The sequence below is a fragment of the Deltaproteobacteria bacterium genome (assembly GCA_022340465.1).
In the GTDB taxonomy this organism is placed as follows: domain Bacteria; phylum Desulfobacterota; class Desulfobacteria; order Desulfobacterales; family B30-G6; genus JAJDNW01.
Genome location: JAJDNW010000011.1, coordinates 1 through 57,671 on the forward strand (window position 1 = coordinate 1; position 57,671 = coordinate 57,671).

51 protein-coding genes (1 of these 51 running past the window's edge) are annotated in these 57,671 nt (G+C 54.3%); 30 read left to right on the forward strand and 21 right to left on the reverse strand.

Going from position 1 to position 57,671, the window contains the following annotated elements; all coding sequences use genetic code 11:
• The 9 genes from LJE94_01780 to LJE94_01820 form a co-directional block, all read right to left on the reverse strand.
• The coding region (locus tag LJE94_01780; GenBank protein ID MCG6908834.1) for an FAD-dependent oxidoreductase at window positions 1-1,928 on the reverse strand (1,928 nt) is incomplete at its 3' end.
• 94 nt (window positions 1,929-2,022) lie between these two features.
• The gene (locus tag LJE94_01785; protein ID MCG6908835.1) at window positions 2,023-2,400 is read right to left on the reverse strand and encodes a response regulator; all 378 of its coding nucleotides are present in this window, start codon (window positions 2,398-2,400) and stop codon (window positions 2,023-2,025) included.
• Window positions 2,401-2,482: 82 nt separating this feature from the next.
• On the reverse strand, window positions 2,483-3,172 hold the full coding sequence (locus tag LJE94_01790) for a response regulator (GenBank protein MCG6908836.1): 690 nt from the start codon (window positions 3,170-3,172) through the stop codon (window positions 2,483-2,485).
• 313 nt (window positions 3,173-3,485) lie between these two features.
• A complete protein-coding gene (locus LJE94_01795) occupies window positions 3,486-4,898 on the reverse strand; it encodes a sigma-54 dependent transcriptional regulator (protein MCG6908837.1) in 1,413 nt (470 codons plus the stop codon).
• Window positions 4,899-4,981: 83 nt separating this feature from the next.
• A complete protein-coding gene (locus LJE94_01800; GenBank protein ID MCG6908838.1) occupies window positions 4,982-6,193 on the reverse strand; it encodes a GAF domain-containing protein in 1,212 nt (403 codons plus the stop codon).
• A gap of 45 nt (window positions 6,194-6,238) precedes the next feature.
• Window positions 6,239-8,560: a serine protein kinase PrkA gene (locus LJE94_01805; GenBank protein MCG6908839.1), complete on the reverse strand. Its 2,322-nt coding sequence runs from the start codon at window positions 8,558-8,560 to the stop codon at window positions 6,239-6,241.
• 60 nt (window positions 8,561-8,620) lie between these two features.
• Window positions 8,621-10,273 carry a SpoVR family protein gene (locus LJE94_01810; GenBank protein MCG6908840.1) on the reverse strand — a complete coding sequence of 551 codons (1,653 nt, stop codon included), beginning with the start codon at window positions 10,271-10,273 and terminating at the stop codon, window positions 8,621-8,623.
• Window positions 10,274-10,493: 220 nt separating this feature from the next.
• Window positions 10,494-11,888 (reverse strand): DUF444 family protein, encoded by a 1,395-nt coding sequence (locus tag LJE94_01815; GenBank protein ID MCG6908841.1) that lies wholly within the window; start codon window positions 11,886-11,888, stop codon window positions 10,494-10,496.
• 17 nt (window positions 11,889-11,905) lie between these two features.
• A complete protein-coding gene (locus tag LJE94_01820) occupies window positions 11,906-13,966 on the reverse strand; it encodes a serine protein kinase PrkA (protein MCG6908842.1) in 2,061 nt (686 codons plus the stop codon).
• A 451-nt stretch (window positions 13,967-14,417) separates the two neighbouring features.
• Between LJE94_01820 and LJE94_01825 the strand changes: the two genes are divergently transcribed.
• The 9 genes from LJE94_01825 (at window position 14,418) to LJE94_01865 (ending at window position 25,221) form a co-directional block, all read left to right on the forward strand.
• Window positions 14,418-14,930, forward strand: coding sequence for a hypothetical protein (locus LJE94_01825; GenBank protein ID MCG6908843.1), 513 nt, complete (start codon window positions 14,418-14,420; stop codon window positions 14,928-14,930).
• A 155-nt stretch (window positions 14,931-15,085) separates the two neighbouring features.
• Entirely contained in the window at window positions 15,086-16,933 is a 1,848-nt protein-coding gene (gene iorA / locus LJE94_01830) for an indolepyruvate ferredoxin oxidoreductase subunit alpha (protein MCG6908844.1), read from the forward strand.
• Between the two features lie 20 nt (window positions 16,934-16,953).
• A complete protein-coding gene (locus tag LJE94_01835; GenBank protein MCG6908845.1) occupies window positions 16,954-17,547 on the forward strand; it encodes an indolepyruvate oxidoreductase subunit beta in 594 nt (197 codons plus the stop codon).
• Between the two features lie 175 nt (window positions 17,548-17,722).
• A complete protein-coding gene (locus LJE94_01840) occupies window positions 17,723-19,030 on the forward strand; it encodes a phenylacetate--CoA ligase (GenBank protein ID MCG6908846.1) in 1,308 nt (435 codons plus the stop codon).
• Window positions 19,031-19,191: 161 nt separating this feature from the next.
• Window positions 19,192-20,139, forward strand: a complete 948-nt coding sequence (locus LJE94_01845) for a 2-dehydropantoate 2-reductase (GenBank protein ID MCG6908847.1) — start codon at window positions 19,192-19,194, stop codon at window positions 20,137-20,139.
• Complete coding sequence (locus LJE94_01850) at window positions 20,136-20,912, forward strand: acyl-CoA dehydratase activase (protein ID MCG6908848.1); 777 nt, start codon at window positions 20,136-20,138, stop codon at window positions 20,910-20,912. The genes LJE94_01845 and LJE94_01850 overlap by 4 nt, the downstream gene beginning before the upstream one ends.
• 59 nt (window positions 20,913-20,971) lie before the next feature.
• Entirely contained in the window at window positions 20,972-22,219 is a 1,248-nt protein-coding gene (locus tag LJE94_01855) for a 2-hydroxyacyl-CoA dehydratase family protein (GenBank protein MCG6908849.1), read from the forward strand.
• Window positions 22,220-22,224: 5 nt separating this feature from the next.
• Entirely contained in the window at window positions 22,225-23,778 is a 1,554-nt protein-coding gene (locus LJE94_01860; protein ID MCG6908850.1) for an AMP-binding protein, read from the forward strand.
• A gap of 252 nt (window positions 23,779-24,030) precedes the next feature.
• A complete protein-coding gene (locus tag LJE94_01865; protein MCG6908851.1) occupies window positions 24,031-25,221 on the forward strand; it encodes a thiolase family protein in 1,191 nt (396 codons plus the stop codon).
• A gap of 89 nt (window positions 25,222-25,310) precedes the next feature.
• Here LJE94_01865 and LJE94_01870 read toward each other — a convergent pair whose 3' ends face one another.
• The 5 genes from LJE94_01870 to LJE94_01890 form a co-directional block, all read right to left on the reverse strand.
• The gene (locus LJE94_01870; protein ID MCG6908852.1) at window positions 25,311-26,531 is read right to left on the reverse strand and encodes an ABC transporter substrate-binding protein; all 1,221 of its coding nucleotides are present in this window, start codon (window positions 26,529-26,531) and stop codon (window positions 25,311-25,313) included.
• Window positions 26,532-26,653: 122 nt separating this feature from the next.
• Complete coding sequence (locus tag LJE94_01875) at window positions 26,654-27,619, reverse strand: branched-chain amino acid ABC transporter permease (GenBank protein MCG6908853.1); 966 nt, start codon at window positions 27,617-27,619, stop codon at window positions 26,654-26,656.
• A 3-nt stretch (window positions 27,620-27,622) separates the two neighbouring features.
• Window positions 27,623-28,525 (reverse strand): branched-chain amino acid ABC transporter permease, encoded by a 903-nt coding sequence (locus LJE94_01880; protein ID MCG6908854.1) that lies wholly within the window; start codon window positions 28,523-28,525, stop codon window positions 27,623-27,625.
• 97 nt (window positions 28,526-28,622) lie between these two features.
• The gene (locus LJE94_01885) at window positions 28,623-29,327 is read right to left on the reverse strand and encodes an ABC transporter ATP-binding protein (GenBank protein MCG6908855.1); all 705 of its coding nucleotides are present in this window, start codon (window positions 29,325-29,327) and stop codon (window positions 28,623-28,625) included.
• A complete protein-coding gene (locus LJE94_01890; GenBank protein MCG6908856.1) occupies window positions 29,320-30,030 on the reverse strand; it encodes an ATP-binding cassette domain-containing protein in 711 nt (236 codons plus the stop codon). Before LJE94_01890 ends, LJE94_01885 begins: the two co-directional genes overlap by 8 nt.
• Window positions 30,031-30,358: 328 nt before the next feature.
• Between LJE94_01890 and LJE94_01895 the strand changes: the two genes are divergently transcribed.
• Entirely contained in the window at window positions 30,359-30,832 is a 474-nt protein-coding gene (locus LJE94_01895; protein ID MCG6908857.1) for a MaoC family dehydratase N-terminal domain-containing protein, read from the forward strand.
• Here LJE94_01895 and LJE94_01900 read toward each other — a convergent pair.
• Window positions 30,829-32,745, reverse strand: coding sequence for an acyl-CoA dehydrogenase C-terminal domain-containing protein (locus LJE94_01900; protein MCG6908858.1), 1,917 nt, complete (start codon window positions 32,743-32,745; stop codon window positions 30,829-30,831). The two genes, LJE94_01895 and LJE94_01900, sit on opposite strands and share 4 nt — an antisense overlap.
• A gap of 309 nt (window positions 32,746-33,054) precedes the next feature.
• Here LJE94_01900 and LJE94_01905 point away from each other — a divergent pair, with 309 nt between their 5' ends.
• The 13 genes from LJE94_01905 to LJE94_01965 all read left to right on the forward strand — a co-directional run bounded on the left by LJE94_01905 (window position 33,055) and on the right by LJE94_01965 (window position 46,646).
• Window positions 33,055-33,726, forward strand: coding sequence for a TetR/AcrR family transcriptional regulator (locus tag LJE94_01905; GenBank protein MCG6908859.1), 672 nt, complete (start codon window positions 33,055-33,057; stop codon window positions 33,724-33,726).
• A 135-nt stretch (window positions 33,727-33,861) separates the two neighbouring features.
• Complete coding sequence (locus tag LJE94_01910; protein ID MCG6908860.1) at window positions 33,862-34,815, forward strand: AMP-binding protein; 954 nt, start codon at window positions 33,862-33,864, stop codon at window positions 34,813-34,815.
• Between the two features lie 12 nt (window positions 34,816-34,827).
• Window positions 34,828-35,709, forward strand: a complete 882-nt coding sequence (locus LJE94_01915) for a 3-hydroxyacyl-CoA dehydrogenase family protein (GenBank protein MCG6908861.1) — start codon at window positions 34,828-34,830, stop codon at window positions 35,707-35,709.
• 140 nt (window positions 35,710-35,849) lie between these two features.
• On the forward strand, window positions 35,850-36,893 hold the full coding sequence (dctP, locus tag LJE94_01920; protein MCG6908862.1) for a TRAP transporter substrate-binding protein DctP: 1,044 nt from the start codon (window positions 35,850-35,852) through the stop codon (window positions 36,891-36,893).
• A 409-nt stretch (window positions 36,894-37,302) separates the two neighbouring features.
• Complete coding sequence (locus LJE94_01925; GenBank protein MCG6908863.1) at window positions 37,303-37,839, forward strand: TRAP transporter small permease subunit; 537 nt, start codon at window positions 37,303-37,305, stop codon at window positions 37,837-37,839.
• Entirely contained in the window at window positions 37,836-39,146 is a 1,311-nt protein-coding gene (locus LJE94_01930) for a TRAP transporter large permease subunit (GenBank protein MCG6908864.1), read from the forward strand. Before LJE94_01925 ends, LJE94_01930 begins: the two co-directional genes overlap by 4 nt.
• 116 nt (window positions 39,147-39,262) lie before the next feature.
• On the forward strand, window positions 39,263-39,859 hold the full coding sequence (locus LJE94_01935) for a TetR/AcrR family transcriptional regulator (protein MCG6908865.1): 597 nt from the start codon (window positions 39,263-39,265) through the stop codon (window positions 39,857-39,859).
• A 136-nt stretch (window positions 39,860-39,995) separates the two neighbouring features.
• On the forward strand, window positions 39,996-41,312 hold the full coding sequence (locus tag LJE94_01940) for an ABC transporter substrate-binding protein (GenBank protein ID MCG6908866.1): 1,317 nt from the start codon (window positions 39,996-39,998) through the stop codon (window positions 41,310-41,312).
• A gap of 105 nt (window positions 41,313-41,417) precedes the next feature.
• Window positions 41,418-42,287: a branched-chain amino acid ABC transporter permease gene (locus LJE94_01945; protein ID MCG6908867.1), complete on the forward strand. Its 870-nt coding sequence runs from the start codon at window positions 41,418-41,420 to the stop codon at window positions 42,285-42,287.
• A 2-nt stretch (window positions 42,288-42,289) separates the two neighbouring features.
• Window positions 42,290-43,330 carry a branched-chain amino acid ABC transporter permease gene (locus LJE94_01950; GenBank protein ID MCG6908868.1) on the forward strand — a complete coding sequence of 347 codons (1,041 nt, stop codon included), beginning with the start codon at window positions 42,290-42,292 and terminating at the stop codon, window positions 43,328-43,330.
• Window positions 43,331-43,415: 85 nt separating this feature from the next.
• Window positions 43,416-45,125, forward strand: a complete 1,710-nt coding sequence (locus LJE94_01955) for an AMP-binding protein (GenBank protein MCG6908869.1) — start codon at window positions 43,416-43,418, stop codon at window positions 45,123-45,125.
• A 1-nt stretch (window position 45,126) separates the two neighbouring features.
• Window positions 45,127-45,894, forward strand: a complete 768-nt coding sequence (locus LJE94_01960; GenBank protein MCG6908870.1) for an ABC transporter ATP-binding protein — start codon at window positions 45,127-45,129, stop codon at window positions 45,892-45,894.
• Between the two features lie 5 nt (window positions 45,895-45,899).
• The gene (locus LJE94_01965; protein MCG6908871.1) at window positions 45,900-46,646 is read left to right on the forward strand and encodes an ABC transporter ATP-binding protein; all 747 of its coding nucleotides are present in this window, start codon (window positions 45,900-45,902) and stop codon (window positions 46,644-46,646) included.
• A gap of 10 nt (window positions 46,647-46,656) precedes the next feature.
• Here the strand turns inward: LJE94_01965 and LJE94_01970 are convergent, their stop codons facing one another.
• From LJE94_01970 to LJE94_01990, 5 genes are all read right to left on the reverse strand, one after another.
• On the reverse strand, window positions 46,657-47,229 hold the full coding sequence (locus LJE94_01970; protein MCG6908872.1) for a class I SAM-dependent methyltransferase: 573 nt from the start codon (window positions 47,227-47,229) through the stop codon (window positions 46,657-46,659).
• A 206-nt stretch (window positions 47,230-47,435) separates the two neighbouring features.
• Complete coding sequence (locus tag LJE94_01975) at window positions 47,436-47,894, reverse strand: MarR family winged helix-turn-helix transcriptional regulator (GenBank protein MCG6908873.1); 459 nt, start codon at window positions 47,892-47,894, stop codon at window positions 47,436-47,438.
• 539 nt (window positions 47,895-48,433) lie between these two features.
• Window positions 48,434-48,676, reverse strand: coding sequence for a hypothetical protein (locus LJE94_01980; protein ID MCG6908874.1), 243 nt, complete (start codon window positions 48,674-48,676; stop codon window positions 48,434-48,436).
• 122 nt (window positions 48,677-48,798) lie between these two features.
• Entirely contained in the window at window positions 48,799-49,386 is a 588-nt protein-coding gene (locus LJE94_01985) for a tetratricopeptide repeat protein (GenBank protein MCG6908875.1), read from the reverse strand.
• A gap of 31 nt (window positions 49,387-49,417) precedes the next feature.
• Complete coding sequence (locus tag LJE94_01990; GenBank protein ID MCG6908876.1) at window positions 49,418-50,128, reverse strand: DUF1638 domain-containing protein; 711 nt, start codon at window positions 50,126-50,128, stop codon at window positions 49,418-49,420.
• Window positions 50,129-50,408: 280 nt separating this feature from the next.
• Here LJE94_01990 and rhlB point away from each other — a divergent pair, with 280 nt between their 5' ends.
• The 4 genes from rhlB (at window position 50,409) to LJE94_02010 (ending at window position 54,146) form a co-directional block, all read left to right on the forward strand.
• Window positions 50,409-51,878, forward strand: coding sequence for an ATP-dependent RNA helicase RhlB (gene rhlB / locus LJE94_01995; protein MCG6908877.1), 1,470 nt, complete (start codon window positions 50,409-50,411; stop codon window positions 51,876-51,878).
• Window positions 51,879-51,915: 37 nt separating this feature from the next.
• The gene (gene mutY / locus LJE94_02000; GenBank protein ID MCG6908878.1) at window positions 51,916-53,037 is read left to right on the forward strand and encodes an A/G-specific adenine glycosylase; all 1,122 of its coding nucleotides are present in this window, start codon (window positions 51,916-51,918) and stop codon (window positions 53,035-53,037) included.
• Window positions 53,038-53,354: 317 nt separating this feature from the next.
• A complete protein-coding gene (locus tag LJE94_02005) occupies window positions 53,355-53,549 on the forward strand; it encodes a ferredoxin (protein ID MCG6908879.1) in 195 nt (64 codons plus the stop codon).
• A gap of 21 nt (window positions 53,550-53,570) precedes the next feature.
• The gene (locus LJE94_02010; protein ID MCG6908880.1) at window positions 53,571-54,146 is read left to right on the forward strand and encodes a rubrerythrin family protein; all 576 of its coding nucleotides are present in this window, start codon (window positions 53,571-53,573) and stop codon (window positions 54,144-54,146) included.
• Between the two features lie 161 nt (window positions 54,147-54,307).
• Here the strand turns inward: LJE94_02010 and LJE94_02015 are convergent, their stop codons facing one another.
• Entirely contained in the window at window positions 54,308-54,508 is a 201-nt protein-coding gene (locus LJE94_02015) for a cold-shock protein (protein ID MCG6908881.1), read from the reverse strand.
• A 694-nt stretch (window positions 54,509-55,202) separates the two neighbouring features.
• Here LJE94_02015 and LJE94_02020 point away from each other — a divergent pair.
• From LJE94_02020 to LJE94_02030, 3 genes are all read left to right on the forward strand, one after another.
• On the forward strand, window positions 55,203-55,700 hold the full coding sequence (locus tag LJE94_02020; protein MCG6908882.1) for a (2Fe-2S)-binding protein: 498 nt from the start codon (window positions 55,203-55,205) through the stop codon (window positions 55,698-55,700).
• Entirely contained in the window at window positions 55,697-56,572 is an 876-nt protein-coding gene (locus LJE94_02025; GenBank protein ID MCG6908883.1) for a xanthine dehydrogenase family protein subunit M, read from the forward strand. The genes LJE94_02020 and LJE94_02025 overlap by 4 nt, the downstream gene beginning before the upstream one ends.
• A gap of 66 nt (window positions 56,573-56,638) precedes the next feature.
• On the forward strand, window positions 56,639-57,671 hold the 5' end (the start) of the coding sequence (locus LJE94_02030; GenBank protein ID MCG6908884.1) for a xanthine dehydrogenase family protein molybdopterin-binding subunit. Its footprint extends 1,244 nt past the window's final position; only the first 1,033 of its 2,277 coding nucleotides appear in the window; it begins with the start codon at window positions 56,639-56,641; its stop codon lies off the right edge, out of view.

Genomic DNA, 57,671 nt, shown 5'->3' on the forward strand with positions numbered 1-57,671 from the left:
CCGAGATGGTCCGAGCTTTCCACCAAGTGCACCGGACAGCCTTGCCTCGACAGAGAAAGCGCGGCCGTCATGCCGGCAACCCCGCCACCCACGACAAGAGCGGCGAATCTTACCGGCAGCTCCGTTTCCTGAAGCGGGCCGGCCAGAAAAGATTTTGCAACCGCCATCCGAACCATATCCTTGGCCTTGATAGTCGCCAGGTCGGGATTGGCGGCATGAACCCAGGCATCCTGGTTTCGAATGTTGGCCATTTCCACAAGATATTTATTCAATCCGGCATTCATCAGCGTTTCCTGGAAAAGTGGTTCATGAGTTCTGGGTGTACAAGCCGCCACTACGACCCGGTTCAGATTTTGCTCTCCAATGACGGCGGTCATTTTATCTTGGGTGTCCTGTGAACAGGTAAAAAGATTTTCTTCGACGTAAACAACACCGGGTAGTTCTTTTGCGTATTCGACAACGTCGGGAACACGAACGATTCCGCCGATGTTGATGCCGCAGTTGCAGACAAATACGCCGATGCGCGGTCTTTGCCGTCTCACATCCTTCTGGGCCGGCACTTTCAAAACACGGGTTTGCGTGTTCCGGGCCGGGGCGAGTTTTTCCGTTGCCGCGCAGGCTGCAGCACTGGCTTCCATTACCGATTGGGGAATATCCTTCGGCCCGGTAAGAACACCACAGGCGAATATGCCGGGAACCGAGGTGGCCACCGGATGGAAGCTGTCGGAATCGGTAAAATGATGACGATTCAACCCGATGCCGAGCGTCTCCGACAACCGAACAACCTCAGGGTCGATATCCAGCCCGGTGGAGAGAACGACCATATCGAATGTCTCCACTGTAAGAAGGCCTTCCCCGTCGATATAGCGCAGGGAAAGATCGTCGGTTCCCGTCACCGATTCCACCGTGTGGATCCGGGACGGAATAAAGCGGACACCCGTTTTTTTGGCCTTTTCAACATAGCGGTCAAAATCTTTTCCCTGGGTTCGCAAGTCCATGTAGAAAATGGCACAATCGAGCGCTTCGTCGCTGTGATCGCTTGCCATAACCGCCTGTTTGACGGCGTACATGCAGCAGACCGAGGAACAGTACCCATTGTCACAACGATTGATTTCGCGCGACCCGACACACTGCAGCCATGCGATTTTACGCGGGTGTTTTCCAACCGCTTTTTTGCCTCGCATGCTGGAAGGCCGCAACAGGTGGCCGGCATAGGGACCGGTGGCGGAAAGGATGCGCTCAAATTCGAGTGACGTAACCACATCCGGCAGCGTATGGTAGGCGTAAGTTTCGAGTCCGGCCGGATCGAAAGCCTTGAAACCGGGCGCCAGGATGACCGAGCCCGCCTGCAGAGAAAGCTTTTTGCCCGTGTCGTTGAAATTGATGGCTCCGGAAGGACAGTATTGTTCACAGGCACCGCATTTTCCCCCCTTTTTCAGGAAAATACAGTTTTCAGGATCGATGGCGTATTTAAGCGGTACGGCTTGGGAATAGGAAACATAGATCGCTTTGCGCTTGGTAAGGCCCTCGTTGTATTCATCCGCCACTTTTCTGGGACATTTTTCCGCGCACACTCCGCAGGCGATGCATTTTTCCATGTCCACATATCTCGGACGCTGAAACACAGTGACCGTGAAATCGCCCTCTTTCCCGTCGATGGCGACAACCTCCGAAAGGGTTAGCAGTTCAATGTTGATATGCCGGCCGACCTCGACCAGTTTGGGGGAAATAATTCACATGGAGCAGTCGTTGGTGGGAAATGTTTTGTCAAGTTGCGCCATGGCACCGCCAATTGCCGGCGATTTTTCCACCAGGTAGACATAAAAACCTGCGCTGGCTATATCCAGTGCAGCCTGCATGCCGGCAATCCCGCCGCCGACCACCACCACAGCTCCCTTAATATCTTCAACGTTTCGATCTGGATTCATAAAAGGCCTCTTTTGTTCTGCTTTCTTAACAGCAACCCAAGAAAAAACGGCAGCACGCAGCTCCCCATTCACTCCTGCGTTACCACTGCGGGGTTCACTCTTTGAAGAATGCCTTTTCAACGGTTGTATTCAGATCATCGTCGGTGAAAGGTTTGGTCAGATAATCAGCGGCACCCAGTTTCATGGCCTGTACCGCATTCGACATGGTCGAGTATCCTGTCATAACGATGATGCAAGGCATCGGTGACATGTTGCAGACCTCCCGCAGAATCTCCATTCCGTCGACATCCGGTAATTTTATGTCCAGTAAAATGACCTCGTACGTTTCCTTTCTGATCGCCTCCAAGCCGGTTCTGCCTGTCAGACAGCGGTCAACCCTATGGCCCCTTTCGCCGAGCACCAGTTTACACGCGTCGCAGATAACGCTTTCATCATCTATCACGAGAATGCGAATGGGTTTTAGCGGTTTCATTTTTCAATAGGCAACGAATCGCATGCAGCGGGACCTCTATCGACATCGGAACCAATTTCCGGGATCGACAAAGGTGCACCGCCTACCAGGCTTCTCTTTCCAGACGTTTGTAGATAAACATGAGTTGTTTTTGGGTAAGCTCACCGACATTCTGGTTGATCCATTTCAGGTCTCCGGAGACAATCGCCGCCTTGGCCTCGCTGGAGAGGTGGTATCCCTCCAAGGCACTGGAGCCGTTTTGCATCAAATCTTTCCAGAAGTCGGAATCTTCAGCCGTTCGATTCAGAACCTGCGTAACCTCCCGCTTCTGGATGAGCCTCTGTTCCTCTGTTTCAGCCTTTTGGGCTTCTGTCTTGACTGCCGTTTCCTCTTGGGTCGACAGCGCTTCGGCAATGGCGTTTTTGATCTCTTCTTCGGTAAAAGGCTTGGGCAAAAAATCATGCACCCCCATTTTCATGGCCTCCACGGCCGTGGCGGTGGTACCATATCCCGTGATGACGATTACCTCGGTTTCGGGTTTCTGTTCTTTGACCTGCCTGATGATTTCCATGCCATTGATATCGGGCAGCCGGAGATCGGCAACCAGCAGTTCAAATTTCTTTTCCCGAAACGCCTTCATGGCCAGCTCGCCCGTACCGGCGAGAGCAACATCATACCCCTCTTCGGTAAGAACCATCTCCAGGCCCTTGGCAACGGTTACATCATCCTCCATGACCAGAATATGGCGAGGAATGTGGTCTACGCCAAACCGGTATTCTTGTAATGCCGTCATGTTGGCCCCTCCTTTTGTTTGCGATTAGAGTAAATTCTGACAGCATTTTATAATGTAGACAGCAAACCATGTGCCAAAAATGACACGCCCGCCCATTAAGCTAATTATGCATTGAATTCAAATTGTTACAATTTTTTCAGGCCGATCTCATTCCGCATCGACAACAGCGAAGTGCATATTAATTTATATGCTTCAAAAACCGCTACATACAAATTGAGTGTGATTTCTAATTGTTAGGAAATGTATAATAAATTATACGCTGGTATGCTTTTTCATACGACATGACTGCCGTCGGCTGGAAGGGGATGTCTCTTCATCGAGGGGAAATCTTGTGTTTTTTCAGAAGTGTCGAAAAATTGGACCGCTGCATGCCGACACGTTTAGCGGCATGGGTGATGTTCCAACCGGCTGCCTGCAGGGCTTTTCTAAGGAATTGTTTTTCGATGGGGCCATAATGCGTTTCGATGATTTTCGATTTGATCTGTTTTAGTTCATTCAGGGTCTGCGGGTCATTCCCGGTCGAGTGGTCATCCCCGGTATAGAGATTGCTTAAAAGGTGGCGGTATCCCAATACGTTTCTGTCGGACATGATGACCAGTCGTTCGACGATGTTTTTTAGCTGCCGCACATTGCCCGGCCAGTCGTAAGCAATCAGCACCTCTATGGCTTCATCTGAAAAGCCCTTTATTTGCCGCCCCATCTCCTTGCTGAAGGTTCGCAAAAAGTGATAGGCCAATCTGGGAATGTCGTCCCTGCGATCTCTCAGGGGAGGGATGTAGAGCGGAAGGACATTGAGGCGATAATAAAGATCTTTTCTGAAAAGGCCGTCTTGGGTCATCTTCTTTAAATCCTGGTTGGTTGCAGCGATGACGCGTAGGTCCGACTCCCTCGCGTGGCTTGCTCCCACCGGTTTGTACTGGTGGAACTCCATCACTCTTAGGAGTTTAGCCTGGAACTCGCAGTTTAAATTGGCGATCTCATCCAAGAACAGGGTGCCACCGTCGGCAATTTCAAAAATACCTGCTTTGTTCTGAGAGGCTCCCGTGAAGGCACCTTTGACGTGTCCGAACAATTCGCTTTCGAGGAGTGTGGAAGAAAATGTGCTGCAATCGATGGCGATGAACTGCTTAACCGCACGTTTGCTGTGGGCGTGGATCGCGTTGGCAAACAACTCTTTGCCGGTGCCGCTTTCTCCGATGATGAGGACCGTGCTGTCGGTCGGTGCGGCCTTGCGGATTTCATCAAATATTTCCAAAATTTTTGGATTTTTACCGATGATATTGCTGAAATCGAATTTTGCGAAAAGCTGTTCCCGGAGGATGAGGTTTTCCTCTTTCAGCCGTTTGTTCTCAATGGCCTTGGCAGCCGACAGGCGCAGTTCGCCATCGTAAAAAGGTTTGGAAAGGTAGTCGAAGGCCCCCAGCTTCATGGCTTCTACGGCGTTTTCTACCGAGGCATAACCGGTCATGACGACAAGGTTCACTGCAGGCTTTTCCTGGTGTATGCGTTTTAGGATTTCCAGTCCGTCCATGTCCGGGAGTTTAATATCGATCAGAACCAGATCGTAGTCGTTGCGCAGGGCATGGGCGACACCTGCAACGCCTGTCTCTGCAGCCGTTACCTGGTGGCCGGCTTCGCCCAGCACCAGCTTGCAGGCATCGCAAATCACCTTTTCATCGTCGATGACAAGAACGCGGGCCGGGGTGATCTTGGTTGTCGATCTCAACGGTTTCCCTCACGCTTCACCCCAGGGTTGCAAAAGCCATGGGGCAACAAATAGTTACCATGTTGCTCGTGCGACCATGGGGATTATTGAATAAGAGGAAGGCTGATGGTAAATCGGCACCCGCCTTCCTCGAGATTCTTCATGTTCAGGCGGCCCTTGTGATTGCGGATGATACCGTAACTGACGGACAATCCAAGCCCGGACCCATCCTGTTTGGTGGAAAAAAAGGGATCAAAGACCCTGCCCATCTGCTCCAGTGGGATGCCGGGGCCGGTATCGGAAATATGGACGACGATCCGTTTGCGGGAGGAATCCTCCAGGGTCTGGATCGTTATGCGGCCGTTCTTGTCAATCGCCTGGGCGCCGTTCAACAACAGATTGACAAAAACCTGTTCGATCTGGCCCTCATCCAACAAGGTTGGACTGATGTTGTCCGCTAAATTTCTGGCAAGCGTTATGTGCCGCAGTTTGAATTCGTTTTCCAGGATCTTATAGGATTTTTCGAAGATGTCATTGATGTTGGACAGAACTTTGGTCGGCTCTTGTTCCCGGCTGAATTCCAAAAGTTCCTGTATGATCACTTTACAGCGCTTTGTCTCGCGGATGATGATGCCCAACCCCTCGTGAAAGGGGCTTCCGGCAGGCGCCTTTTTATACAAGTTGGAGCTGTAAAGGAGAACCCCGGCTAAAGGGTTGTTGATTTCATGGGCAATACCGGCCGCCATGCGGCCTAAGGCAGACAGTTTTTCCGTGTGCAGGGCCAGTTGGTCATATTTGGTTTGCTGGTCTTCGATATAGCGAACCTTTTCGATCGCGCAGGCACATTGGGCCGCGAGCGATTCAAGAAACTGGATTTCCTCTTTTGAAAAATCCCGGGGTGTGTCGAAGCAGATGCGCAGTATGCCGGCGATCTGGTTTCTGAATTTGAGGGGTACGTCGATGACCTTCTGGATGCCTTCGGTGGCGATCTCTTTTGGATATTGAATTCGCGGATCGTGTTGAACATCCTTGATAACGATGGCTCGATTTTCTTTGTACAAATCGGTGATCAGATTTATTTGGGTTGCCGGCCTTTTGGACAGGTATTCCTCGCTCAATCCATATGCCGAGTTGAGCTCCAACTCCCCCGTATCCAGGTTCAGAACCCGCAGCATCGTACCCTTGGCGTTCAGCGCTTCGGCCGCCTTCCAGACCACCAGTTCGAGAACTTCCTGCAATTCCGTGCTGGAATGGACCATTCTGCTGATTTCCCGAAATGCATTGTAGAACGTTTCTATCTTCTTTAATGACTTCATATGCTTTCCGTTTGCTGTCAGCGGCATGCGCCCCTTTTTAAAAAATCATTTCGCGAATTTATCGGCAAGCTCATGATCGATGACATAGATGCAGATCTCCTTGGCGCCCTGCGGCGTATATTTGCTTTTCTCGCAAAGATTGGACATCAAGAAGGTGACGTCCTCCCGTATGCGCCGGTCGTGGGACTTGAACGACGCTTCGTTAAAATCCTTGATCGCCTGACGGAAATTTTCATTTTTGAGGAAGGGCTCAAGCACCTTTTCCTTCAGGTTGAAAACGTAGCGCTCGTGCAGGCTTTGATAAAGCTCGGTTTCCTTTAAGGGGATCCCCTCCAGCATCACCTCCTGCGTCATCGTCTTGGATGCGTATGCTTTCTGGGTGTCGTACCTGAAGGACAGGCGCTTCTTTTCATCCTGACTTTCCCCCAGCAGCCGGCGCTCGATGCCCTCGAAAAATGCATCTGAAATCTCGATCCGGTCACCGGTAAAAATACAGGTGGCCACGCTGCCAAGGTCAAAATTGCTCGCAAAAAGGTAGTTCAAAAGGTCCCTTTCAATTTGAGCCTCGTTGTAATAGTAAAGCGACTCCTTCACCTCCTGCAAAATGGTGTAATCATACATATCCAGCAGCGAAACGAGAAACTGATCGGGAATCGAACGGTTCAAATCCTGACGTATCTTGGTAAAAAACAGGCACAGCGTGGACATGTCGATAAGCTTGTCCTCTCTGGCGTATTCGGAGTAAAACTCGCTGAAGATCTTAATTGAATCCCGTCCCGAAAAGCCACGGGCGCCCTCTGAGACCGATTCAGCGATTATTTTCCGGCGCCGCTTGGCCGTGAAGCGTTTGCGGTCCTCTTCGGTAAGCCAGGAAGGGATGTACCCGGTGTATATCTCCATTTTCAGAAGCTGCAGGTTTTCGTCGCAATAGCGACCGTATTTTTTAGGATCGCCGATCCATTCCAGAAGTGCTTCGGATTTGGTACTCAAACGCGTCGATATGATGACACGGGCGAAATTGTGCAGCACGCGCGGAAGGAAACTGTCGTCGATATGCCTGCCGAAAATATTCCGGTAAATGGCGACTTCCGTGTTGAGGTCGAGCACATAGGGAATGTTTATGTATTCGATGCGGTCTGAAAACGACGGCAAATTCTGCACATTTTTTTTGTCTTCGGGGTTCATGAGCGCCATGAGCAGCGAGTTGACGTTTTCTTCGATATCTTCAACCTTGTGGACCCCTTCACTGATGATGTTGTGAAGTTCGATCAAACGCTCTACGTTATGCGACTTGATATCCATGAGGGCGTAAATGCCGTTGTTGGTTTTAGCATACCGTGAAAACAGATATTTCACCTGGTTGCTGTCACGCAGCAGGTTGTTGATGCGGTTCTGCAGTACCGGGTTGCCCATGATGTTCTGACGCATGGGACGGTCACCAGGATTGAACACGCTGATGCCCTCCCCCAGCCGCCGGTTGAACTGATAGGGGCGCGCGTAAAGCATGCGAAACACCTTCAAAGGATTCTTGAGTCTTCTCAATAAAGCCCAGTAAATCGAACTGCAAATGGTGCAGGACGAGTCCCTGAAAATCCATTCATACTCTTTTTCCGTAAAGAGCTTCCATTTAAATTCATCGTTGGCAAGCAGGTCGTCCAGAAACCTACGCCGGTAATGCTTGGGGATCATGACGATGGGGTGGTCATGGCTCGGGCAGGGAACCTCTATATATTCTTCATCGGCCTGCTCCGCTTCTCCGGCCTCGCGTGCCTCCCCCCACTCCCTGACCGGAAACGGCATCCCGGCCCCCGCATCGTTTTCATCAACATCCTCCCGGCTGGAAAAGGGCGCCATCACCTCGACCACCTTATCAAAGATTGGGATCCTTTCCTCCTCGGTCAGACGGCCCAGAAGATTTCGATCGAGACGCCACAGCGATTCGAACCGGGAGCCTTCTTCTGTCTTGGTGTACTCCTCGAATTTCATCAGGAGATTGTTTAAAAAGGTGCTCTTGCCGCACCCCGGCGGCCCGTGAAAAATATAGATCTTGTTTTGTTGCGTGCCCCTCCTGAGCGCCTCCACCTGTTCCATGAAACGGTTGGCAAAGAGCCTGTCGGCGAAAAAGGGATGATCGGTCCCTTCCACAAACAGCTCCGCGCAGTCGTAGTTCACGAAGTGGATCGATTCGGGGTCATCGGGATATTCGTCCTCTTCTTCACTGACAAAGGTTTTGATCATGTCGTGAAATACCTGGAACACATTCCTCAAGACCTGATGCGGCCTCGCAACCATCGTTTCCAAAAACTCCTCAAATGAAACCGGCATGTTATGATGACGGTCGCTGATAATACGGTCCAGGTTCTGCATGGCCGTGCCGACCTGGCGGCCGCTCTCTTTTTCGGGTCCCGGCTTTTCCATCGCGCCAACCTACAATTCACGTCTGCTGAGTTTTCGATTTTCCATCTTGTATTCCACCCGCCGCCAGACGATGCCTCCCGGTTCACCGTCTACTGGTGTCGAAATGGCCGGATAGGCTGCCGGTGTCGGTGGTTTTTCAGGTGTCCTGGCCGCCACTTCGCTGGTTTCCAACTTGACCGGTTTGCCCCACAAATATTCGATGCCCATCATGGTGTTGGCGATGAACTCCTTCACCAGGGGTTTGCCTTCGAAATGATGCACCAAATACAGTTCCTGACCGTCGTCATCCCGGTCTTTGACGGTGATATGGGGAGGATGGTAGAGTGTATTCCCAATCATCTTTAGGTACTCACCGACATCGCGACTTCTGACGTAGTATTCCCAAACCATCTTTGTTTTGTTCAGCCTCTTTCCGGCCACAAATAGGTTGTGGCGGTTCATGAACTCCTGGGTCAGAAAGATGTTGATGAACATGGAGTCGCAGAAATTCTCACGTACGCTGAAAATATAGTTTCGGCCTTGGCCGGTTTCGGCGTCAAACGTCTTTCTCGCCCCGGCATCCCTCAGACGCTGGAACGCAAAAGCGTAGCGGCCCTTGTCGGCCATCTCCTCGATTTCTGAAAAAAGCCGCATTCCCAATGCGTAGGGGTTCAAGCCCACGCGCGGCAGAAAGGTCACCGCGGCGTTGACCCTGGCAAAATCCACTTCGTGGCCACGGATGCGCTCGTCCTCGATAAACAGCCGCTCGTGCCAGTAGCTGGCCCACCCCTCGTTCATGATCTTGGTACGGATCTGCGGCTGGAAGAACAGGCTGGTCTTGCGGACAACCTGCATCACCGTTTTCATCCACCGGTTCTCTTCCCTGTTCAAAACGTCCGAGTGCTCCATCAGATATTGAAGCAGGTCCAGGTGCCCGTCGGATTTCTTTTCCAGGTTTTTCTGGAACAGCGCCCGGAACTCCGGGTGCTTCTTCTCTACTTCCGCAAAGAACGAGTCTTCGCCCAGCTCGCCGTTTTCACCTATGCATTGGTTGTAGCGTTCTATTTCCTTGACATACGTGTTGATCTGGACATTCAGAACCGTCTGCAGAAAAATGTCGAAATAGTAATTCAACCGCTTGCTCTGATCGTCTCGGGTGCCGCCGTTCATTTCCGCCAGCGTTTCATGATACCCCACCAGGTTGTCTATGCCCCTTGCGAATTCAATGACATAGTCCACCCACTTGTTCTTTTCAGCCCGCAGGCGCGCGATCAGACGCTTGTCCGCCAGTGCCTGACCGGTAAAATCGTAGTCCCAGGTGTGTTGAAAGTAGATATTGTTCTGAAAAAAATCGATGTGCCCCAGCACATGATAGAAAATCATCACGTTGAGCCAGTCGGGGTTGTTGTCGTTGTAAAAGGAGATCGCCGGGCGTGTGTTGATCACGGTCTCATACGGGTTGCCCGGATAAAGCTCATACTTCCCTTTTTCCTTGAGCACTTCCACATCGTGCACCCAGTAGTCGTAGAGGGTCGGTATCATCAACTTGGGAGACAGTTCCAGAAGGTCGCGGTTGGTGACGATGTATTCCAGACTTTCGTCCTCGAAACGCAGCCCGGCCTCCCGGGCGCGTTCCTTGCAGCCCTCCATGATCTTTTTGGTATGTTGGCCGATGAGCTCCATAACACAAAACCTTTTTTCGGCGGTTACATCGTCGTTTTTTCTTCTTTTTGGCGGAAGCCGCTCATCATTGCCCCCTCAAACCCAAGGCATCCTTTCGATATGCCGCCTTGAAAATATCAGGAACGGTCATGCACGCCATTCGTAACGCTTTTCTGGCGATCACGATAGAAGGACGCTGCTGTTGTCTACCAAACACAAATCACGACACACCAAACACCGGTTACGAAATCAACCGTTTTATGCCCTCGATCAACCGCGGTTCATCCGCATTTTCCCGCACGGCATCCAGCCTGAGAAGCTCCTTTTTTTCGTTCAGCAGGCCGGATTTTCCGATATATTTCTCCACTTCCGTTCCGCGGTGCGTGGTGCCGGCATGCTCGGCGATGGTTATGCCTACACGGTTGGCATAGGTCAGCATTTTTTTCAGTTCGGGAAGGGCCTCCACGCCCTCCTTGTCCCAGTCGTCGCCATCCGTCCCGTGGAAGACATAGATATTGTAGTCCCGTGACAGGCTCTCCGCTTCCACGATCTCGTTCACCAGACGGTAGGCCGAAACCACCTTGGTGCCGCCTGCTACCCTGGAGTTGTAGTAGGTATAGAAATCGTCCACCTCCTTGGCCGACGTGTCGTGGAGGATGAAGCGCGACTCCACTTGGCGGGCGTACTGATAAAGCAGCCAGCTGTAGATCAGGACATGCTGGGTCACCACCAGTTCGGTCACCTTGCCCTGCATGGAGCCCGAGTAATCGCGCAGGAAAAATATCATGGCCTGGGATTCGTAGTCCTTCTCCTTGGAAAGGATGCGGTAGACCCTGTCCGCGGGCGTTATCAGAAAGCGGGTCGGGTCTATGGCGAAGGGGTCTGTAAGGTTGCCCAGGTTGATGTTGGTCTCCACGATTTCACGCAGGGTCGCCTTCTTGTCGAGCACCTGGCCGAATCCCTTGTGCTTGTCTGTCAGGTCGTAGGTGTAGCGCGTCAGCGACCGTTTTTTTCCCTTGTCCTTGAGGTTGGGCAGTTCGAACTTCTCGGTCAGTATCCTGCCCAGGTCGTAGGCGCTGGATTCCATTTCATGGGGGCCCTCTTCACCTTCCCCGGGGCCGGCACCGCTGCCGGGTTCGGGCGTGCGCACCGGCTCTTCGCCGATCACCTCGCCCTCCTGGCCGTCACCCGAACCGCCGGAAGCCTCTTGTTCGTCATCCCGCACCGCCAGCTTGTCATGGATGAATTTTTCTTCGACCGTCGTGGGCACCACCACGACGCGGTCCTTTCCGCCCCGTCCCGGCTTGACCATGCGGCCCACCCGGATTTTCCGGGGAAACCCGTCCGCTTCCCGCTGCTTGTCCTTTTCCAGCAGTTCGTCCAGGGAGCGCAGCCCGGCATGATAGTCCCCCGAAGCGAGCCTCATATCCTGGAGAACCGACAGATCGTGATAGTCATAAAATCCGTCCACATTGCCCTGAATTTTCTCGCCGCTGCCCGGGTCCCTGACAATTCTGTCCTCCGGAACGCCGTGCGACCCCTCGAACCGGACCTCCGCCAGGACCTTCTCCTCCTCCTCCGGCGTCAGCCCGCGGACTTTTAATTTTTTATATAGGTCGATCAGGCTTTTGTTCACGGTTTACTCCAGCAATTTTATTTCTCATCCTCCTGGGTACAGAAGTACTCAATCGTCTTCTGGGCACAGGTGTTGCAATACCCCAGCTTGTTGAGCATCGTGTCTATCATGCGGTCGTAAAGTTTCTGATTCTCCTCGTTTGTGCGGTTGGCCAGAGCGCCGATCAGACTCCCGGCGCCGGCGATGTCGGATTTCAACCGGACGTCGGTCACCGCCTTGACCAGTTCGAGGTTGTCCATGAAGTCATAGTCCGGGTCCACGGAAATCTTCTGACCATATATCTTGCGGATGGAGGTCCGGAATGATTCCCGCTGCTCTTCGGTTTTCAGGCCCAGCCGCTCCTCGACGCTCTTGATATAGCGCTCGTCCACTTTCAGTGCCTTGAGTTCACCGGTCTGCGGATCTTTGTATTTCCACATTTTGTCCGCACCCAGGTTTTCGGCGTCGATGCCGATGATCATGTTCACGTAGTTGATCACGTCTTTGCGGATGGCCAGAGGTTCGTCCATATAGGCGTTGAACATCTCGGTCATGATGCGCTCACGATAGAGGCCCTTGGCCGTTTTCAGGTCCTCGAGGTACTTGACCCTGTCGTTGGCGTCGGTGACATAATCCAGGATAACCCGTTCCATGGACCGAAAAATGTCGTAGGCAAACATGCAGCGTCCCTCGTTGGTTTCCGAGCTCTCGATGAGCAATTGGATGGATCTTCCCAGGTTCCGCTGGCCGAGCCCCTTCTGTCCGAAACGCTTGGTTATGTCCGGGTTCTGGCTCAGGCTGTCGATCACTTCCGCGAGCGTTTTGATGCTTTTTTCCCCGGCGACCTCCCCGGCGGCCAGTTTCATGGTTTCGATGGGCGTCAGCTTCTCCGACCGCGGCAGCCGCGTCATCACCACCGCCGCCGATGCGGCGTAGTTCAGGTTGGGATCCTGGTGGAGTTCCTCGCGCAAAAAGGTCGTCCGGGCCTCGCTGCCGATGGCGTAACCCGTGAGGTCTTTCTGCAGTACGTAATTGGTGTTGTGCGAGATGTAGGATACCCGGCAGCGGTCGACGATGGGCGCCTCCTCTTTCTCTTCCAGAAAGCGATTGAACTCGGAGTTGTTGGAGGTGGCGATGATCAAGGAGTCGATGGGCCATTTGAAGCCGTCGATCTCGATGTTGCGGTTCTGGATGACACCGAGATAGACCTGGACCAGGTCCTTCTTATTTTTGAATATTTCATCGCTGAAGTGAATGCCTCCGCCGGCGACTCGGGCCAGAGCCCCGCGCCGCAGATCAAACCGGTAGGGGTTGTTGGTGTCGATGATGTGCAGCAGGCGCTGGATGGATTCCTCTCCCAGAAGATCCACGGCCGAAGAGGTGATCTTGTCCTTTGCGGGATATTTCCCGGTTACCGTTCCCAGGCTTTCCGTGAGCGGCACCGGGAAAATATCGACCATCTGGAGCATTTTGTCCATGTCGCCATCGGTAAAGTTGCGGATGTCGTTCCAGATGTATCCCGAACAGGCCCCCAATGGCCTGTAGTTTTCATAAAGCCGCTCCACTGCGGCATCGCTGAACCCAAAGCTCTCGCCCAGAAACCGCCGGTTTTCTTCCGCGTTCTCGAACAGGTTCATGGCCAGGATGGCAGGGTCCTCGTAAGTCTGCGATTCGATGACCGCAATCCTGCCATAGCTTCCCAGCTTATCCATACCGTTGAAGCGGAACGTGTACCGGCGGTTCGGATCTTGGGACAAAAACTCACGGTACTTTTCACACACGAATTCAACAAAAAAGGTCTTGCCGTTTCCGGGCTCGCCGACAAGCACATAGGCCATCTCCTGCGACGAGCCCCCTTCGGCGGCGTCTTTGACATAGGAAACGAAGCTGTTGATCTCGTCGTACATTCCGATCATATGCTTGCGCCCCGTACGGAATATGCTGAAATCGTAGGTAGATTTTCCATTGACCGTCACCTTGCCGATGTCGCAGTCGAGGATCATCCTGGCCACGGCCTGAAACGCGTTCTCGAAACGCCTGTTGCCGACTTTGACTTCTGACATGTGATGATGAAGCGCCGAATTCGTTTGCTTAGCCATTGTTACCTCCCATGCAGTGTGGACTTCGACTTCAACGATGAGGTGGGCCTCGTCTTTCAGCCCTGATTGCACCGCCTTTCATGGCCTTCGGCTACCTGTGCCGACGGGAATGTGGGCTCTTGTTCACCAGCGGCCCTGGTGCCGATACCCCTTGAGAATAAATTTCAGAATTCGTTGTTGTCGCGGGAAATCGTGCACCCTTGGGTTGTGATGGCGCATATCCAGTGAGCGATGGAACAGGGCGGCATGTTTCCCATGTTCATCTCTGGTAGAAGGTGGGCTGTAACTTGATGACTGAATGCTGCTTTCTACAGATGCCACAGGCATTCTGCAAGTCAGGGTCGCGTCAGCTGCGATAGATCTGTAAAAACAGTTGGCATAATTTTTCTCGCTGTTTAAGAATAACGATCTATAGACCACTTTTCAACAAAAAACGGAAAAATTGATAAATATGCCCGTCTTAATCCCTCCATGGAAAAAACAGTCAGAATGGCGGGAGCTGCACAAAACCCTGGCCGCCCTGATCTCCAGCCGTGAGAAAGGGCTGGCCGACGCCAGGACCGCTGCCCGGAACATCCGCATGCACTTAGTCGACGTTGCCCTTCCAATGGAGAATCTCTGCCTGGAGACCTGCCGGTTTTGCCCGGGCGTCTGCTGCCGTGCGGCAACGGTATGGGCGGACTTCAAAGACGCCCTCTTCTGGCACCTCGCAGGGCAAAACATTCCCCCGGCGCAAAACCTGTCCCGGGCAGGGCAGACCTGTCGTTATCTCGGCGCGAAAGGCTGCACCCTGCCCCGTCTGTCACGGCCGTTCATGTGTACCTGGTACATTTGTCCCACCCAGGTCTCCCGGTTGAGAAACCTGCCGCAATCTGCCTCCTGCACAAAGCTGAAAATGACCCTGCAAACCATAAAAGATCTGCGCACGGAAATGGAAAATGCCTTTATTTGCGCAGTATTATGATCCTACCACGCACGTATCGGATGCCAACATTTTTCCTTGACACAACCACAATTGTAGCTGTAATGTAGCTCTTAAAAAATTCCTCTCCACAATTTCGCTTACGGCTGTCGGATGCGGAGGATCTCACCCAACCCACATTCATCGAGGACCATACCATGCATAAACTTCTCAGCGATAACCCAGGTAAAAAAATGCTCCTGCTCGGCAATGAGGCCATTGCCAGAGGAGCCATAGAAGCGGGCGTCGCCTTCGGTTCCACCTACCCGGGCACGCCCTCATCCGAAATTTCCCTGGCCTTTTTCCAAATGTCACAGGAAAGCGACCTGTATTTCGAATACAGCACCAATGAAAAAGTGGCCCTGGAAGTGGCCGCAGGCGCGGCCAATTCGGGTGTGCGCACCATGTGCATGATGAAGCATGTCGGCCTCAACGTGGCAGCCGACCCGCTCATGACCCTGGCTTATGTCGGCGTCACTGCGGGCATGGTGATCGTGGTCGCCGACGACCCCTTCATGTTTTCAAGCCAGAACGAGCAGGACAACCGCTATTATGGCAAACTTTCCGGCCTGCCCATTCTCGAACCGTCCTCGGTGGAAGAGGCCAAGGAGATGGTCCCCTATGCCTTCGACCTGTCGGAGCGGCTCAAGGAACCGGTCATCCTCCGAACAACCACCCGCATAAACCACTCGACCGGCATCGTAGAATTAAAAGAGATTCCGCCACGCGTCGTCAAGGGCGCCTTTGTCAAAGACCCCATGCGCTGTGTAACCGTGCCCGCCGTATCCAGGGGTCTGCATGTCAAGTTACTGGAAAATATCAAGAAAGCGGAGGAGGTCGCCGCCTCCTCCCCATACAATTTTATCGAGGGCGACGGTCCCTGGGGCATCGTCTGCAACGGGGTTTCCTTTAACTACGTTTCCGATGCAGTCAGGGACCTGGGCATTGAAAACAGAACCAGGATACTGCGCATCGGCTTCTCCCATCCCATGCCGGCTTCCCTGGTCCAAACGTTTATCAAGGGCTGTGAAAAAATCCTGGTGGTCGAAGAAGGCGAACCCTACATGGAGGAAATGGTCAAGGTTTACGCTCAGGAGGCCAATCTGGGCATTCCCATCCGGGGAAAGGGTGACGATCTTTTTTCACGCCTTTACGAATTCAATCCTGCGCAGGTCAGGCAACATGTCGCCGCCTTTTTCGGTGCAGCCTATACCGCCCCCGCCCAGACGGACGTTTCCGATGTCCCTGACATCCCCCAAAGGCCGCCCAACCTCTGTGCCGGCTGCTCCCACCGGGCGACGTTTTACGCCATCAAAAAGGCCACCGGTGGCTTGGATGTCATTCACCCTACGGATATCGGCTGCTACACCCTCGGATTTCTGCCGCCCATGGCCATGGGCGACTTCGTGATCTGCATGGGATCTTCGGTCAGTTCCTCGTGCGGTTTTTCCCGGGCGACGGACCAAAAGGTTATTTCCTTCATCGGAGACTCGACCTTTTTTCACTCGGGCATCACCGGTCTGGTCAACGCCGTTTTCAACAACCACGATTTTACCCTGGTGATTCTGGACAACGGCACGACGGCCATGACCGGCCACCAGCCCAACCCCGGCGTGGACATGGAAAATTTCAACCTGAACGGCTACGGACGCGTTTCCATCGAAGCCCTGGTGAAGGCTCTGGGCGTCCAGCACGTATCGGTCATCAAGCCCTACCGGTTGAAAAAAAGCATCGCCGCCATCAAGGAGGCCCTGGACTTCAAAGGGGTGTCGGTGGTCATTGCCCAGGAGACCTGCACCCTTTTTGCCAAGGGGATTAAAAAGATCAAACCACGCGCGTTTTATGTGAGCGACAAGTGCAAGAACCATCGGGAGTGCATAGAAACGTTCACCTGCCCGGCCTTCTTCATCCAAGGGGACAAGCCGGCCATTGACGCAAACACCTGTGTCGGTTGCGCCGTCTGCGCTCAGATCTGTCCCGAAAATGCCATATTACCTTTAAAATAGAGAACAAATAGGATGTTGACATGGATACAAAAAGACTGATTATCGTGGCGGTGGGAGGGCAAGGGAACCTGCTGGCATCGAAGGTACTGGGAGAGGCGGCGCTGCTTTCCGATATTCCGGTCAGGATGAGTGAAATTCACGGAATGGCGCAACGAGGCGGTGTCGTGGAGTCCGCCGTCGTTTTTGGTGATGCCCGAAGCACCATTATATCGGATGGTGAAGCCGACGTACTGGTGGGGTTTGAACCGTCCGAAACCCTGCGTGCCCTCAACAAATGCAATCCTGACACCATTGTCATCACCAATACGGCCCCGCTTCCGCCTTTCACTGTCGGTCTCGGTATCGGCGTCTATCCCGACATGGATGAGCTCAAACGGTTGATCAGGGAAAAAACCGCCAGCCTTATCGCTTTTGACGCTATCAAGCTGGCCAAGGAAGCCGGCAATGTCATGTCCTTGAACATTGTCCTGATGGGGGCTCTCATCCAGACCGGCGTCCTTTCCCTCACGGAGGAAAGCGTGAAAAAAGCGATCGAGACCACCACTAAAAAGGCCTTCGTGGAGACAAACCTGAAAGCGTTCGAACTCGGGTTCGCAGCAGCCGGAAGTGCATAAATCCCGCAGTTGAAACGCTGGGGTAAATACAAGGGTTGTTTCCATCTGACGGCACGTTAGCCGACAGCCTGTATGCAATTTTTTCTAATACCCGAATTTGGATTTTCGCATATAGCAAAGAAGTCGCTGCTCATCATCGACGGAAAAATCCAGATCAAAACGAAGGAGGAAAACGATGCCCTGGAACAAAGAATTTGAGTGCATGCCGGTTGAAAAACTGCAAAAATTTCAATTGGAAAAGTTCAAGGAAACCGTTGAATGGGTTGCCAGGAAAGTCCCCTTCTATAAAAGGAAATTCAAAGAACTGGGCGTCAAACCGGGCGATATCAAGTCACTGGAAGATGCGGCCAAACTCCCATTGACCGTCAAGGAAGACCTGCGCGACAACTACCCCTTTGGATTGTGCGCGGTGCCCCTCAAAGATGTCGTCAGGGTGCACGCCTCCTCCGGTACCACCGGCAAACCGATCACCGGTCCCTATACGCGGGCGGATCTGGACCAGTGGACCGAGTGCATGGTCAGAAATTTCCATGCCGCCGGCGTTCGGCCTGAAGATATGTTGCAAAATGCTTACGGCTACGGACTTTTTACGGGCGGGTTGGGATTCCATCAGGCAGCCACCAAAATGGGGTGCACAACGGTTCCCACCAGCTCCGGGCTGACCGAGAGACAGATTACCCTGATGAAGGATTTCGGGGTAACCGTCCTCTGCTGTACGCCGTCCTATGCGCTCACCATAGCCGAACGGGCCGAAGAGCTGAAGGTGGATATCAAGGCACTGCCGCTGAAGGTCGGCGTCTTCGGAGCCGAGCCCTGGACGGTTCAAATGCGAGACGAGATAGAAGAGCGCATGGGCATCAAGGCCATGGAAGCCTATGGGCTTACCGAACTGGGCGGCCCCGGGGTGGCTTATGACTGCGAGGAGCAAAATGGTCTCCACATCAATGAAGACCACTACCTGGCCGAAGTTGTCGACCCCGCCACCATGGAGCCGCTTCCGCTGGGTGAGAAGGGAGAACTCCTTTTCACGTCACTCCAGCGCCGGGCCATGCCCATGATCCGCTACCGCACCAAGGATATCACCAGCCTCAGCCGGGAAACCTGCTCCTGCGGACGCACCTTCTTGAAAATGGAAAAAATTTCCGGACGCACCGACGACATGCTGATCATCAGCGGTGTCAACGTATTCCCCTCGCAGATTGAATCGCTGCTGCTGGACATCGACGAAGTCGAGCCCCAGTATCGCCTCATCGTCCGCAAAAAAGGATATCTGGATCAACTGGCCGTCCAGGTGGAAGCCAAACCGGAAGTGTACGAAGCCGGAAAGGAAAAACAGCTGGAAGTCGAAGCCAAGATCATGGCCCACATCAAGGGCAACATGGGCATCGGCGTCGAAGTCGACCTGGTCGAACCCAAATTCATCGCGCGCAGCGAGGGCAAGGCCTTGAGGGTCGTGGATGAGAGGCCCAAGCAGCTGCGATAGTAAAGAATCCTGGCCCAGAGGACCAGGTTTCAAATACTGGGAAAAATTTTCATATATTCCCTTGAAACCGCGCTATCGCATGATTGCATAGACAACATCAACCGTTTCCAACATGCCTGATCGAACCGGTTGGGTAAGAAAATTTATTAGGGGGTGTCGAAATGAGCAAAACCCCGAAATTCAATCCCCGGTCGTTTGCCGTTATCGGTGCGGGCCCGGTGGGATCGATCGTCGCCGCCTTTCTGGCACATAACGGCTACGACGTCACCTTGTGCGATATCGTACCGGAACTGGTCAATCCCGCCCTGGATCCCGGCATTATGATCGACGGCGCCGAGAATTTGCAGCAAAAGGTCACGCGCGTCATCACAGCCGTCGATGAATTGGGCCATCATGACCCGGATGTGATTTTCATCACCGTCAAAGCCAATGCCCTGCCCCTGATCGTTTCGGCCATCGAAACCTTTCACCGGGAAGGACGTTATGTTGTCAGCTGGCAGAACGGTATCGACACGGAACGGGAAATCGGATCCACCCTGGGAGGACGGGCGGCCATGCGCGCGGTGGTCAATTACGGCTGCGGGCTCAAGGCGCCCGGGAAAGTGCACATGCCGTTTCACCACCCGCCGCACTTCATCCAGGAACTCGATCCCCGGTCGAAACACGCCGCCGTAGCAGTGGCCGAAGCCCTCACCAAAAGCGGACTCGAGACAGAGCACACCGACCAAATCATCTCCATGGTATGGCGAAAGGCCGTGATGAACGCCTGCATGAACCCCGTGTGTGCCGTAACAGGACTGACCATGGCCCAAAGCATGACCGACCCCATTATTTTCAACCTGGTTGACAACCTGGTCAAGGAGTGCATCAAGATAGCCAGGGCCAATGAGATCAGCCTGGGTTGGGATTTTTATCCCCATGCCATCGAATACATGAGCAATGCAGGCGACCACAAACCCTCCATGCTGATGGACATCGAAAACGGCCGTCGGACCGAAATCGACTATATCAACGGCAAGTTTGTCGAATATGGCCGCCAGGCCGGCATCGAAACCCCGTTCAACATCACCATGCGTTCACTCGTAAAAGGGCTGGAATCGAGACTATGACCAAATTGCGCCCCGTGTACGCCGGAGTCGATGTGGGGGCCTCCCGGACCAAGGTTGCCATACTGAATGCGAAGCGTGAACTCGCGGGTTACTCTATTGAAAAATCGGGAACCGACTTTACGGCCACTGCCGACCGCTGCCTTGAGGCGTCGCTGGAAATGGCCCGGGTTTCCAGGGAGGATGTTTCAAAAGCCGTGTCAACGGGGTACGGCAGAAAAAACGTTTCCTATTCCGACGATAGCAAAACCGAGATCGGATGCCATGCTAAGGGATGTTTTCACTACTACCCCATGGCTATCACGATTATAGATATCGGCGGTCAGGACAACAAAGTCATCAAACTGGATGAAAAAGGCCTGCGGACCGGCTTCAAAATGAACCGTAAATGCGCTGCCGGCACCGGCGCCTTCCTGGAAGAGATGTCTGCACGCCTTGACATCCCTTTGGATGAAATGGACGGTTTGGCCAGGCAGTCGACCGACATGGTGAAACTGGGCAGCTTCTGCACGGTTTTCTCGGCAACCGAGGTCCTCGAAAATATAAGAAACGGTAAAAAGGTTCCGGACATTGTCAAGGGACTTTTCTATTCAGTCATCAAGCGGGTCATCGAAATGGACGCCTTAACCGATAGCGTGGTCATGACCGGCGGTGTCGTGGCCCACAACCCTTTCCTTGTCGCCATGACAGAGGAAATTATCGAAAAAAAAATCCTGGTGCCGGAGCATCCCCAGTTGACCGGAGCCGTGGGGGCGGCGCTTTATGCCATGGCGTAACGAGTCATAAGCCAGAAAACCAGGTATCACCTATAAAAAACCAGTTGGAGAGCCCCATAATGCTTGACGAAAAAAAGCCCGTTATCCGTCGCCTGAAGACATCCAGAGATATGGGCAAGTTCATGGCCGATTACTACTACGAGCTCGACGATGCCGCCAAAACCGGCAACCGAAAAATCGCCTGGTGCACCAGTGTCGGCCCGGCGGAAATCCTGAGGGGGATGGGTTTTTTGACCTACTTCCCGGAGACCCATTCCGCCATGCTGGGGACATCGCGAATGGCCACCGACCTCATTCCCAAAGCCAATGCCATCGGCTACTCGCCGGACATCTGCTCCTATCTCACCGCCGATATCGGTGCCTTTCTGGATGGGGTCACACCGCTTTCAAAAGCGTTCAAGGGGATCGAAAGCGTACCCAGACCGGATGTCCTCGTATTTAACACCAACCAGTGCCGCGACGTTCAGGACTGGTTCAACTGGTACGGCGAGAAATTCAACGTGCCGGTGCTGGGCGTCCATTCCTATGTGGGCGTCAATGACATCACCCCCCCGCTCATCTCCTCCATTGCCAGACAGATGGAGAACATCGTGGAACCGCTCGAGGAAGTCGCCGGAAAAAACCTGGACATGCATGCACTCAAACAGGCGGTCGCCCTGTCCAGGGAATGCTCCGATCTGTGGGCAAAATGCCTCGCCGCTGCCGCGGCCAAACCCTCGCCGCTTACCTTTTTCGACGGCACGACCCTTATGGGGCCGGCGGTTGTCGGCCGGGGCACCCGAAAGGCGGTCGATGCCTACAAACTGCTGCTCGAAGAGCTCCAAGAGCGTGTCAGTCAAGGTGTCGGGGCGCTGGAAGAGGAACACCACCGAATTTACTGGGAAGGCATGCCGGTTTGGGGCCGCCTTGGCATGCACTCCAAGATGTTCGGCGCGTTAAAGGCCAACGTGATCGCTTCGACCTACTGCAGCAGCTGGATTTTTTCGGCCCTGGACCCGGAAGACCCCTTCAACAGCATGGCCCGGGCCTACACGGAGCTGTTCATCGTACGTTCGGATGAATACAAGGAAAGGTACATCAAAGACAAACTCGACTTTTTCAATATCGACGGTATCATCTATCACGATGCCAAGACCTGCCCCAACAACTCCAACTGCCGCTACGGCATGCCCCAGCGGCTGGAGAGGGAAACCGGCATCCCCAGCCTGACCATTAACGGTGATCTCAACGACCTGAGGCTCCTGTCCGATGAACAGATGAAAACCAATGTGGAAGCGTTCATCGAACAACTCGAGGAAAGGAGTTAGGAAGAATGACCGCATGGATGAATCTCGGCCAGCAGTTCAAGATGAATGCCAAAAAATATCCGCAACGGATCGCCATGAAAGACAGGGAGCGCGTGTTCACCTATTCCGAATCCAACCGGCGGGTGAACTGCCTTGCCCACGGACTGATTGAACTCGGGCTTTCCCGGGGGGACAAGGTGGCTGTTTTCATGGAAAACAGCATCGAGATCGTTGAAATCTTCCTGGCAACCGCTAAAACCGGCCTGACCATCGTGCCCATAAACTTCAGACTGGTGGGGCAGGAGGTGGAATACATCGTCAACAACTCCGACGCCAAGGCGTTTTTCGTGGATGCCGAGTTTACCCCCATGGTCGACACCATCAAGGATCGGTTGCATAATATCTCCGGCGACAACTACATCGCCGTGGGTTCCGAGCGTCCCGGTTATAAGGAGTATGAGGCTTTGCTCCAAGGCGCCCCCGAGGATGAACCCGATATCCCTGTCGACTCGCGGGAGAGCTGGATTCTGATCTACACGTCGGGCACCACCGGCAAACCCAAAGGCGTCGTCCGTTCGCACGCATCGCACATCGCTTTCTACCTGATCAACGCAATCGACTACGGGTTTAACGACCACGATATCTGTTTGAACGTCATGCCCCTGTGCCACATCAACTCGACCTTTTTCACGTTCACCTTTCTCTATATCGGTGCATCGGTGTACATCCATCCGGCGCGGTCCTTCAAGCCGGTTGAAATCATGAAGATCATCGAAAAAGAAAAGATAACCTTCATATCGCTGATCCCGACGCACTACAACCTCATTCTGAACATCCCGGAAGAGGACCGCCATTTCGATGTCACTTCGGTGCGCAAACTTCTCTGCTCCTCCGCCCCTGTCCGCAAAGACATGAAGTTGGCCATCATCGACTTCTTCTCCGGGGTGGATCTCTACGAAGCCTACGGATCGACGGAAGCCGGAGGCGTCACCGTCCTCAAACCGGAGGACCAGATGAGAAAGCTGGGATCCATCGGGCAGGAATGCCTGGGCTCCGACGGTGTCAGGCTGCTGGATGAAAATGGAAAGGAGGTCGGCGTGGGTGAGGTCGGGGAACTCTACTCCAGGAGTCCCATGCTTTTCGATGAATACTATAAACTGCCGGAAAAGACGGCGCAATCCTTCAACAACGGATGGTTCAGTGCCGGCGACATGGCCCGCAGGGATGCGGAAGGCTTCTTCGAAATCGTCGATCGCAAGGACAACATGATCATCTCCGGCGGGGAAAACATCTACCCGAGCGAGGTGGAGGAAGTTATCGGCAGCCACGAGTGCGTCTTCGACTGTGCCGTTATCGGACTGCCGGACGACAAGTGGGGGGAAAAAGTGGTCGCCGTGATCGTCCCCAAGGGTACAAAAAAGGAAGAAATATCCGAAGAGATGATCATGGATTGCTGCCGGGAGCAGATGGCCGGCTACAAAAGGCCCAAAAAAATCGTCTTCATAGATGAGGATGACATGCCCCGCACCCCCACGGGCAAGATTCTGCACCGCAAACTGCGTGAAAAATACAAGGATTAATTATTTCGCGGAAACCGATGAAATGATTAATCCTTGAAAAGGGCTTCGCCCTTCAAGCAAAAAATTTAAATGACTATTTGAAAAATAAAACAGGCAGAAACGAAAGCGGAGTTATGGGAGCAAAATTCAAATTAACAACTAGCGGCGACTTGTCTCGACGTAGCTCGAAGAGCGAAGACGTAAGCCGCACACTAATAAAATTTTCCAGCGGCCCACCCGGAAAATTTTATTAAAAAGGGAGGGAACCGACCGATGTTAAAAAACGCGTACATTCCTTATGGAGGATACTACAGCACGCCCTTCTGCCGCTGGCAGGGCAGTCTGGCAAATGAAAATTCGATCGTGCTGGCGGCAGAAACATCCAAACGATGGCTGGCATTCAAAGAATGGGATCCCGGCATGTTCGACTACCTTTACCTGGGAATCACCATCAGCCAGATACACCAGTTCTATGCCGCCCCCTGGGCAGCCGCCCTCATGGGCGCCGGAGAAATCCCGGGAATCGCCCTGGCCCAGGCCTGCACCACCGGAACGACTTGCATCTACCAGGCGGCCGTCGGCGTGGAAACCGGCCTTTACGACAATGTCTACGTCATGACCACGGATCGCACCTCCAACGGTCCCCACACCATCTGGCCCAATCCCAAGGGGCCGGGCGGTGAAGTCATTTCGGAAAACTGGCTCATGGACAATTTCAACAGCGATCCCAATGTGGGCCTACGCATGGTGGAAACCGCCGAGAATGTGGCCAAGGAGGAAGGCTTCACCAAAGAAGCCTGTGACGAGCTTTCTCTCAGGCGCTACGAACAGTATGCCCAGTCGCTGGACAACGACCGTGAATTCCAGAAGCGTTACATGTTCGGTGCGGAAGTCAAGGTGTCCCGCAAAAAAAGCGTCCTGGTGGAAGAGGACGAAGGCATCATGCCCACGACTGCCGAGGGTCTGGCCGCCCTTAAACCGCTGATTCCGGGGGGCGTGCTCAGTTTCGGCGCCCAAACCCATCCCGCCGACGGCAACGCCAGCATGGTCGTCACCACCGAAGGAAAAGCCCGGGAGCTCAGCTGCGACCCTTCCGTTCCGGTTCAGGTCGTTTCCTACGGGTTTTCCAGAGAGCGCAAGGGCTACATGGCGGCCGCGCCCGTCCCCGCCAGCCGCATGGCCCTGAAAAATGCGGGGCTCGGCATCGGCGACATCAACGTGATCAAGACTCACAATCCCTTTATCGTCAACGACATCAATTTCGCCAAACAGTTCGATATCGATGCAAGCACGATGAACAACTACGGCTGCTCCATGATCTACGGCCACCCCCAGGGCTCCACGGCCACCCGCCTGATCGTCGAGGGAATCGAGGAAACCGTGGAAAAGGGCGGCGGCTACCTGCTCTGGGCCGGCTGCGCCGCGGGCGACTGCGGGGCGGCTTTGGTTCTCAAAATAGGATAAAAAATAGCCCTCCATCGGCTCGTTTCGAATCGGTGGAGGGCATTTTTTTGGATTTGCAATCGACGCCGGGTCAACCCGGCTGTTTTTTATTAGTTTATCCAGCGCGGCTTGACAAACTTCCCGTACGGATAGGGTGTCAGCGGCGGATCGGTGAAAATCGGCTGCAATTCACCACCATGCACCTGGTAGTGGACCACAGGAGCACCGGCTTGGGCTCGCAGCACATTGTCCTTGTCCCACTTGATCAGGCCCAGTTCGCCCTCATACCCGTTCTTTTGGATATAGGCGTTCACGGCTTTGAAATCATAGGCATCGCCCACTTTTTCCACCGCATGCGCCCAGGCCTTGACCGCCGTGTAGGCAATCCAGGCACCGGCCGGAACCTGGTGTTTGTAAAGACCAACAAACTTGTCAACCCAGGCTTGAGCGGCGGCGTTGGGGGCCTTGGGGCCGGGCAGTCCGCTGGGCATTTCTCCCACGATGCCGTCGGCCGAGGTCCCCAGCGCGTCCACAACCTCGCGCGGCGTAATCCCCCACCCCAGGCTGATAATGGCATTGGAGGGTTTCTTCAAAAATTGCTGTACGAAGGTGATGTTTTCCTGCCCGCTGGGAATTTCCATGTGAATAATGGCCGGTTTGATCCTGCGAATCTGAGAGAGGATCACCCCCCACTCATTGGTGCCGTAGGGCACGGTTTCGCGTTTGGCGACCTTCCAGCCTTTTTCCTTGAAGCTTTTTTCGAGCGTGTCGCCCACTTCGAGGCCCCAGGAGTCATCGGTATTGATGATGACCACCTTCTGGTTGGGGTACTTGTAGGGTAGCGCCATCAAGGCCCGAAACATGCTCTTGGCCTGTTCGACCCCCACATCGGTGGTCTGATAGATGTTGTAGTACTTTTTGGGGTCTTCTCTGAAGATGTCAACGGCTGCCTGGGAGCCGTCATCCGCAAAAAAGGGTGCATCATATTTGCCGTAGGCGCGCACATCCTGTCCCCAACCCGCCCAGCCGGCATGCACGGAGGCCACCCTTTTCTGACCGCACAGGTAATCGGCCGCCTGCATGACCACTTCGGGCTCGAAGCCTTTGGAATCGAAACGAATTATTTCGATCTGCTTGCCCAGCAATCCGCCCGCCTCGTTGATCTCATCGATGGCCATCTTGATCCCCTTGAAATAATCGGCCCCCGAACCGGCAGCCCAGCCGGTCATGGGAATCGGCACCCCCACCGGGATGGTGTCCGCCGCCATGGCCCCGGGGATGATAAGAAGACACAGTGCCATTGCCAACGTAATCAGCTTGAATCGCTTCATTTTCGCCTCCCTTTTTTGTTAGTTGTTGCACGTCGACCGCCCCGCGGAGCCGTTTGCCGGCAAGCCCCAGGATTGCGGCTTGTTATCAACTGCTCAGAGCGTTGCATTCACACCGGACAGCCCTATCCGATCTCTATGCTTCTCTCGGAACGCTTTAAAAAAAGACCCATGACACCATTGGGGAGGGCCAGCACCAGAACTACCACCAGCGCCCCCATGGTGACCGCCCGGTAGGCGCCCAAAGGCGCCATGAGTTCGCTGCCGGTCACCACCAGGAAGGCTCCCAGGATGGCCCCCGGGAAATGACCCAGCCCGCCTACCAGCATCATGACCATCAGAATGCTGAACAAATCCAGGTCCAACATACGAAACGAAAGCACGCCATAAAAATGGCCGTAAAAGGCCCCGATGATCCCGGTTAAAAATGAGGTCAGGGCAAAGACCATCAGCTTGTACTTAAAGGCACTGACGCCCAGACTCATGGCGAAATCCTGAGAATCCTTGAGTGCCAGGAATGCCGTTCCCCAATAGGATTTGATCGTGAACATAATCGTCAGAGCGCAGGCCAAGGATATCAGCAATGTCAGATAAAAGGTCGGCACCATGTTGGCAGAACTGAACGTATACCCGAATATGTTGATGGGAGGAATGGTCAAAAGCCCCACAGACCCGCCCGAGCCCAGGGCGATGCCGATTTCGCCCCTTAGGGTCGGCTGCAGCGCCATGTGCACCCCGAAGGTCACCAGCGCCACATAGGGCCCGGCCAGTTTGAGGCAGGGAAGTCCCACTAGAACCCCCATGACGGCAGTGAACAGACCGGCGATCAGGATAGCCAAGACCGGCGTGACATGGTGATTGATGGACAGGATACCGGAGCAGTAGGCTCCCATGACGAAAAAGGCCACCTGCCCGAAGGAAAAAATACCGGCGAATCCCATCATGACATCCCAGCAGGAGGCGACCACGGCCCAGATGAGGCACATGATCAAAATGTTCATTATGAATTTGACGTCCCCCACAAAGATGGGCAGAATCGCCATGATCGCGTAGGCCACACCGATGATAATGGCCATGTGTTTCAGACGCATAGGCTACTCACCTTTACCCATAAGGCCCTGGGGCCTGAACACCAGAGTGGCCAGCAGAAGTACGAAAAGGGCGATGATACCGTAGCTCATACCGAAGATCCAGCCCACAAAAGCCTCGAGCATGCCGATAATGAAGGCGGCGTACAGACCGCCGCGAATGGAGCCCATGCCGCCGAAGGCCGTGACCACCCAGGCTTTGACCATGATGGTGCCGCCTGACATGGGGTTGATAAACCATTTTTGGCTCAGGAGAATGCCCCCGAATCCCACCATGACCGTTGAAATTGCAAAGGTCGATGCGAAGATTCTTTCCTTGGGAATACCAACGATTTTGGCACCGACAGGATTTTGGGCCACCGCTTGCACCGCCAATCCGATGCGGGTGTTGTTGAGCACCCACCCGAACAGCAGAACACCGCCTAACGACATGAAAAAAATCATGATATCCTGGTAGGCAAACACCAGTTGACCGATGTCTAGCGTGCCTTCCAGGATCGGTGGCAGTGATTTCATGCGCACGCCGAAAACGACCGTGTATAAGCTGGTTAAAAAAAGCGCCAGGCCAAGGGTCAGCATCATGACCTTGTTTTCCCAATCCTCCCGTTTTCGCAAAGGCGCGATCATGAGCTTTTCCAAGCCATAGCCGACGGCAAACATCAGGGGCATCACGATGATGAATATGACAGGATACCCACCGAACTGGAGGCCGAGTCCGCAAATCAGAATCCAGGCAAAGTACCCCCCCATGTTGAAAAAATCGCCATAGGCGAAATTGAAAGCCTTGGTTACGCCGTAGACCAGCGTCATTCCCACGGCCATCAGGGCGTACACCGATCCCGTAGACAGTCCGGCAATGATGACGTCGGTGATTTCGTAAAACAGCAGTATGGTATCTTCGCTGAACATTGGAAATGGATTCCATCCCTCCGTAACATGTGCAGGCGGTGTCGCCCCCTTATCGCCCTCCCAAAACGTTCTGACCCAAGTTCAACTCAGGTCTGAGTTACATGCCCAGGAATATCTCCTTGAGGTGTTCGTTGTTCAGAGCCTCGTCCTTGTCGCCCTCGAAAGAAATCCGCCCCTCCTCCATGACATAGATACGATCGGCCAACTCGGTGATCTGCGGTATGTTCTGCTCCACCAGCAGAACGGTTTTCCCCTCTGCGCTGATTTGCTTGATGATGGCGAATATCTCATGTCGCAGGCTGGGCTGGAGTCCCAGTGACGGCTCGTCGATGCACAGGAAATCGGCGTTGGACATCAGTCCCCGGGCAACGGCCAGCATACGCGCTTCTCCACCGCTCAAGGTGGAGGCCGGCTGCTTACGGCGTTCCACCAGGCGTGGAAAAAGATCGAACACCCATTCCAGGTTCTTTTTTTCGTGAGGCCGGGCGTTTTTTGAATAAGCTCCCATCTTGAGGTTTTCAATGACAGCCATATGGGGAAAGAGCTCCCGGCTTTCGGCAATGTAGATCAACCCGAGATTGACGATCTTCTCGGTAGCCATGCCGACGATGGGGGTGTCCTTGTAAACGATCCTGCCGGTGACATTTTTCACCAGCCCGCAGATGGATTTCAACAGGGTGCTTTTGCCGTGGCCGTTGGGCCCCAGCATGACCACGACTTCCCCTTTGCCGACGAATAAGGCGATGTCGTGCAGAACATGGGATTCGCCGTAGAATACGTTCAGATTTCCCACCTTAAGCATTTTCTTCCCCCAGGTAACAGGTGATCACCTCCTCATTGCAGACGACCTCCGTGGGATTTCCCTGACAAATCATTCGCCCCGACTCGATAATCAACAGATTTTCGGTGAGCTCGGTGAGCACTTTCATGAAGTGTTCGATGATGATGATGGTGATGCCCAGATCGCCGTTGATCCTCGAAATCAGTTTCATGAGTTCCCTGATCTCATTGGCGTTGCACCCGGCCATGGGTTCGTCCAGCATGAGGATCTTGGGTTTGGTGGCCAGCGAGGCGCCGATCATCAGCTTTTTTTTCCCAAGAAGGTTCAGGAGACCGGTTTTCTTGAAACGTTCCTTTTCCAACCCGACAAATCGTATGACCTCGTCCACGTGGTTCGAATCGAGCCCTCCCGGAGCGCCGAAGCGGCTGCCCACGGAAATGCTTTTCTGCACGCTCAGGCTGGGAAAGGTCTGCGGGATCTGGAAGGTGCGGGCGATGCCGGCTTTGGCAATGCGATACGGCGGGAGGCCGCTGATGTCGCGGCCGTCGAATTCAATCTTGCCCTCGAAGCTGTAAAATCCGGTGATCAGGTTGTAGAGGGTGGATTTGCCTGCACCGTTGGGCCCGGCGATGCCGAAGATCTGTCCCTTATTTACATTGAAACTCAAGTCGTCAACCGCTTTCAGTTCGCCGAATCGCTTTGTAACGTTGCAGGCCTTGAGCATCCTCACCTCTTTGGGGTTTCATCTCACGCCATATTGACTTTGTGATGGATGATGAATCTACAATCAGAACGTATGGTGTGTCAAGAGCGGTGCCCAGAAAAAAAATTACCCCAAGGTTGCAGTCTTGAGGGCTACAATCCGTGACGCATGACCGGCAAAGCCTTGAAGCCTGATTGAATTGCCAGACCCCGCGCCGTTACGGAAACAGACGTATAATAGATTGACTCCACAGCCGGACCATCGTTATAGTCTTGGCGGTAACCCCAGTGGAATTTAAGGGCTGCCTTTTCGAATATATTCAGATGATATACAACCCGGAGAAAAAAACATGACAGCCGAAATGATCGTCCCATCCCTCTATTTCGATGATTTCCGACCCGGCCAGACATTCATTACCAGAGCCCGCACCGTCACGGAAGCGGACGTCGCCGGTTTTGCCGGCCTTTCATGGGATCACAATCAGCTGCACACCGACAAGGAATATGCCGCCTCGACACGCTTTGGACGGCGAATCGCACACGGCCTTTTAGGCGTCATCATGCACGCCGGATTGTCGTACCAGCTTACGGAAGACAGCATTCTTGCACTGCTGGAACTCTCCTGGAAGTTCAAGGCGCCTATCTTCGTCGGCGATACCATTCACGTGGAGCAGACAGTCGAAGATCTCCGTGAAAGTTCGCAGGGCGGCAGCGGCATTCTCACCTTTGACAAAAAAATAGTCAATCAGAAGGGCGAGGTGGTGCAAACAGGCAAAACGACCGTATTGCTTGCCAAAAGAACCCCGGATTCAATGCTTGATTAAAATGCCTTGGCCGGCATCTCCAAGACTTCCCGGCCCTCTCGCAGGCAGGTGAGGATGGTCGCACGAGTGTGCGGAAGTGTTGTCCCGGCAAAAAAGGTCGCCTGCAGAACTTTGCCCCTGTGAAAGTCGTACCTTGCCCCCTTTTTCTGCGCAGGCTCGAAAGCGATACGCGCAAGATCCAAAAGCCGCCAGGCCATGATGACTTCACCGAAAGCCATAAGGGCGGGAAAGGTGTAAGACGCCCACTGGAGGGGATCGCTGCTCATGCGGTCGCCCATGCTGCGGGACATGTCGAAGAGCGCCGCCACCGTTTGCCGGAGTTCCTTCACACTGCAGCCCAATCCGGGATGCTCCTCGTTGGCGCTGCAAAAGGCGCCGATTTCCTCCTGAAACGCACTGAGGCACGCGCCGTCGCGGATACGCAGCTTGCGGCCCATCAGGTCCATGGACTGGATGCCATTGGTCCCCTCGTAAAGCGACATGATCTTGGCGTCCCGCAGATACTGCTCCAGCGGGTAGTCCTTACAGAATCCGTATCCTCCCAGGCACTGGATGGCGGTCTCACACACACGGAATCCCATGTCCGAGCAGTAGGCCTTGATGATGGGCGTCATGAAGTCGACCAGGTCCCGGTAGTGATCCCTTGCAGTCCCCTGCGGAAGTTCCATTGAATAATCCTGCCAGAGTGCCCCCGTGTAGATCATGGAGCGCATACCGTCCACCGCAGCCTTCATCCAGAGCAGCATCCGGCGCACATCCGGGTGGTCGATGATGGCGACATCCCCCTGTTTGCGGCGGGCGACATCGCGACCCTGTTTGCGTTCCTTTACATAGGCCAGCGCGTTCTGGTAAGCCGTGCTGCCCAGGGTCATGCCGCTGACGCCGGTGTTGATGCGGGCCGCGTTCATCATCTGGAACATATGCGCCAGTCCCTGGTTGGCCTGGCCGCACAGGTAACCGATGCAACCGTCCTTTGCACCGAATGACAGGGCGCAGGTGGGCGAAGCATGCAGTCCCAGTTTGTCCTCGACCGCGGTGCAGACCACATCGTTGGCCTGCCCCGGTGTTCCGTCGGCGGCGACACGCACCTTGGGGACGATGAAGAGGGATATGCCCTTGACACCGGGGGGGGCGCCTTCGATCCTGGCCAGCAGAAGGTGAATGATGTTCTCGGTCAGATCCTGATCCCCCCACGAAATGAATATCTTGGATCCCTTAATGCGGTAGTGATCGCCTTCCGGGTACGCCGTGGTCTGAAGGGCCGCCAGATTCGAGCCGGCATCCGGTTCGGTCAGGCACATGGTTCCGGCCCATGTCCCCGCATACATCTTGGGTACGTATGTTTTCTTGAGGGAATCGGTGGCAAAACTCTCGATCAAATGGGCGGCGCCGTGGGTGAGGCTGGGCGCCATGTTGAATGCCTGGCAGGCGCCGTACATGAGGTCATTGACCACGATGCGCATCATATGCGGGAATCCCTGGCCGCCGTAGGTCAAGTTTCTGGCAGCGGCAATCCAGCCGTCCCGCCCGTACTGTCGGAATGCCTCGCGAAATTCAGGCGGGCAAACCACCTTGCCGTTTTCCAGCCTGGCCCCCCATGCCTCCCCGATCTCTTGCAGCGGGTCCAACACCCCTTTTGCAAAATTGACCGCTTCCGAAACCAGCATGTCCAGGGTCTTTTCGTTCAACGACCGGTAGCGCTCCAGACGGCACAGGTTTCCGTACGCCAGCTGTTCCTTCAGTATGAATAGAATGTCTTTTTGATTGATTTTGAAGTGTCCCACGTGTGGCTCTCCTGTTTTTTGGTCAAATACTCTTCCCCCGCAAAGATCGAATGCCCGCCCCGTGATGCCCCGGGCATCTTCGGAAGCCAGGTAAAACGCCACAGCCGCTACCGCCTGCGTCGACAGCACCTTTTTCTGCAGATTCCGTCCGGCAATGCGTTTTTCGATTTGATCTAAACCGTTAACGGGTATGCGTTTCTCCGATCAGAACTATCAACGTGTCAGTGCCTGGATTTACGCATTCTAGCCTGCGCTAGAACCGTAGACAAGGAACCAAATTCTGTCAATAATATTTTCTACTGTTTAATAGTAACGATTGAATTTAGCTTAAAAATACAGTGTCTCACTATGATTTATCGCTTGACAATAGAGAATATATATTATTATTGTGGAAATATTCACAGCTTAAACATTCAATTTGTGGATAAGGCCTAAATCATGCCTCACCAGCCCGATCTGTCAAAAACAAACACAAAATTGCTCAAAAACCCACGCAAGGGTGCCAGGATATTAAAGGCCGCAGAGAGCATTTTTGCCGAAAAAGGCTTCCAGTCCGCAACCATCTCTGATATTGCCAAAATAGCCAAAGTCTCTGAAGCGACGATCTATGAATATTTTTCCTCCAAAGAGGAACTGCTTTTTGCAATACCAGCAGAGACGATTAAAGAATACCACGAAAAAAACAGTGAAATCCTCCCTTACATCCAGGGCGCGGCCAGTAAACTGAGCTTTCTGATCAAACGCCACCTTGGGCTTTATATGGACAACCCGGATTACGCCAACGTCGTTATGTTGAACCTGAAGGTCAACCGCAATTTTTTACAAACCGAAGCGTATCGAATCGTTCAGTCTTCGGCTAGAAATTATATTCGTGTGATTGAGGAAGGGATTCATAACGGAGAGTTCAGGTCTGAAATCAATCCCTATCTCGTCCGTTCCATGATTTGGGGCACCATCGAGCATTCAGTTACCAGGCGGAGCATGATCGGTGAGCCGCATGACCTGATGGCGCTTGCCGATGATATTTGCGATACCATCTTTGCCGGTATCCGCAACCTGAACCATGAACCGAATATCACTGTCAATGTAATGCTCAAAAAAACTGAATAAAATCGTGTCCCACGATTGTACGCTGCCGTTCCCCGGCGTATGGCTGTTGAGAGATCGCCGCGTCTTGGTCGACAGGGCCGTGCAAGCTTCAGGTAACAGCGCACGCACGCCGCCATCGGGATCACGGAGAATCCTATGAATCTGGCACAATACCTGGAAACCTCGGCAAAAAAATTTCCTGATAAGGCCGCCGTGCGTCATGAGGGTGAAATTATCACTTACGAAGAACTGAACGTTTCATTTTACCAGGGTCTGACAGTCGAGCTTCTCACCCAGTTCGATCCAAAAAGGGTTGTCGAAATTATAGAAAATGAAGAGCAGACCATTCTGTTCGCCGTTCCCACCATGGTCAATCGCTTGATACAGGCAACCGAAGATGCGCCACCGAAACGTTCGTCACTGAAATTCTGTGTTTCCGGCGGCGCATCCCTTCCGGTTGAATTCATACGCCGTTTTGAAACACGCTTCGACACCAGGATTTACGAGGGGTATGGGTTGACCGAAGCACCGGTCTGTGTGGAAAACCCTTATGGCGGCTTGGCCAAACCCGGCAGCATCGGCCTGCCTATTCCCGAATTCGAAGCCAAGATTGTTACGCCGAAAGGGTCTGCGGTTGAACCGGGCGCCCCCGGAGAACTGCTCATCAAGGGGCCCGGTGTCATGAAGGGCTACCTCAACCGGCCTGCGGAAACCGGAAAGGCCCTCGAGGATGGCTGGCTTCACACCGGTGATATCGCCCGCATGGATGAGGACGGCTACATTTACATTGTCGACCGCAAAAAAGATCTCATTATCCGCGGGGGCTACAATGTCTACCCCCGGGAAATAGAGGAAGTCATCTATCAGATTCCGGAAGTTCTGGAAACGGCCGTCATCGGGTTGCCCCATGCCGATCTCGGGGAGGAAGTCATGGGCATCGTGGTACTGAACGACGGCGCGGAAATCAGCGAAACCGAGATCCGGGATTATGTGAAACAGCGTGTAGCTCCCTATAAATACCCCCGCGTCATTCAAATTCGCCGAGAGCCGCTGCCCAAAAGCGGCACCGGAAAAATTCTGAAAAAGGAAATCAGAAACAACATCGATTGAGGAGTTGGAATTATGACCATTCATAAAATCTTCGTGGCCGGCGCCGGCCTCATGGGCGGCGGCATCTCTCAGATCAGTGCTCAGGCTGGCTACCAGGTTGTCATGCAGGACCTCACGGACGACATTTTGACAAAACGGTTGGACGCCATTCGATGGTCGGTGGGCAAACTCGTGGACAAGGGACGCGTCCAGGGCACCGTGGAAGAAATCATGGGCCGCATCGAAACCGCCACCGACCTGGAAGCGGCGGACAGCGCGGATTTCGTTTTCGAGGCGGTTGTGGAAAACCTGGATGTCAAACGCGAGCTTTTTGCCAGGCTGGACAAGATATGCCCGCGACACACCATTCTGGGAACCAATACATCCGCGATTCCGGTAACCGAAATCGCCGTGGCCACCCAACGGATCGACCGGGTTGTCGGGACCCATTTTTTCAGTCCGGTGCCCATGATGCGGGCCGTTGAGATTGTCAAGGGCCTGGGCTCCTCCGATCAAAGTGTGGATGTTGCCGAAAATCTGTGCCGGACCTTGGGCAAGGAAACCATCCGGGTCAACCGGGACGTGGCCGGTATCGTACTGAACCGGCTGAATTTTCCGGCCACCATCGAAGCCATCAAACTGGTTGAGAGCGGTGTCGCCACTGTCGATGACATTGACAAGGGCATGCGCCTCGGATTCGGAAGACCCATGGGACCCTTTGAAACCGCCGACATGGCGGGCCTGGACGTGGGCTACAACGCCATGCGCGCCGTTTACGAGGAAACCCGGGACCCGAAATTCTATCCGCCGATGCTACTCCAGCGCAAAGTCAAACTGGGGCATTTAGGCCGCAAGACGGGCATCGGCTGGTACAAATATGACGCGGACGGCAAGAAAGTCGGCATGGCTGAATAAATATCATCAACCGCTTGACAGCTACCCGCTTCCTGGCAGGAGATCGTCTATCGACGATGACCGCCAAAGCGCCAGGGTGGCGTCAAATCACACCTAATTTGTTTGCAACGCAACTTAGGCAACAGAAAGGAGGACATCATATGAGCACGAAAGGACTATCGAGATTGGGTTTGTTTGTTGCGCTTGCCTTGTGTTTCCTTGTTGTGACGATGACCGGAGCACCTGCACAGGCGGCGGAAAAAGTCATCAAGTGGCGCGTGCAGTCGCACTGGCCCGCTTCGAGTAGTTCCTACAAGGCCAGCCTCGAGGTGTTGGCGGAGCGCATAAAAGAGAGGACCGACGGCCGGCTGATCCTGGAACCCTACCCGTCCGGCTCCCTGGTGCCTGCCAAGGAAATATTCAACGCGGTTAAAAGGGGCATGATCCAGATGGGCACCATCTCGCCCGCCTATATCCGGGATCAGGTCGAGGTGGCCGGCATTGCGGCGGGACTGCCCTTTGCATTTAAAAATGTATGGGAGTGCGCCTATTTCCACAAATGGCTCGGATTTGAAAAAATGATCCGGGAGGGTGCCGCCAAACACGGTGTCTTCTATTCCACGGACAAGGTTTACCCCACGGAGCTCGTGCTGAAAAAACCGGTTAGAAGTCTTGACGACTTCAAGGGCCTCAAACTGCGCTCATCCGGTGTACTCCAGGTTTTCCTAACCTCCCTCGGCGCTGCCGCCTCCTATCTCCCCGGCGGCGAGGTGTATCCCTCCCTGGCATCCGGTGTGATCGACGGCGCCCACTGGGGTGCGGCCCAGGGAGCCTACAGCATGAAGCTGTATGATGTCTGTAAATACCATCTCCTCCCGGGTCTCAACATAGCAGGGACCGATGCGTTCGTGGTCAACCAGAAAGCCATCGACAAGCTGCCCGAAGACATTCAGGAAATTCTGTATTGGTCGCTGGAAGAAGAGTTCTGGAAAAGAACCAACCAGTACATCTACCTGGAGGCCATTGTTCTGGCCAAGGCGGTCAGGGAAAAAGGCGTGACCGTTCTCAACCTCCCGCCCGAAGAGCAGAAAAAAATCACCGAGATCGCCATGGACATGTGGGAGAAGGAAGGAGAAAAAGGTCCTGAGGCCGCCAAAGCGCTGCAGATGCTGAAAGACTACCTCACGTCGCTCGGCCATCTCTAATGCGGCAGTCGGAAGACAGAGGTCGGTTGCCGGTGGGTGAAGCCCTGGGCGCCATCGCCAAGGGCAGATCGCATTGTAGTGCGGGGATTTATCTCTGCGACAACTGAATGCTTGCGGCAGCCGGTCTCCGACCTCCGCTCTCGGACCTCTGGAATTAACGGTCTTTACATTGCGGAGCAGATCTTGTGCCCGCCGGATTGGTGATGAAAGAAGGCAGATTCTTAATAAAATCAGATCGTGGAAACATCATCAATCCGGCTGGGCACACCGCTAGCCCTGCAGAATCTTAATGATATGGCGCTTTGAAACTATAGACCCTTGGCCTCCCCGACCGAGGTTGAAACGGAACAGCCTTATGACAATTGCTATAAACCTGGGTAAAGCTGAAACTTAGAGGAGCTTGGATTCAATGCTCGAACGTATCCTCAAGACGATCGATGCCATCAACAACGGCATCGGCCACATCCTTTCCTACTTTTTGTTTCTGTTCTTCGGACTGCTGTTGATGGAAGTCTTCTTGCGCTACTTCTTCAACTCCCCGACCGTCTGGGCCAACGAGCTGTCACAGATGCTGTTCGGCGCCTACGCCGTTCTGGGCGGGGGCTACATTCTGCTCACCGGCGGGCATGTCAACGTGGATATCGTCTATTCGCGGCTCGACAAAAAGCACAAAGCCCTGTTGGACATTGTCTCCTCGTTCCTGTTTTTCCTTTTCTGCGGCATGCTGCTGGTCTACGGCGGGTCACTGGCCTGGGATTCGCTCTCCAGATTCGAACATTCCCAGTCGGCCTGGAATCCTCCGCTTTATCCGGCCAAGCTGACCATACCGTTAGCGGCCATTCTGCTCATCCTGCAGGGCATCGCCAAACTGATCAGGGATGTTCTCATCCTGCTGGGCAAGGACACGCCGGCAACACCGGAACAGCAGAAAGGAGAAACCCTATGAGCATTGAACTCCTGACCCTGTTGTTCTTCGGGGCTCTGGTCTTTTTCCTGCTGTCCGGTCTTCCGCTCTCGTTTGTATTGGGCGGCGTCTCCATGATTTTTCTTTACTTCACCTGGGGACCTGAATCCTTCTACATGGTAGCCGCCCAGACCTGGGGCGCCATGAATAAATTTTCCTTGGTGGCGGTCCCCCTCTTTATTTTCATGGCCATGATCCTGGAGCGATCCGGCGTGGCCAGAGATCTCTACACCATGATGTACCTCTGGTTCGGCCCGGTCGGTGGCGGACTCGCCATCGGTACCGTGGTCATTTGCGCCATCTTTTCGGCCATGTGCGGCATCAGCGGCGCGGCCGTGGTCAGCATGGGAACCATTGCCCTGCCTTCCATGCTCGAACGCAATTACGACAAGGAACTGGCCCTGGGATGCATCAACTCGGGAGGCGGCTGGGGCATTCTCATACCGCCCAGCGTCATCATGATTCTTTACGCCCTCATATCGGGCGAATCCATCGGGCGGCTCTTTGCGGGGGGCGTCTTTCCCGGACTGCTGCTGCTGGTGCTGGTTTCCATCTACATAGCGGTTCGATGCTACTATCAACCGCACTTGGGACCGGCCATTCCCAAAGATCAGCGCGGAAACTGGAAAGAAAAATTTATCGCTCTCAAGGCGGTCATTCTGCCCGTGGGCATCGTGGTCATGGTCTTGGGGTCGATCATCGGCGGCATTACGACCCCCACGGAAGCGGCTGCCATGGGGGTGCTGGGAGCTATTATCTCCTCCCTGATCTACCGCCAGTTTTCATGGCCGTTGTTTAAGGAAGCCGCCCTGAGAACCCTCAGGCTCACCGGCATGATCATGTGGATCCTCTTCGGCGCCTACTGTTTCAGTGCAGCCTACCACGGCATGGGGGCCCATCAGTTTATCGAGAACATCATGGCCTACATTCCCGGCGGCCCCTGGGGCACCATCGTCTTTATCCAGTTGGTTATCTTTCTGCTGGCCATGATTCTGGACCCGGCCGGCATCATGATGATCACAGTCCCGGTATTTTTGCCGATCATCAAGGCGCACGGTTTCGACCCCCTGTGGTTTGGGATCCTTTTTGTCATCAACATGGAAATCGGGTACATGACGCCGCCCTTTGGTTTCAATCTTTTCTATCTCAAGGGCATCGTGCCCAAGGGCATCACCATGGGCGACATCTACCGCTCGGTCGTCCCTTACACACTCGTGGAACTGACCGGCCTGGTGATTATTATGATCTTTCCCCAGATTGCCCTGTGGCTGCCGAACCTTTTGTTGTAATGAAACAGGCCGGGCGACAATTTCGGGTTGAGGAACGAAGGCGTGGATGTTAATGATCATTTATTGACCTACCTGTTTGCCTGCTATTCTCTTTATTTGACTCAAACTGGGCTGAAATGATGGGAACCGGCACCAAGCAAAAAATGCTCGACATCGCCAGAAAACTTTTCTGGAAAAAAGGCTACAATGCCGCAAGCCTGAGGGATATCGCCGACGCCTATGGATGCAAGCCTGCCAATATTTACAACTTCTTCAAAAAAAAGGAAGACATCCTCTACGAAGTGCTGCTTGAAGAGATGGAACAGATCATAGCGCCCATCGCATGCCTTGAAGAGGATGACATCGGCGATCCAGAGGTTCAGCTTCGGCTGTTCATTGAGAGCCACCTGGAAACAACCCTCAGTTTCAGGCGTTCTGCAAAGCTGCTTTTCGATGTCGGCCTGGACCAGCTGCCTCCTCGGAGACGTAAGGCCATCATCGCCATGCGCGACAGGTATGACCGCATTATCCGCCGGATCATCCGCAAGGGTGTCGAGCGGAATGTGTTCGCACCGGTGAATGAAAAGCTAGCCGGGTTCATGATTGCCAGCATGATCACGCGCAGCAGGCTCTGGTATCACCCCGGCAAAGGGGTATCCGTACCGGAGCTGGTCAGGTTCATAAATGATTTTTCGCTAAACGGCCTGAAAAAGGTCGCATCGAGGCAATCTTAGCAAATACGTGAACTGTACCGGATATTGCGTTCCATGGCCGTGGGGAGGCGACCCTCCCTCCTTAAAACGTTATTTCAAGCCGTGCGCTTGTGAAATGCTAATACCAACAACCATCAAGGTAAGGAAAGGAGGAAACATGAAACCGATCAAACCCATCACGATTCTGGTAATGGCCTGTGTGGCCGTGTTCTTCCTGATCGGCCCGGCCTGGGGCGCCAAGACCATTAAGATCGGCGTCATCGGTCCCATGCAGTTCGTGCAGGGCAAGGGGCACTGGAACGGCGCCACGATGGCGGCCGAAGAGATCAATGCCAAAGGCGGGGTCAAGGTCGGCGGCAAGATGATGAAAATCGAACTGGTCAAGGCCGACTCCAACGAATTCCTGAACGTCACCGACGCCACCAATGCCATGGAACTCCTGGTGACCCGCGACAAGGTGGATTTCATCGTGGGCGGATTCCGCAGCGAGGCGGTGCTGGCCATGCAGGACATCGCCATGGACTACAAGACCATCTTCATCGGCTGCGGCGCCGCTCACCCCGAGCTTTGTGAACGGGTGGCCAAAGATTACGACACCTACAAGTATTTTTTCCGGGGAACACCCTTCAACTCACGATTTTTGGTCAGGACCTGCTTCATCCAGATGGCAACCGTGGGCGCCATCCTTAAACAAACCCTGGGTCTAGAAAAAGTGAAAGTTGCCATCGCAGCTGAAAAAGCCATGTGGGTGGATCCCATGATCAAGGCCGCCGAAGGGTTCATTCCCAAAATGGGCATGGAGGTTGTGGGAATCTGGCGACCCTCGCCCGTGGCCACGGATGTGACCGCCGAACTCTCAGCCATCCAGCGGTCGGAAGCGCATCTGATTTTCACCATCTTCTCGTCTTCCGTGGGTATTCCTTTTGCACGCCAGGCCGGCGAGCTCAAAATCCCGGCCGCCCAGGTGGGCATCAATGTGGAAGCCCAAAAAGAAGGTTTCTGGAATGCCACCCAGGGCATGGGCAACTATGTGATGACTCTCAACACGTACTGCCCGGGCGTCGAAATGAATGAGCTCACCAAGCCCTTCATGGACACCTACACGAAAAAATATGGTGAAGCACCGACCTATACGGCCGACACCTATTCCGCCATCGTATACGCCATCGTCCCGGCTGTTGAAAAGGTCGGCTCGCTGGATGCGGACAAGCTGGTGGCCTTCATGGAAAACGACGTGCACCTGGTCCCGTCCGGGAAAGTGGCCTACATCAAGGACGATGAGGGCCGGCCGCTGCACGACCTGCGCTGGGGCCCCGGTTATCTCACCAGCCTCGGGGTCCAGTGGCAGGACGGCACGATGGTAGGTGTCTGGCCCAACAAGTGGAAGGCGGCCGAGGGCGCGCCTGAAATCACCTACAAAGGGATTCAGCCCTATAAAATCGCGCCCTGGATCATCGAGGCCTATAAAAAATAAGTTTTCATCCGCTCTCGAACACCTAGATCCTGACATGGGGCTCGAGGGTGTTCGAGAGCATCATTGTTTATCAACCATCACTGAAAATTTATTTTGTGAGGCCCTATGCTACTGGACATTCTGATTACGACCATCATCAACGGCAGTACCTACGCGCTTTTGGCCATCGGGTTCTCCCTGGTTTTCGGGGTGGCCCGCATCGTCAACATCGCCCACACCGCGTTTTACATGGTGGCGGCCTACTGTATTTACTTTGCTTCCCACAGGCTGGGGCTGCCTCTCTTCGCGGGCATGCTGGCCGGCATCGTGATCGCACCCGTCTTGGGGTTGATTGTTTACAAGATCTTTATCGACCCCATCCGCGAGCATGAAGCCGCCGTCCTGATCGGTACGATCGCTCTGGCCATCGCCCTGCAGGAGGTGATGCTGATCATTTTTTCGGGCGACTACCTCAGTGTCCCGCCCATCGTGGCCGGCTATTTTATTTTTTTCGGCGTAAAGATTTTCTACCAGCACCTGATCACTTTCGTGGCGGTGTTGGTTGTGTTGGGCGCCCTGCGGTTTCTGTTGATGAACACCCGACTGGGGGTGGCCATCCGGGCCACGGCCCAGGACCGGGAAGTGGCCAACCTCATGGGCATGAACGAAAGCCGGGTGGCGCTGATCACCGTGGGCATTTCCATAACCCTGGCGGCCCTGACAGGCGCTGTCGTCGCCCCCCTGACCATCGTGGATCCTTTGATGTGGAAGCACCCCCTGATCATGATGATGGCCGTGGTGGTGTTGGGGGGGCTGGGAAGCATCAAAGGCAGCTTCATTGCCGCCTACATTCTGGGGTTGGCTGAATCGCTGGTGGTTTTTCTGATTCCCATGGGGGCGTTCCTCAAAGGGTCGGTTGCGCTTTCCATCATGATTCTGGTGCTGTTGCTCAGGCCGGAAGGTCTTTTCGGAGTTGTTTTCGAGGAAGAGAGATAGGCATGGATCTGATACGCTATTACATCGGCAAATTCTTCAAACTTATCAAAAGCGAAATTTTCGTCCTGCCCAGCCGGATCATCGTGGCCCTGTTCATCTTGCTGCTGCTGGTTCTGCCGCTTTTTACCAGCAACCTCTATCTGCTGCGCATCATCATCCTGGCCAGTATTTTTGCCATATTCGCCGCCAGCTGGGATTTGCTGTCAGGGTTCACGGGCCAGATGAACTTCGGGCACGCCCTGTTCTTCGGGGTGGGGGCCTACGGGGCCGCCATGCTCAACCACAAGCTGGGGCTGCCGCCCATTGCCAGCATCCCCTTGGGAGCGCTGGCCGCCGTACTGGTGGGCCTGATCATCGGCATCCCCTGCCTCAGGCTGCGGGGAACCTATCTGGCCCTCACCACCCTGGCGTTCCCGATCATCCTCATGGGACTGGTCTTCGCGTTTCCAGATCTCACCGGCGGCGAACTCGGCATTTCCGGGCTGAAACGGTTGGCCCGCTCCAGGGTGACCAATTACTACATCATCGTCCCTGTCACGCTGGTGCTGGTCTTTGCCATGTGGAAGATAACCGATTCCAACACCGGCATCATTTTCCATGCCATCCGTGAAGATGAAGTGGCTGTGCGGGCAGCGGGCATCAACACCACCCGCTACAAGCTGCTGGCCTTCTGCCTGGCCGGCTTTTTCGCCGGGGTCGCCGGCGGTCTGTATGCCCACTTCATGCGCATCGCCGGGCCGTCTACCCTCGAGGTCGACATGTCCTTTCAGGTGGTGATCTGGTCGGTCTTTGGCGGGGTCGTGACCATCTGGGGACCGGTGGGCGCCGTCTTCATCCTGTTTCCCCTGCTGGAGTTTTTCCGCTTGTGGCCGGAACTGCGCATGCTGATGTTCGCCTTTGTCATATTGTTGATCCTGCTGTTCATGCCCCAGGGTCTGCTGCCCTGGCTGCGGGACAAAATCGAAAACGAATGCCCGCGCTGCAAAGTCCGCAACATCGCGACCCGCAAAAACTGCCGTGTGTGCAACGCGGAAATACACTGACCCGCCCCATGGCGGAACACGGGTTGTCGCCAGAAATGATCGAATAATGGTGAAATACCCAGGACAAGGAGGAGAAAGCGTCTCTATGGATCCCAAAGAAGCCTATATGCGTAAACCCTGGCTGCAGTACTACCCCGAAGGGGTGCCCCACAGCGTCGAAATCCCGGAAAAGACGGTCCACGAGCTGTTTGACGACATGGCCGACACCTACGCCAAAAAAACCGCCCTGGTCTTTTACGGCAAGAAGATTTCCTATAAAGAACTGAAAGAGTCGACCAACCGTTTTGCCGCTGCCTTGACCGCTATGGGCGTTAAAAAAGGCGACACCGTTTCGCTCTATCTGCTCAACTGCCCCCAGTACGTGATCGCCTATTTCGGCGCCCTGAAAACCGGAGCCAAAGTGACCCCTATCAGCCCGGTATACACGAGCCAGGAGGTGCGGCATCAGTTAACCGACAGCCAGGCCAGGACCATTGTCTGCGAAGACATGCTCTATGAAAATGTGGAGCGCTCAGGCGTGGCCTTGGACAACGTGATTTTGTCGAACATCGGGGATTATCTGCCCAAACTGAAAAAGCTGTTCGGCAAGGCGGCGTTGAGCAAGGCCTACCAGGGGCGCAGCGCTCCCACTCCGGACCGGATCAAGCAGGCCGGCCTGCACACCTTCAAGGACCTTTTGAGACAATATCCGCCCGATCTGCCGGATGTGGCCCTGAACCCCCGAGAGGATTTGGCAGCCCTGCCCTACACCGGCGGGACCACCGGTCTTCCCAAAGCAGCCATGCTGACGCACTACAATATGGTTGCCCTGCAGGAACAGGTTCGGTCCTTCTGGCCTTTTATGGAGGAAGGCAATGAAACCATCATCGCCTTTCTGCCCTTTTTTCACATATACGGTCAGGTGGTGCTCATGCTGGGCGGCCTCACCCAGGGAAACACGATTGTCCTGTTCACGACGCCCGACCTGGACGAAATTCTCGAATCCATCGAGCGCTACCGGGCCTCGGCATTTTACGGTGTGCCCACCTTGTACGAATACCTCAAGGAGCATGAAAAAGCCGACAGGGTCAACTGGAAACGGCTCAAAATCGTTGTCTGCGGCGCAGACACCCTGCATGACTCCACGGCTCAGGGGTGGGAGCGCCGTACAGGCACTCGGATACTGGAAGGCTACGGTATGACCGAAACCACGGCCGTGAGTCACACCACCCCCCCGGATCGTCCTAAAAAGGGCTCGTTCGGCGTCCCCATTCCCAACATGCGTGCAGCCATCATCGACATCGACGGCACGGCATTCAAGCCCGTTGGTGAGGAGGGTGAACTCATTCTGAACGGCCCTAACATCATGCAGGGCTACTGGCAGCGCCCGGACAGCATCACCGAGGATTTCGTGGAAATCGACGGCGAAATGTGGCTGCGGACCGGTGACCTGGTGCGCATGGACGAGGAGGGTTATTTTTATTTCTTCGACCGCAAGCGCGACCTCATCAAGCACAAGGGGTTCTCGGTTTTCGCCCGCCACGTGGAGGAGACCCTTTACGGTCACCCGCAGGTCAAAGCCGCCGGTGTGGTCGGTGTTCCGGACCCGAAGGTCGGCAATATCATCAAAGCCTATGTGGTGCTGCAGAGCGAAGCCAGGGGCAAGATATCCGAAGAGGAAATCATCCAGTACTGCAAGGACAACATGGCCCACTACAAGGTTCCCGGTATCGTCGAATTCAGAGGAGAGCTTCCCAAAACAGACGTGGGCAAAGTGTCGCGGCGGGAACTGAGAGAAGAAGCGGAGGAAAGTTGATATGGCTGTGCCTTTTCTGGAAGTCAACGGCGTTACGAAAAGCTTCGGTGGGTTGAAGGCCGTCAGCGACGTCACCTTCAATATGAACAGAGACGAGATCATCGGCCTCATCGGGCCCAACGGCGCCGGCAAGACGACCCTGCTGAGGCTGATCACCGGCTTTTTGAAACCGGACAGCGGTTCCATCCTTTTCAAAGGCAAATCCATCACCCGTATGAAAACATGGGATATCGTCAACCTGGGTGTTGCCGGCACCTTCCAGAACATGCGACCTTTCAGGCGGCTGCCGATCATCGCCAATGTCATGGTTTCCTGTTTGTGCCCGCGGGCCATGAAGCGCGGCGAATGGGTCAAGCGCATCGAGGCCAAAGCCATGGATGCCCTGGAGTTTGCCGGCATTTCGGACATGGCCCTTGAAAAAGCGTCGACCCTTTCCCAGGGGGACCTCAAAAGGCTGGAGGTGGCCAGGGCCATTGCCACGGAACCGGAACTGCTGCTCCTGGATGAGCCCTTCGGCGGCCTGAGCCCGGCGGAAACCGATCTAATGGCCAAATCGATCCACAGGCTGCACAAGGGCGGTCGCTTCGGCCGATTGCACAGCGAAGGTCCGGCCATGATCATCATCGAACACAAACTGCAGCAGCTCATGAAAATCGTGGACCGGGTGATCGTGCTCAATTTCGGCACCATGGTGGCGGACGGACAGCCTGAAGTGGTCTGTGCAGACAAGCAAGTCATCGAATGTTATCTTGGGGAAGGAGGCATATAGCCGTGCTGTTGAACGTATCCAATCTGACCGTCTGCTATGACAAGGCCATGATTATCAACGACATCGGACTGCATGTGGACAAGGGCGAACTGGTCAGCCTCGTGGGGCCCAATGGGGCCGGAAAATCGACCCTGCTGCGGGCCATCACCGGCCTTGTCATCTGGGAAAAGGGTATCCACAGGGGAACCGCCGAAGGAGATATCACGCTGCAAGGCGAGGTGGTGTTCGACAACGAGCATCTCGAGAAGGTCCCTGCCCATGAAATCGCCCAAAGGGGGTTGATCCACTGTCCCGAACGGCGCAGGCCCTTTCGCGAGATGACCGTCCGGGAAAACCTGATTGCCGGTGCCTATTTGATCAAAAACCGGCAGGAGCAGCAGGACAGCCTGCAAAATGTTTACAACCTGTTCCCCCGCTTGCAAGAACGCTCGAAGCAGATTTCAGGAACGCTGTCGGGAGGCGAACAGCAGATGCTGGCCATCGGTCGGGCGCTCATGTCCAACCCCAAACTGTTGTGCATCGATGAACCCTCCACCGGCCTGGCTCCTATCATGAAAGAGGAGGTGTTCAAAAAAATCGCCGACATACGCGACATGGGCATCACCGTGCTGCTCGTGGAGCAGGAAGTCAATGCCGTCTTCAAGATGGCCGACCGCAACTATGTGCTGTCATCCGGCAAAATCATCGCCGAGGGTACCGGCGACGAACTGCTCCAGGATGAAGTCCTGCGTAAGACCTATCTGGGACTTTAACAGGCCGCCGTTAATTTCCGAAAAGCACGCGCCGGCCACCCATATTTTTGGAAACCTCGATCACCGTCAAGCCGGCATTCTCGCCGGCTTCCACGGTTTCCGCAAACATGCTTTTGTTGACATGAAACCTTGGTTCCACCACCAGCATCCGGCCGCCCGCCTTGAGCATGTCGGCAACCTCTTTAAAAAAGAGCGAGGGGCTCGGGGTTTCGTGGACCATGTAATAGGCTAAAACAAAGTCCGCCCTGAGGGTCAACCCGATGCGGTGCGCTTCGCATTGGTGAAAATCCATGCGATCCATCAACCCGTACCTGGCCGCCTTTCGTTTCACATGGGCAATCATCTTTTCCTGCAAATCTACGGCCACAACCCGGCCGCTTTTGCCCACCCGCCTTGCCATTTCAATGGAAAAAAATCCAGGTCCGCAGCCGACGTCGACGACCGTGTCCCCCGGCTCGATATAGGGGCCGACAATACGTTTCGGGTTCTGGACGATTTTTCTGAACCAGTTGTCCAAAAAAAAAGAAATGGTGTGCGGACACACATGCGGAGATAGGTTTTCTTTTTCTGTCTGTTCCAACATGCCCTCCTCCTTTCATAGTGCTTAATTTGCTGAAATCAAATTATTTTTACACAGAATTTTTCTCCGTATTCTCCCGCATGGATATTCGATATTGGAATTTCCGGTTTTATCCGGGTTGGTTTTTCAGTCAGAAAGTCGCAAAGAACGGCGGAATTCCTTTCTGAAAACCATGGTGTATAGCAGATATACACTTTAGTCAATTTTTTTTACTGCATGGCCCGTTTGATAAAATCTTCCACCTTGTCGATGAAGTCAAATAGAAAGTCGATCTTCTCCGCATCCAGATCCGTGAAATAGGCCTTGAAACCCCCATCCATGTTCTCGTGCCAGTATCGGTGGGCATAATAGGCCGTTTTCCCCTTGGACGTCAGCCTGACAATCGAGCGCGAGCTGTTCTGCGGATCGGAATTTTTTAGCGTAAACCCCTTTTTTTCCATCCTTTTCAAATTCTGGGATACGGCCCCCTTGGTGATGCCCAGCAATCCGCTCAGATCGGTGACGCTGAGCGCTTCATTGTGGTCGCCGATGATTTCGATGAGATGGATTTCCCGGCTCTTAAGGGCCTCCCCCGTGCCGAAACGGCGCGGCATCTTTTCGAGCTTGCCCGCCAGGTCGACGATCCTCATGAAGCGTTCGTGGAGAAGATGTATTTTCGATTCCATCATGACATTAGCGTATAGCACATATACACTAATGTCAATAAAAAGATGAAACTCTGATTCAAAATTCGTCATTTTATAGAATTCCTAGTTCGTGTTTCAGCAGGCTGCCCAATAACCCCGATATCGCAGCGACGAAACTGAAAGCTCAGGGCTAACGCTTTGAACTACATGTGAATAATAGCATTAAATTTCAAATTGCTAGTGTAATACTTCCATAGTTCCGAAAATATGTAGCGGGGATTTATTCCTGCTGAAGCGATTTGCGGGACATGCCGTTAAGCCATCGGATACTGACCACCGACTGCAGATTACCGGCCACAATCCTCGTCCATGGTAGCTATACCGCTCATCAGCTGGGTTTTTGATTTGGCCTGTGCCAGCTGGTCCTTTACCACGAGCTGGGATAGAATGGCGGGAATCGCCGGGTCGAAAAAGGCCGTGCAGATGGAAAGGGTCACCTGGGCCGACAACAGCAGCGTGAAAGACAGCTGGTCGGCAACCTAGAGCAATGCCATGCCATGAGAATCAGCCCACGGGCGGCATCATCGGCACCGACGATGATCCTCTTGCGGCTGTAGCGGTCGATAACCGCCCCGGCCACGATGCCCAGGACCATCCCGGGCCAGGACCATCCCGGGAAAGATCGAGCAGAAGAGCACCTGGCCCATTCTGGCCGGTGGCCCGGTTGTTTTCATCACCATGAAGGCCACGGCCAGCATGTGAAACCGGCCCCCCGCCTGGGAGACCAGCTGTCTTCCGAGCAACAGGTAGAGATTGTGGTTCATCGATTTATTTGCCCATTTTTTTGTTCGGCTTAAGGCTAAGGAAGGTGCATGCCGAAACAGCGGCGCAGCCGCGTTCCGTAAAGGCATGGGTCGTGATCGCTTGGCGATCACGACCCATGCCTTTACTTGTACTGCTGAATGAGCTCGTCCACCGATTGCCCGTTGGGCGCCATGGCAACCGGATTGATTTCCAGCAGCCCTTCCCAGGCAGCGATAGCGCCCGCTTTGTCCTTCAGGTCGTGCAAAAGCACGACCCCCTTGTTGAAGCGGGCGTTCTGCTCTTGCGGGTCGATGGCGATCACCCTGTCGAACAGTTCCACGGCCTTTCTGGGATTGCCGCTGCGGCGGTACATGATGCCCAGATCGGTGAGGACATTGGTATTGTCCGGGGCCAGCTCCAGAGATTTCTCATAGGCGAATATCGCCTTTTTATACTCATCACGGTCGAAATAGAGATGTCCCAGTTGGACCCAGGCGTCGGCATTTTGCGGATTGCGTTTGACTTCCTTTTCCAGGGCCGCCAGCATACCATCCCTGTCACCGGGCTTGTTCTGCTGGCTATGCTGACGGGAGAAAGACGTTTCTGCATCCAGTTTGTAAATGGTAAGCGCAATGCCGCCGACAAAGCCCACCGCCAGTGCCAGGATTACCAGAATCACGACGGTCTGGCTTTTCACGTAGCCTTCGATTTTCGTGTTTTTTGCTTCCATTACCCAACTATAGGCATCGATAGCTTCATTGTCACGGGTCGATGATCATCTCCTGCCGCAGGACCTCTCCCGGCCTCAAATGAATGAAATCCGCCTCGGCATAGGGGCCGAATAAAAGCTTTTTGAAATAATCGGGGTTACCGGGCATCTCCACATATTGTATGTCCAGGAAACGGGCGTTTTCCCGGGCTATTTTTCTCAAGTACGCCGTGTCCGCCGCTTGGGTGTCGATCATGAGAATGCGGGTATAGTTTTTCAACTCTTCGCGGATACCCCACTCGGCTCTCTCCCTCCCCATTTTAGGCAGATAGGTGTACTCCATGATCCCCAGCGGGTCCTTGCGGTCTTCCACCCATCCCGGTGTCAGGTAATAGGTGCCGGGTTCCTCGTAGAACTCTTTTTCATAGGCGTCCCGCGAACCCAAAAAGAGGGCGATGCAGTCATGCACCCGCGGAACGATCAGCCCCTGGGGCGGCGCCACGATTCCCACGATGCCGTTCGAGCAGAGGCCATACCCCAGGACGATCTGCCCGGCGTAGGTCGCCGCGTCATCGATTTCAACTTGAATCACAGACGGCATCTGCACGGGTTTTTCATGCATACTCTGGTCCAGATAGCGAATTTCGACCTGTTCGCCCGTGCCGTTAAGGGCATCCAGTTCGGGTTGCATAATCCGGCAGGCGATGACGACCCGGGGGAGCGTTGTGTCGGCCTGCGATGGCAGATCCATTCCATTTTTCATGCATCCTGCTATAATTCCGGCCGACCGAGCCTGTCAAGCCGATATATTTTCAGCCGTTGCCCTGTACGATATCATGCCTCGGCCCTCGGCAATCAATGCGTTTTATTTCGGCAACCTTATTTCGGGTTATAGGTCCGAAAATTTATAAAAAAAATAAGCGCTTTAAAAATTACCTCAAAAGCGATATTACATTACAACATTGTAAAGCCCGAAGGTAAACACCATATTGGTTACGCAACCTCGAGGCTTAGATCTGTTGCGAATGAAAGGATAAAGCGCTCTGGAAAAAAAAGCTGACAACACCAAGCCGACGGCAGACGCGTCCGGTGCCGCCCCACCGGACACCGCCAAACCAGGACGGCCTCCGCGCCGGAAAAAGTATAGTAAAAAACGCAGGGCCAAGGGCAAGGCCGTGCATCCGACTCCGAAAAAAAACGGGAAAGATCTCCACGACGACTGGGATCCGGCCCGTTTCGACGTCCCACCGGTAGAAGGGCGGACACGCTTTCACGACTTCGATCTGCCGGCACCCCTGATGCACGCCGTTTTCGATCTTGGATTTCAATACTGCACCCCGATTCAGGCCGAAATTCTGCCCAGCACGCTCGACGGCAGGGATGCCACCGGGCGGGCACAGACGGGTACGGGCAAAACGGCGGCTTTTCTCATCACCATCATCACCCATTTGCTGACCAATCCGCCGTCTGAGCCGAAAAAATCGCGCTCACCAAGAGTGCTGATTCTGGCCCCCACGCGCGAACTTGTGATCCAGATTTCCGAAGAAGCGCGCGAACTGTCCAAATACACCGATATCAACATCGTGTCGGTGTTCGGTGGAATGGATTACGTCAAACAGCGCCGCACCCTGTCCGAAGGCGCTCTGGACATCGTGGTGGCCACCCCCGGCCGGTTGCTGGATTTCAAAAGAAAACGCGACCTGACGCTGAGGGACGTAGAGATATTGATCATCGACGAAGCGGACAGGATGCTGGACATGGGTTTCATTCCCGATGTTCGCAACATCATTTACAGCACGCCCCAAAAAGACCGGCGGCAGACCCTGCTCTTCAGCGCCACCCTGTCTGAAAATATCGTCAGGTTGGCCACATCATGGACCCGCAACCCCGTAACGGTCGAAATCGAACCGGAACAGGTTGCCGTGGATACGGTCGAACAGAAAGTGTACATCGTGACCACGGATGAAAAATTCGCCCTGCTGTTCAACATCATCGACAAAAAGGATCTCCCGCGCGTCCTGGTGTTCTGCAACCGTCGCGATGAAGTCAGGCGTCTTTCGGAAAAGCTGACCCGACATGGGGTCAGGTGCTCCACCCTTTCAGGAGACGTCCCTCAAAAAAAGCGCCTCCGCCGCCTGGAGCAATTCAAAGGCAACAAAATACGGGTGCTGGTCGCCACCGATGTTGCCGGTCGCGGCATCCACATCGAAGGCATGGACCATGTTATCAACTACACGCTGCCCAGAGATCCCGAAGATTACGTCCACCGCATCGGACGCACGGGGAGGGCCGGTGAAAGCGGTACCTCCATCAGCTTTGCCGACGAAGAGGACGCATTTTACATTCCCGCCATCGAGGATTTCATCGGTTTCGAACTGCGCTGCACCCGGCCGGAAGACAGCTGGCTGGTTCAGCCCAAACCGGTCAAAACCAAAACGCGCAGACGCCGGCCGCCCAGCAACAGAAAGGCGCGGCCAAGCGCCCGCGGAAAGGCCCCCCGTCGAAAATCCTAACCCCCAACCTGCAACCGCCTGATCCGCATCGGAAAGCTTGGGCATATTTCTGGAAAACGCGTCACACATGGTCCTCGAGAAAAACCGCCGCATAACCAAAAAACTGCTGGACTGGTACCGTCGCCACCGGCGCGATTTACCATGGCGTCGAACGCGTGATCCGTACAAAATTTGGATTTCCGAAATTATGCTCCAGCAGACCCAGGTCAAAACGACCGTTCCTTACTACCGCCGATTTCTGGCCCGTTTTCCCGATATTTACGCCCTGGCCGCAGCCGATCTTCAGGATGTTCTCAAGTTGTGGGAGGGGTTGGGATACTACGGCCGGGCCCGAAACATGCACCGGGCGGCCAAGGAGATTGTCGCCACCCACGACGGTGCGATTCCGGACGACATGGATAAGATCAAGAATCTGCCCGGTGTGGGAGACTACATTGCGGCCGCCGTCTTGAGCATTGCCTACAACCAGCCCCATCCGGTCGTGGACGGAAACGTCAAGCGGGTTTTTGCGAGACTCTTCCGCATCGATGCGCCGGTCAATGTTCAGCGCTCTTATTCCGTGTTTAAAAAGAAGTCCGAAGAATTGATGCCCCCGGATTCACCTGCGGACTATAACCAGGCGCTCATGGAATTGGGGGCGCTGGTCTGCAGGCCGGCTACCCCCCTGTGCGCCCAGTGCCCCCTGCGGGCCGATTGTCTTGCTTTTGAAGGCGGCAGCACAGCCGAGTTCCCCAAAAAGATAAAAAGAAAACCGCTTCCTGAGCACACCCTCGTTATCGCCGTCGTGGTGAAAAACAACCGGGTGCTGCTTACCCGGCGGCAGGAGCAGGGGCTTCTGGGTGGGTTGTGGGAATTTCCCAATGGGCGCCTGGGCCCGGGCGAATCACCGGAAGCCGCCTGCCCGCGGGTCGTGAAAACCAAGCTGAACCTGACGACCCGCATTGAGGCGCGTGTCGCCGGTATCAGACACGCCTACACCCACTTTAAAATCAAGGCCGACGTATTCGTCTGCCGGCATGTGGGAGGCAGGGTTCGCTTGAACGGTCCGGCAGACTACCGTTGGATCGCCCTGGACGAAATCGACGCCTATCCCCTCCCGAAAGCCAATCACAAATTCCTGCCGGCCCTCCGCAGGGTGCTGAACCCCAAGGTTGCATAAACGACGTGGCAACGTATATATAAAAGATGGCGGACGGAAGCAGTAGCAACGGTTGCCCGATGCCGCTTTCAAGTGGTATGTGCGGTCTGTTTGGGGAGGCTGACGAATTAACCCGACAACCGCCGTGATCATTCAACCCAAGTCGACCCCGGCGTTGCGGGATTGAGCGTTTCAAATATTGACCCGGGCCATGAATCATGCGATACATGGGTCCCAACAGGGTTTGAATTGAAAATAGGTTTGTTTTGATCACTCTTAAAATTTGAAACGCTCAACTTAGGATCAAGTATCCATCAACCAACAAGAAGGAGGTCGTAATGAAAGTTCGTGTAACCAGTCAATGCATGGGAGATAGAAACTGCAACAAACTCTGTCCTGAAGTTTTCGAGTATGACGAAGATGAGCTCATGTCCATCGTTAAAATGGACCCGATTCCGGAACATCTTGAAACCGTGGTACAGCAGGCCGTTGATGAATGCGGCGCGGATGCCATCGAGATTATAGAAGAATAACCTGAACCAGAGAGGTGCAGAATGGGAAAATTCAGGGACAGCCAGACAGCCAGAAACCTGTTGGCATCCTTCGCAGGTGAATCCCAGGCACGCAACCGCTACACCTATTTCGCACGCAGATCCCGGGAGGAGGGCTATATACAAATAGCCGATATTTTTGATGAAACCGCCAACCAGGAATGTGAACACGCCCTTCGTTTTTTTAAATTTTTCAACGGGGGTGAGTTGGAGATTACCGGTTCGTTTCCTGCCGGCACCATCCGGGATACGTATGAAAATCTAATTGCCGCCGCCGATGGCGAAAGGTTCGAACATGCAGAGCTCTACCCGGGGTTTGCAAAAATAGCCGTTGAGGAGGGATTTCAGCGCGCCGCCGACACATGGAATGCCATCAGCATTTCGGAAAAACAGCACGAAAAACGCTACCGTGAACTTGCTGGCAACCTCGAAGCGGACCGCGCGTTCAAAAGAAAGGATGAAGCCGTCTGGCGCTGCCGAAACTGCGGTTATATACACACCGGTGCTGAAGCGCCGGAAAAATGCCCGGCATGCGTCAAACCGCAAGGGTATTTCGAACTGTTGTGTGAAAACTGGTGAAACCCGGCGTTGCGACGTTGCGGCAATCCACTACCTTCAGCTAAAGCCGAAGGCTTCGTCGTTAGAAGAGGGATTTTCTACCACTCCCCTCATGGGACACAAAAAAACGGCGCCCCTAACATGCTTCGGGGCGCCGTTTCTATTTTTCGATCAAACAGTCGCTAAACAACGGTTACGTTGACTGCTGCCGGCCCTTTCTGGCCTTCCTCAATATCGAAGGTAACCCTGTCGCCCTCATCGAGAGACCTGAAACCGACTGCATTGATCCCGGAATGATGAACAAATACATCCGGTCCATCTTCCTGTTCAATGAAGCCATAACCTTTGCTGTTATTGAACCATTTCACGATACCATTTGCCATTGTGACACCCTCCTTTCAAAAAAATTCTCATGGTTCTACTTCGGGTTGTCAACACGACAAATGGATCTCCCCGCTAGTAATGAACCGGCCCGCCGAATAGAACGCGCCTTTATTGATTGGCGCTATTATAAACACATTCTTTATAAAAATCAAGCTTATTTTCAGCATATTATTGTAAAAAACGAAAAAAAAAGGCTTACTGAGCGTTAATTAAAATCGTTTTGAAACTCCCTGCCCCTGATCCCGAACCGCAATCTCACGCCGCCGATAAGCGACACGGAGCGTTCTGCTTTTTGCAGCACTGCGCCACACGGCACCTCATTTTTACTTTTTTCCGCAAGATGCGGCCTTTCAGTTTGTTTCACATGCGTGGTGCAGATAAAGGCAAATCATGTCTACGCAGGCTTCGATACTCATTAAACCCGTGTTCAGCACCATATGGTAATGCACCGGATTGCGAATGTCCTTATTGTTTTCCTTTGCCGCCGTTGGAGTGACGCAGTGCGCCCTGTATTGGGGTGGTATGCAACCCTCTGCAGCCCTTGCTTGTAGAAGATGCATAAGCTACGGCATCTGCCTTGTAAAGCACAATTTGTTTTAAGTTAGGCTTGCTTTCCCTCCTTAAACATAGTACGCAAACAAAGCTATATTAAAGCTACTATAAAGCTATGTTTTCCACAAGGAGCCGGCAGAGATGAAACATGACATCAAACTCACGGTCAACGGCGACACCTACTCACTGGCCGTCGACCCTTGGCGTACCCTCAACCAGGTCCTGCGCGAAGACCTAAACCTGACAGGAACCAAGCTTGGCTGCGGCTCAGGCGACTGCGGCGCATGTACGGTTATCCTGGAAGGAAGATCGGTAAGCTCTTGCTTGACGCTGGCGGTCGAAGCGGACGGGAAAAAAATCATGACGGTGGAGGGCCTGGCCCCTTCGGGGGAAGAACTCCATCCCATTCAGGAAGCCTTCATCGAAAAGGGTGCCATCCAGTGCGGATTCTGCACGCCGGGTATGGAATTGTCCGCCTATCACCTTCTCAGTAAGAATCCCCGCCCCACCGACGAACAAATTCGGGAAGGGCTTTCCGGGAATCTGTGCCGTTGCACAGGGTATAACAAAATTGTAGAGGCGATCGCCGCTTCTGCAGAAACCATGAACCGAAAATCGAAAAAGAGGAAGAAGCGATGACACGCTCGGGGTTTACCTACACCGCTCCGGAAAGCATTGAAGAGGCCGTGGGGCTACTCGCCAGGCTGGGTGAAAACGCCTATGTCATGGCAGGCGGCACGGACCTGCTGATAAAACGGAAACACGGCTTGATAAAGCCGGAGGCTGTTGTGGCCCTGAAAAGGATCAAGAACCTCGACCGCATCAGCATCGGTCCGAAAAAGGGCTTGGTTATCGGAGCGACGGCCCTCATCGCCGATGTGGCCGCACATCCCTCCATCCGGAAAATATACCCGGCCATTGCCGACGCGGCACAGAATACCGCCAATGTGCAGATCCGCAACATGGGCACGATTGTCGGCAACATTTGCAATGCGTCGCCCTCCGCCGACAACGCGCCCACCCTGTTGGCCATGGGGGCGACCCTCTCCATTGCCGGCCCCGACGGTTCGCGTTCGCTCCCGCTGGAGGACTTTTTCAAGGGGCCGGGCATTACGGCGCTGAAACCGGCTGAAATCGTCACAGCCGTCACCGTCCCCCCGCCCCCGCCTGCATCCGGTGCCGCCTATGTCCACCTGTCGGCCAGGGGAAAAGTCGACTGCTCCGCCGTATGCGTCGGAACCCAGGTAGTCATGCAAGGTCTCAAGGTGAAAGATGCGAGGGTGTTTGTCGGCGCATGCGCCCCCGTTCCCATACGGGCCCCGAAAGCCGAACGTGCCGTCATCGACACCACCTTCAGTGAGCGCAAGGCTGAAAAGGCCGGGGAGAGCGCCGCCCGGGAAGCCGCCCCCATAACCGATGTCAGGGCCACCAGGGATTATCGCAATCAAATGGTGGCGGTATTGACCAAACGGGCGCTGATACAGGCCTGCAAAAGAGCTCGCAGGGCCTGAAATACGAACACCTAATCTGAGCGATACCATTGAAACGCTCAACTTAGCTAACGTCAAGGAATTCACATGGACGCATATTCTCAAATCGGCAAGGATGTTCCCAGGGTCGACGCCCGCGAAAAAGCCACCGGCACCGCCGTCTACACGGACGATATCAAACTGCCGGGCATGCTGCACGGTAAGCTCCTGCGCAGTCCGCTTCCCCATGCACGCATCACCGGGATCGACGTCAGCAGGGCCCGTCGACTGCCGGGTGTAAAATGCATCATCACGGGTGAGGACACACCGAAAGTCACATACGGCAACTGGCGTCTGTTTCCCGCCACCCAGGATGAATATCCCCTCGCCGTGGGAAAGGTTCGTTTTATCGGGGATGAAGTCGCCGCCGTGGCCGCCGTGGATCCCGATACGGCCGCAGAGGCCGTGGCACTGATCGATGTCGAGTACGAGGAACTGCCGGCGGTATTCGATGTTAGCGAGTCTGTCGGGAAGAACGCACCGGTCATTCACGCCGCCACCCCCAACAATATAAGCGTGGACAGGAAAATTGCCTACGGCGACATCGAGAAGGGGTTTGCAGAATCCGACTATGTGCGCGAAGACGTCTTCACGGTTCATGCGGTAAGCCCCGCCTATCTCGAGCCCTGCTCCTCCCTGGCGCAGTGCGACCTCGACGGACGCATCACGTTGTGGACCTCTACGCAGACACCCTACATCGTTCAGTGCCTGCTGGCATCCACCCTGGGTATGCGTGAAAACGACATCCGGGTAATCAAACCCGCTGTCGGCGGCGGCTTCGGAGGGAAAATGGAGCTGCGCCCATGGGAATTCTGTGCCGCCTTTATGGCCAAGCTTACCGGGAGGCCGGTCAAGTTCACCCTCACCCGCGAGGAGGAGTTGACCACCGGGCGCCGGCGTCACCCCATGCGACTCACAAGCAAGGTCGGCTTTAAAAAAGACGGGACCCTCATGGCCAAGGACCTCCATATTTACCTGGACGGCGGCGCATACAACGCCATGGGCCCCACAGCCACCTTCCTGTGCGGCAACTTCGGTGCCATGCTCTACCGCTACCCCAATTATCGTTTTATAGGACAGC

What these genes read in the sequence shown, in the direction of transcription:
- LJE94_01785 (MCG6908835.1), bottom strand. Translation starts at nt 2,400, where the DNA reads ATGAAACCGCTAAAACCCATTCGCATTCTCGTGATAGATGATGAAAGC.
- LJE94_01790 (MCG6908836.1), bottom strand. Translation starts at nt 3,172, where the DNA reads ATGACGGCATTACAAGAATACCGGTTTGGCGTAGACCACATTCCTCGC.
- LJE94_01800 (MCG6908838.1), bottom strand. Translation starts at nt 6,193, where the DNA reads ATGAAGTCATTAAAGAAGATAGAAACGTTCTACAATGCATTTCGGGAA.
- LJE94_01805 (MCG6908839.1), bottom strand. Translation starts at nt 8,560, where the DNA reads ATGCAGAACCTGGACCGTATTATCAGCGACCGTCATCATAACATGCCG.
- LJE94_01810 (MCG6908840.1), bottom strand. Translation starts at nt 10,273, where the DNA reads ATGGAGCTCATCGGCCAACATACCAAAAAGATCATGGAGGGCTGCAAG.
- LJE94_01820 (MCG6908842.1), bottom strand. Translation starts at nt 13,966, where the DNA reads ATGGCTAAGCAAACGAATTCGGCGCTTCATCATCACATGTCAGAAGTC.
- LJE94_01825 (MCG6908843.1), top strand. Translation starts at nt 14,418, where the DNA reads ATGCCCGTCTTAATCCCTCCATGGAAAAAACAGTCAGAATGGCGGGAG.
- iorA (MCG6908844.1), top strand. Translation starts at nt 15,086, where the DNA reads ATGCATAAACTTCTCAGCGATAACCCAGGTAAAAAAATGCTCCTGCTC.
- LJE94_01835 (MCG6908845.1), top strand. Translation starts at nt 16,954, where the DNA reads ATGGATACAAAAAGACTGATTATCGTGGCGGTGGGAGGGCAAGGGAAC.
- LJE94_01840 (MCG6908846.1), top strand. Translation starts at nt 17,723, where the DNA reads ATGCCCTGGAACAAAGAATTTGAGTGCATGCCGGTTGAAAAACTGCAA.
- LJE94_01845 (MCG6908847.1), top strand. Translation starts at nt 19,192, where the DNA reads ATGAGCAAAACCCCGAAATTCAATCCCCGGTCGTTTGCCGTTATCGGT.
- LJE94_01850 (MCG6908848.1), top strand. Translation starts at nt 20,136, where the DNA reads ATGACCAAATTGCGCCCCGTGTACGCCGGAGTCGATGTGGGGGCCTCC.
- LJE94_01855 (MCG6908849.1), top strand. Translation starts at nt 20,972, where the DNA reads ATGCTTGACGAAAAAAAGCCCGTTATCCGTCGCCTGAAGACATCCAGA.
- LJE94_01860 (MCG6908850.1), top strand. Translation starts at nt 22,225, where the DNA reads ATGACCGCATGGATGAATCTCGGCCAGCAGTTCAAGATGAATGCCAAA.
- LJE94_01865 (MCG6908851.1), top strand. Translation starts at nt 24,031, where the DNA reads ATGTTAAAAAACGCGTACATTCCTTATGGAGGATACTACAGCACGCCC.
- LJE94_01870 (MCG6908852.1), bottom strand. Translation starts at nt 26,531, where the DNA reads ATGAAGCGATTCAAGCTGATTACGTTGGCAATGGCACTGTGTCTTCTT.
- LJE94_01875 (MCG6908853.1), bottom strand. Translation starts at nt 27,619, where the DNA reads ATGCGTCTGAAACACATGGCCATTATCATCGGTGTGGCCTACGCGATC.
- LJE94_01880 (MCG6908854.1), bottom strand. Translation starts at nt 28,525, where the DNA reads ATGTTCAGCGAAGATACCATACTGCTGTTTTACGAAATCACCGACGTC.
- LJE94_01885 (MCG6908855.1), bottom strand. Translation starts at nt 29,327, where the DNA reads ATGCTTAAGGTGGGAAATCTGAACGTATTCTACGGCGAATCCCATGTT.
- LJE94_01890 (MCG6908856.1), bottom strand. Translation starts at nt 30,030, where the DNA reads ATGCTCAAGGCCTGCAACGTTACAAAGCGATTCGGCGAACTGAAAGCG.
- LJE94_01895 (MCG6908857.1), top strand. Translation starts at nt 30,359, where the DNA reads ATGACAGCCGAAATGATCGTCCCATCCCTCTATTTCGATGATTTCCGA.
- LJE94_01905 (MCG6908859.1), top strand. Translation starts at nt 33,055, where the DNA reads ATGCCTCACCAGCCCGATCTGTCAAAAACAAACACAAAATTGCTCAAA.
- LJE94_01910 (MCG6908860.1), top strand. Translation starts at nt 33,862, where the DNA reads ATGAATCTGGCACAATACCTGGAAACCTCGGCAAAAAAATTTCCTGAT.
- LJE94_01915 (MCG6908861.1), top strand. Translation starts at nt 34,828, where the DNA reads ATGACCATTCATAAAATCTTCGTGGCCGGCGCCGGCCTCATGGGCGGC.
- dctP (MCG6908862.1), top strand. Translation starts at nt 35,850, where the DNA reads ATGAGCACGAAAGGACTATCGAGATTGGGTTTGTTTGTTGCGCTTGCC.
- LJE94_01925 (MCG6908863.1), top strand. Translation starts at nt 37,303, where the DNA reads ATGCTCGAACGTATCCTCAAGACGATCGATGCCATCAACAACGGCATC.
- LJE94_01930 (MCG6908864.1), top strand. Translation starts at nt 37,836, where the DNA reads ATGAGCATTGAACTCCTGACCCTGTTGTTCTTCGGGGCTCTGGTCTTT.
- LJE94_01935 (MCG6908865.1), top strand. Translation starts at nt 39,263, where the DNA reads ATGATGGGAACCGGCACCAAGCAAAAAATGCTCGACATCGCCAGAAAA.
- LJE94_01940 (MCG6908866.1), top strand. Translation starts at nt 39,996, where the DNA reads ATGAAACCGATCAAACCCATCACGATTCTGGTAATGGCCTGTGTGGCC.
- LJE94_01945 (MCG6908867.1), top strand. Translation starts at nt 41,418, where the DNA reads ATGCTACTGGACATTCTGATTACGACCATCATCAACGGCAGTACCTAC.
- LJE94_01950 (MCG6908868.1), top strand. Translation starts at nt 42,290, where the DNA reads ATGGATCTGATACGCTATTACATCGGCAAATTCTTCAAACTTATCAAA.
- LJE94_01955 (MCG6908869.1), top strand. Translation starts at nt 43,416, where the DNA reads ATGGATCCCAAAGAAGCCTATATGCGTAAACCCTGGCTGCAGTACTAC.
- LJE94_01960 (MCG6908870.1), top strand. Translation starts at nt 45,127, where the DNA reads ATGGCTGTGCCTTTTCTGGAAGTCAACGGCGTTACGAAAAGCTTCGGT.
- LJE94_01970 (MCG6908872.1), bottom strand. Translation starts at nt 47,229, where the DNA reads ATGTTGGAACAGACAGAAAAAGAAAACCTATCTCCGCATGTGTGTCCG.
- LJE94_01975 (MCG6908873.1), bottom strand. Translation starts at nt 47,894, where the DNA reads ATGATGGAATCGAAAATACATCTTCTCCACGAACGCTTCATGAGGATC.
- LJE94_01980 (MCG6908874.1), bottom strand. Translation starts at nt 48,676, where the DNA reads ATGAACCACAATCTCTACCTGTTGCTCGGAAGACAGCTGGTCTCCCAG.
- LJE94_01985 (MCG6908875.1), bottom strand. Translation starts at nt 49,386, where the DNA reads ATGGAAGCAAAAAACACGAAAATCGAAGGCTACGTGAAAAGCCAGACC.
- LJE94_01990 (MCG6908876.1), bottom strand. Translation starts at nt 50,128, where the DNA reads ATGAAAAATGGAATGGATCTGCCATCGCAGGCCGACACAACGCTCCCC.
- LJE94_02005 (MCG6908879.1), top strand. Translation starts at nt 53,355, where the DNA reads ATGAAAGTTCGTGTAACCAGTCAATGCATGGGAGATAGAAACTGCAAC.
- LJE94_02010 (MCG6908880.1), top strand. Translation starts at nt 53,571, where the DNA reads ATGGGAAAATTCAGGGACAGCCAGACAGCCAGAAACCTGTTGGCATCC.
- LJE94_02015 (MCG6908881.1), bottom strand. Translation starts at nt 54,508, where the DNA reads ATGGCAAATGGTATCGTGAAATGGTTCAATAACAGCAAAGGTTATGGC.
- LJE94_02020 (MCG6908882.1), top strand. Translation starts at nt 55,203, where the DNA reads ATGAAACATGACATCAAACTCACGGTCAACGGCGACACCTACTCACTG.
- LJE94_02025 (MCG6908883.1), top strand. Translation starts at nt 55,697, where the DNA reads ATGACACGCTCGGGGTTTACCTACACCGCTCCGGAAAGCATTGAAGAG.